The sequence below is a fragment of the Burkholderia sp. R-40 genome (assembly GCF_049942845.1).
Classification (GTDB): Bacteria; Pseudomonadota; Gammaproteobacteria; order Burkholderiales; family Burkholderiaceae; genus Burkholderia; species Burkholderia ambifaria.
In genome coordinates, this window is the sequence record NZ_CP187969.1 from 744,452 (window position 1) to 802,122 (window position 57,671).

47 protein-coding genes (2 of these 47 running past the window's edge) are annotated in these 57,671 nt (G+C 65.8%); 34 read left to right on the forward strand and 13 right to left on the reverse strand.

Features of this window, described 5'->3' with window-relative positions:
* Nucleotides 1–655, reverse strand: the 5' portion of a protein-coding gene (locus ACP26O_RS32145; protein WP_175665825.1) for an alpha/beta fold hydrolase. The gene continues 350 nt to the left of window position 1, outside the view; only the first 655 of its 1,005 coding nucleotides appear in the window; the start codon lies at nucleotides 653–655; its stop codon lies beyond the left edge, outside the window.
* 376 nt (nucleotides 656–1,031) lie between these two features.
* Between ACP26O_RS32145 and ACP26O_RS32150 the strand changes: the two genes are divergently transcribed.
* The 3 genes from ACP26O_RS32150 to pqqB all read left to right on the forward strand — a co-directional run bounded on the left by ACP26O_RS32150 (nucleotide 1,032) and on the right by pqqB (nucleotide 4,396).
* The gene (locus ACP26O_RS32150) at nucleotides 1,032–3,041 is read left to right on the forward strand and encodes a sigma-54-dependent Fis family transcriptional regulator (protein WP_426356416.1); all 2,010 of its coding nucleotides are present in this window, start codon (nucleotides 1,032–1,034) and stop codon (nucleotides 3,039–3,041) included.
* Nucleotides 3,042–3,333: 292 nt separating this feature from the next.
* Entirely contained in the window at nucleotides 3,334–3,408 is a 75-nt protein-coding gene (gene pqqA, locus ACP26O_RS32155; RefSeq protein ID WP_006410019.1) for a pyrroloquinoline quinone precursor peptide PqqA, read from the forward strand.
* Nucleotides 3,409–3,472: 64 nt separating this feature from the next.
* A complete protein-coding gene (gene pqqB / locus ACP26O_RS32160) occupies nucleotides 3,473–4,396 on the forward strand; it encodes a pyrroloquinoline quinone biosynthesis protein PqqB (RefSeq protein WP_011661040.1) in 924 nt (307 codons plus the stop codon).
* Between the two features lie 19 nt (nucleotides 4,397–4,415).
* Here pqqB and ACP26O_RS32165 read toward each other — a convergent pair whose 3' ends face one another.
* Nucleotides 4,416–5,468, reverse strand: a complete 1,053-nt coding sequence (locus ACP26O_RS32165) for an RNA-guided endonuclease InsQ/TnpB family protein (protein WP_175665823.1) — start codon at nucleotides 5,466–5,468, stop codon at nucleotides 4,416–4,418.
* A gap of 92 nt (nucleotides 5,469–5,560) precedes the next feature.
* Between ACP26O_RS32165 and pqqC the strand changes: the two genes are divergently transcribed.
* The 3 genes from pqqC to pqqE are packed head-to-tail and all read left to right on the forward strand — an operon-like array spanning nucleotide 5,561 to nucleotide 7,684.
* Nucleotides 5,561–6,280, forward strand: a complete 720-nt coding sequence (gene pqqC, locus ACP26O_RS32170; protein ID WP_126224319.1) for a pyrroloquinoline-quinone synthase PqqC — start codon at nucleotides 5,561–5,563, stop codon at nucleotides 6,278–6,280.
* Nucleotides 6,277–6,558: a pyrroloquinoline quinone biosynthesis peptide chaperone PqqD gene (gene pqqD, locus ACP26O_RS32175; RefSeq protein WP_012372245.1), complete on the forward strand. Its 282-nt coding sequence runs from the start codon at nucleotides 6,277–6,279 to the stop codon at nucleotides 6,556–6,558. Before pqqC ends, pqqD begins: the two co-directional genes overlap by 4 nt.
* 1 nt (nucleotide 6,559) lies before the next feature.
* On the forward strand, nucleotides 6,560–7,684 hold the full coding sequence (gene pqqE / locus ACP26O_RS32180; protein ID WP_175665822.1) for a pyrroloquinoline quinone biosynthesis protein PqqE: 1,125 nt from the start codon (nucleotides 6,560–6,562) through the stop codon (nucleotides 7,682–7,684).
* A 28-nt stretch (nucleotides 7,685–7,712) separates the two neighbouring features.
* Here pqqE and ACP26O_RS32185 read toward each other — a convergent pair whose 3' ends face one another.
* On the reverse strand, nucleotides 7,713–8,789 hold the full coding sequence (locus ACP26O_RS32185; protein WP_175665821.1) for a DNA topoisomerase IB: 1,077 nt from the start codon (nucleotides 8,787–8,789) through the stop codon (nucleotides 7,713–7,715).
* A gap of 498 nt (nucleotides 8,790–9,287) precedes the next feature.
* On the opposite strand from ACP26O_RS32185, the gene ACP26O_RS32190 reads away from it, so the two are divergent.
* From ACP26O_RS32190 to yjfF, 4 genes are all read left to right on the forward strand, one after another.
* The gene (locus ACP26O_RS32190) at nucleotides 9,288–10,250 is read left to right on the forward strand and encodes an ABC transporter substrate-binding protein (RefSeq protein ID WP_165754337.1); all 963 of its coding nucleotides are present in this window, start codon (nucleotides 9,288–9,290) and stop codon (nucleotides 10,248–10,250) included.
* 69 nt (nucleotides 10,251–10,319) lie between these two features.
* A complete protein-coding gene (locus tag ACP26O_RS32195) occupies nucleotides 10,320–11,834 on the forward strand; it encodes a sugar ABC transporter ATP-binding protein (RefSeq protein ID WP_175665820.1) in 1,515 nt (504 codons plus the stop codon).
* The gene (locus tag ACP26O_RS32200) at nucleotides 11,831–12,871 is read left to right on the forward strand and encodes an ABC transporter permease (RefSeq protein ID WP_175665819.1); all 1,041 of its coding nucleotides are present in this window, start codon (nucleotides 11,831–11,833) and stop codon (nucleotides 12,869–12,871) included. Before ACP26O_RS32195 ends, ACP26O_RS32200 begins: the two co-directional genes overlap by 4 nt.
* Nucleotides 12,868–13,956, forward strand: a complete 1,089-nt coding sequence (yjfF, locus tag ACP26O_RS32205; RefSeq protein ID WP_175665818.1) for a galactofuranose ABC transporter, permease protein YjfF — start codon at nucleotides 12,868–12,870, stop codon at nucleotides 13,954–13,956. Before ACP26O_RS32200 ends, yjfF begins: the two co-directional genes overlap by 4 nt.
* Before the next feature lie 87 nt (nucleotides 13,957–14,043).
* Here the strand turns inward: yjfF and ACP26O_RS32210 are convergent, their stop codons facing one another.
* A complete protein-coding gene (locus ACP26O_RS32210; protein ID WP_175665817.1) occupies nucleotides 14,044–16,377 on the reverse strand; it encodes a sensor histidine kinase in 2,334 nt (777 codons plus the stop codon).
* A complete protein-coding gene (locus ACP26O_RS32215) occupies nucleotides 16,370–17,203 on the reverse strand; it encodes a response regulator transcription factor (protein ID WP_105830876.1) in 834 nt (277 codons plus the stop codon). The genes ACP26O_RS32210 and ACP26O_RS32215 overlap by 8 nt, the downstream gene beginning before the upstream one ends.
* Nucleotides 17,204–18,680: 1,477 nt before the next feature.
* Here ACP26O_RS32215 and ACP26O_RS32220 point away from each other — a divergent pair.
* Nucleotides 18,681–22,742, forward strand: coding sequence for a YadA-like family protein (locus ACP26O_RS32220; RefSeq protein WP_175665816.1), 4,062 nt, complete (start codon nucleotides 18,681–18,683; stop codon nucleotides 22,740–22,742).
* 125 nt (nucleotides 22,743–22,867) lie between these two features.
* Nucleotides 22,868–23,530 carry an OmpA family protein gene (locus ACP26O_RS32225; RefSeq protein ID WP_175665815.1) on the forward strand — a complete coding sequence of 221 codons (663 nt, stop codon included), beginning with the start codon at nucleotides 22,868–22,870 and terminating at the stop codon, nucleotides 23,528–23,530.
* Between the two features lie 207 nt (nucleotides 23,531–23,737).
* Here the strand turns inward: ACP26O_RS32225 and ACP26O_RS32230 are convergent, their stop codons facing one another.
* Nucleotides 23,738–23,926 (reverse strand): hypothetical protein, encoded by a 189-nt coding sequence (locus tag ACP26O_RS32230; protein ID WP_175665814.1) that lies wholly within the window; start codon nucleotides 23,924–23,926, stop codon nucleotides 23,738–23,740.
* A 63-nt stretch (nucleotides 23,927–23,989) separates the two neighbouring features.
* Between ACP26O_RS32230 and ACP26O_RS32235 the strand changes: the two genes are divergently transcribed.
* From ACP26O_RS32235 to ACP26O_RS32290, 12 genes are all read left to right on the forward strand, one after another.
* Nucleotides 23,990–24,232: a DUF3820 family protein gene (locus ACP26O_RS32235; protein ID WP_175665842.1), complete on the forward strand. Its 243-nt coding sequence runs from the start codon at nucleotides 23,990–23,992 to the stop codon at nucleotides 24,230–24,232.
* 48 nt (nucleotides 24,233–24,280) lie between these two features.
* A complete protein-coding gene (locus tag ACP26O_RS32240) occupies nucleotides 24,281–24,790 on the forward strand; it encodes a DUF1269 domain-containing protein (protein ID WP_175665813.1) in 510 nt (169 codons plus the stop codon).
* Between the two features lie 266 nt (nucleotides 24,791–25,056).
* Nucleotides 25,057–25,572: a hypothetical protein gene (locus tag ACP26O_RS32245; protein WP_012372279.1), complete on the forward strand. Its 516-nt coding sequence runs from the start codon at nucleotides 25,057–25,059 to the stop codon at nucleotides 25,570–25,572.
* Nucleotides 25,573–25,904: 332 nt separating this feature from the next.
* Nucleotides 25,905–27,053, forward strand: a complete 1,149-nt coding sequence (locus ACP26O_RS32250) for a cytochrome c oxidase subunit II (RefSeq protein ID WP_006751631.1) — start codon at nucleotides 25,905–25,907, stop codon at nucleotides 27,051–27,053.
* A gap of 13 nt (nucleotides 27,054–27,066) precedes the next feature.
* Nucleotides 27,067–28,827 carry a cytochrome c oxidase subunit I gene (ctaD, locus tag ACP26O_RS32255; protein ID WP_006751630.1) on the forward strand — a complete coding sequence of 587 codons (1,761 nt, stop codon included), beginning with the start codon at nucleotides 27,067–27,069 and terminating at the stop codon, nucleotides 28,825–28,827.
* The gene (locus tag ACP26O_RS32260) at nucleotides 28,824–29,435 is read left to right on the forward strand and encodes a cytochrome c oxidase subunit 3 (protein WP_175665812.1); all 612 of its coding nucleotides are present in this window, start codon (nucleotides 28,824–28,826) and stop codon (nucleotides 29,433–29,435) included. The genes ctaD and ACP26O_RS32260 overlap by 4 nt, the downstream gene beginning before the upstream one ends.
* Nucleotides 29,432–30,154, forward strand: coding sequence for a heme-copper oxidase subunit III family protein (locus ACP26O_RS32265; RefSeq protein ID WP_175665811.1), 723 nt, complete (start codon nucleotides 29,432–29,434; stop codon nucleotides 30,152–30,154). The genes ACP26O_RS32260 and ACP26O_RS32265 overlap by 4 nt, the downstream gene beginning before the upstream one ends.
* 8 nt (nucleotides 30,155–30,162) lie before the next feature.
* A complete protein-coding gene (locus ACP26O_RS32270) occupies nucleotides 30,163–30,504 on the forward strand; it encodes a cytochrome C oxidase subunit IV family protein (protein WP_175665810.1) in 342 nt (113 codons plus the stop codon).
* A 30-nt stretch (nucleotides 30,505–30,534) separates the two neighbouring features.
* Complete coding sequence (locus tag ACP26O_RS32275) at nucleotides 30,535–30,849, forward strand: high-potential iron-sulfur protein (RefSeq protein WP_126224345.1); 315 nt, start codon at nucleotides 30,535–30,537, stop codon at nucleotides 30,847–30,849.
* A gap of 135 nt (nucleotides 30,850–30,984) precedes the next feature.
* The gene (locus ACP26O_RS32280; RefSeq protein WP_165754349.1) at nucleotides 30,985–31,899 is read left to right on the forward strand and encodes a LysR substrate-binding domain-containing protein; all 915 of its coding nucleotides are present in this window, start codon (nucleotides 30,985–30,987) and stop codon (nucleotides 31,897–31,899) included.
* A 183-nt stretch (nucleotides 31,900–32,082) separates the two neighbouring features.
* A complete protein-coding gene (locus ACP26O_RS32285) occupies nucleotides 32,083–33,357 on the forward strand; it encodes a dicarboxylate/amino acid:cation symporter (RefSeq protein WP_175665809.1) in 1,275 nt (424 codons plus the stop codon).
* Nucleotides 33,354–34,856, forward strand: coding sequence for an aspartate/glutamate racemase family protein (locus ACP26O_RS32290; protein WP_244099044.1), 1,503 nt, complete (start codon nucleotides 33,354–33,356; stop codon nucleotides 34,854–34,856). Before ACP26O_RS32285 ends, ACP26O_RS32290 begins: the two co-directional genes overlap by 4 nt.
* Here ACP26O_RS32290 and ACP26O_RS32295 read toward each other — a convergent pair.
* Both ACP26O_RS32295 and ACP26O_RS32300 read right to left on the reverse strand, forming a co-directional pair.
* Nucleotides 34,844–35,314 (reverse strand): MaoC family dehydratase, encoded by a 471-nt coding sequence (locus ACP26O_RS32295; protein ID WP_175665841.1) that lies wholly within the window; start codon nucleotides 35,312–35,314, stop codon nucleotides 34,844–34,846. The genes ACP26O_RS32290 and ACP26O_RS32295 overlap by 13 nt on opposite strands.
* Nucleotides 35,315–35,374: 60 nt before the next feature.
* A complete protein-coding gene (locus ACP26O_RS32300) occupies nucleotides 35,375–36,559 on the reverse strand; it encodes a carboxymuconolactone decarboxylase family protein (protein ID WP_244099043.1) in 1,185 nt (394 codons plus the stop codon).
* 124 nt (nucleotides 36,560–36,683) lie between these two features.
* Between ACP26O_RS32300 and ACP26O_RS32305 the strand changes: the two genes are divergently transcribed.
* The 5 genes from ACP26O_RS32305 to ACP26O_RS32325 all read left to right on the forward strand — a co-directional run bounded on the left by ACP26O_RS32305 (nucleotide 36,684) and on the right by ACP26O_RS32325 (nucleotide 44,189).
* Nucleotides 36,684–37,442: an SDR family NAD(P)-dependent oxidoreductase gene (locus tag ACP26O_RS32305; RefSeq protein WP_175665808.1), complete on the forward strand. Its 759-nt coding sequence runs from the start codon at nucleotides 36,684–36,686 to the stop codon at nucleotides 37,440–37,442.
* Nucleotides 37,443–37,516: 74 nt separating this feature from the next.
* Nucleotides 37,517–38,794, forward strand: coding sequence for a crotonyl-CoA carboxylase/reductase (gene ccrA, locus ACP26O_RS32310; RefSeq protein WP_175665807.1), 1,278 nt, complete (start codon nucleotides 37,517–37,519; stop codon nucleotides 38,792–38,794).
* Nucleotides 38,795–38,826: 32 nt separating this feature from the next.
* A complete protein-coding gene (locus tag ACP26O_RS32315; RefSeq protein ID WP_244099042.1) occupies nucleotides 38,827–42,711 on the forward strand; it encodes a type I polyketide synthase in 3,885 nt (1,294 codons plus the stop codon).
* A gap of 86 nt (nucleotides 42,712–42,797) precedes the next feature.
* Nucleotides 42,798–43,127: an acyl carrier protein gene (locus ACP26O_RS32320; protein ID WP_175665805.1), complete on the forward strand. Its 330-nt coding sequence runs from the start codon at nucleotides 42,798–42,800 to the stop codon at nucleotides 43,125–43,127.
* A 69-nt stretch (nucleotides 43,128–43,196) separates the two neighbouring features.
* The gene (locus ACP26O_RS32325; RefSeq protein WP_175665804.1) at nucleotides 43,197–44,189 is read left to right on the forward strand and encodes a beta-ketoacyl-ACP synthase III; all 993 of its coding nucleotides are present in this window, start codon (nucleotides 43,197–43,199) and stop codon (nucleotides 44,187–44,189) included.
* A gap of 253 nt (nucleotides 44,190–44,442) precedes the next feature.
* On the opposite strand, the gene ACP26O_RS32330 is transcribed toward ACP26O_RS32325, so the two are convergent.
* A complete protein-coding gene (locus ACP26O_RS32330; protein WP_244099041.1) occupies nucleotides 44,443–45,294 on the reverse strand; it encodes an EAL domain-containing protein in 852 nt (283 codons plus the stop codon).
* Between the two features lie 627 nt (nucleotides 45,295–45,921).
* On the opposite strand from ACP26O_RS32330, the gene ACP26O_RS32335 reads away from it, so the two are divergent.
* Both ACP26O_RS32335 and ACP26O_RS32340 read left to right on the forward strand, forming a co-directional pair.
* On the forward strand, nucleotides 45,922–47,169 hold the full coding sequence (locus ACP26O_RS32335; protein ID WP_426356417.1) for a CHASE2 domain-containing protein: 1,248 nt from the start codon (nucleotides 45,922–45,924) through the stop codon (nucleotides 47,167–47,169).
* Nucleotides 47,084–48,022 carry a sensor histidine kinase gene (locus ACP26O_RS32340; protein WP_426356418.1) on the forward strand — a complete coding sequence of 313 codons (939 nt, stop codon included), beginning with the start codon at nucleotides 47,084–47,086 and terminating at the stop codon, nucleotides 48,020–48,022. The genes ACP26O_RS32335 and ACP26O_RS32340 overlap by 86 nt, the downstream gene beginning before the upstream one ends.
* 53 nt (nucleotides 48,023–48,075) lie before the next feature.
* Here ACP26O_RS32340 and ACP26O_RS32345 read toward each other — a convergent pair whose 3' ends face one another.
* The 3 genes from ACP26O_RS32345 to ACP26O_RS32355 form a co-directional block, all read right to left on the reverse strand.
* A complete protein-coding gene (locus ACP26O_RS32345; RefSeq protein ID WP_165754357.1) occupies nucleotides 48,076–48,849 on the reverse strand; it encodes an NYN domain-containing protein in 774 nt (257 codons plus the stop codon).
* A 142-nt stretch (nucleotides 48,850–48,991) separates the two neighbouring features.
* Nucleotides 48,992–49,786, reverse strand: a complete 795-nt coding sequence (locus tag ACP26O_RS32350; protein ID WP_175665802.1) for an OmpA family protein — start codon at nucleotides 49,784–49,786, stop codon at nucleotides 48,992–48,994.
* Between the two features lie 110 nt (nucleotides 49,787–49,896).
* Nucleotides 49,897–54,018: a YadA-like family protein gene (locus ACP26O_RS32355; RefSeq protein WP_175665801.1), complete on the reverse strand. Its 4,122-nt coding sequence runs from the start codon at nucleotides 54,016–54,018 to the stop codon at nucleotides 49,897–49,899.
* 65 nt (nucleotides 54,019–54,083) lie between these two features.
* Between ACP26O_RS32355 and ACP26O_RS32360 the strand changes: the two genes are divergently transcribed.
* Both ACP26O_RS32360 and ACP26O_RS32365 read left to right on the forward strand, forming a co-directional pair.
* Complete coding sequence (locus ACP26O_RS32360; RefSeq protein ID WP_175665800.1) at nucleotides 54,084–54,377, forward strand: hypothetical protein; 294 nt, start codon at nucleotides 54,084–54,086, stop codon at nucleotides 54,375–54,377.
* Between the two features lie 562 nt (nucleotides 54,378–54,939).
* Nucleotides 54,940–55,128: a hypothetical protein gene (locus ACP26O_RS32365; protein ID WP_175665799.1), complete on the forward strand. Its 189-nt coding sequence runs from the start codon at nucleotides 54,940–54,942 to the stop codon at nucleotides 55,126–55,128.
* A 202-nt stretch (nucleotides 55,129–55,330) separates the two neighbouring features.
* Here ACP26O_RS32365 and ACP26O_RS32370 read toward each other — a convergent pair whose 3' ends face one another.
* Complete coding sequence (locus ACP26O_RS32370; protein ID WP_233465715.1) at nucleotides 55,331–56,137, reverse strand: response regulator transcription factor; 807 nt, start codon at nucleotides 56,135–56,137, stop codon at nucleotides 55,331–55,333.
* Between the two features lie 402 nt (nucleotides 56,138–56,539).
* Here ACP26O_RS32370 and uvrA point away from each other — a divergent pair, with 402 nt between their 5' ends.
* A protein-coding gene (gene uvrA / locus ACP26O_RS32375; protein WP_175665798.1) for an excinuclease ABC subunit UvrA crosses the window boundary here: on the forward strand, nucleotides 56,540–57,671 show its 5' portion. 4,772 nt of this gene lie beyond the right edge of the window; 1,132 of the gene's 5,904 nt are visible here — the first part of the coding sequence; its start codon is at nucleotides 56,540–56,542; the stop codon falls past the right edge of the window.

The following is a 57,671-nucleotide window of genomic DNA, read 5'->3' on the forward strand; positions in this document are numbered from 1 at the left end:
TCGGGCGCGCCCCGCGTGCAGGCCGCCCGGTCAGGATCGCGTCTTCATACGCGCTCCATGCGAGCGCGAGCGCGCGTTGCCGCGCCGCGCCGGCGCCCGGCTGCAGACGCCGCGCGCAGCAGCCGATCAGGCGATCGGCCCGCGTTGTGCCGGCGGCAGCGGTCAGGCGCTGCCATTCCCGAGGTGCCCGCGCGCGTGCACCGATGAACAGGCCGCGCGCTTCGCGCGTCGACGTGAGGAACAACCCACGCAGCACGACGCCGGTCACGCGCGATGGATGCCGTCCCGCATACGCGAGCGCGAGCGCCGCGCCCCACGATCCGCCGACGACACCCCAGCGCGCGATGCCGAGCTGCGCGCGCAACGCGTCGAGGTCGCCGATCAGTCGCATCGTGTTGTTGTGACGCAGGCCGCCGCGCGGCGTCGACGCCCCCGCGCCGCGCTGGTCGACCAGCACGACGCGCGTCCGCGTCAGATCGAACAAATGCAGCACCGCTGCCGGTCGGCTGCCGCTGCCGGGGCCGCCGTGCAGCACGACGACGGGCTGCCCGCGCGGATTGCCGACTTCGGTCCACGCGATCCGGCATGCGTCGCGGGACAGGGCGGACGGGGAGGCGGAAGTAGCGCGGCGCGGTCGGTGTGGTCGGCGCGTCATGTCATCAGAGCGTTAGGGCGTCGGTGCGTCATGCCGTCATGTCGTCGAGGCGTCGGGGGCGTCGGAATCAGGGTAATGACCGATGCGGCAGGGGACCACGAACCAGCCGTGGCTTGACCGACATCAAAGCCAGAATCGCGCCAGCGACGACGATCGGAATCATCCGGTAACGGCGACGGGTGCATCCGCATTCGCAATGCCTCTCACGTCGGCAGTCGTCGCGAGCGCCGGGCGCTTGCTTGCATCTTGCTTTCATTGGGCATCGAGGCAGCGATCCACGACGCACGGCTGGAGCAGCATAGCCACCGTGGCCCGAAGTTTGCTTGATTCAGGACAAACAGTCCGGCAGCGACCGGAAGGATCCCCGGAGGAGACAATGCGCGATGACGTTCATCCGACGGCCAACGCACGGGCCACGCATGCGCCCGGCTGGCCGACGCCGACGATCCAGAAGTCCCATGAGCGGTCGGAGACGTTCGGCCTGCAGGCGTCGGCACGTCCCGACTACGACCTGCTGTCCGGCGCCGCGCTGTCGCTCAAGCGCGAGCAGAACCGCGTGCTGTGCGTGCATGCGATGCCCGTGATGGAGACGCTGCACGAGCAGATCGTCAATACCCAAAGCATGATCGTGCTGACCGATGCGGAAGGGTTGATCCTGCATTCGATCGGCGACGACGATTTCCTGCGGCGCGCGGAACGCGTCGCGCTGCGCCCCGGCGCGAACTGGGCGGAGAACCGGCAAGGCACCAACGCGATCGGCACCGCGCTCGCGGAGCTGTGCCCGATGGTCGTGCACGGCGACCAGCACTTCCTGGCCGCGAACCATTTCCTGACCTGCTCGAGCGTGCCGATCCTCGATCCGTACGGCGACGCGATCGGCGTGCTCGACGTGACGGGCGACCACCGCAGCTATCACCAGCACACGATGGCGCTCGCGAAGATGTCGGTGCAGATGATCGAGAACCACCTGTTCACGACGACCTTCCAGGAGACGCTGCAGGTGTCGTTCCACGGCCGCCCCGAATTCCTCGGCACCTTGATGGAAGGGATCGTCGCGTTCACCGCGGACGGCCGCTTCCTGTCGGCCAACCGCAGCGCGCAGTTCCAGCTCGGGATGCCGCTCGCCGCGCTGCGCGCGCATACGCTCGCGTCGCTGTTCGACGTGACGAGCGCGCAGCTGATCGACCGGATGCGCGCAAGCACCGAGCCGCACGTGTCGCTGAACCTCGGCAACGGCGCGGTGGTCTGCGCGCGCGTGCAGTTCCGCCGCGCGATGCGGGCCGAGGGCAGCCGGCCCGCCGAAGTGCACGACGGCGCCACGCCGGCCGCGCGGCCGCCCGCTGCGCAAGGCGCGGCGAACCTGTCGCGGCTCAGCTATCTCGACACCGGCGATCCGCAGGTGGCGGCGGTGATCGCGAAGGTCCGCAAGGTGATCGGCAAGGACATTCCGGTGCTGATCACCGGCGAGACCGGCACCGGCAAGGAATGGCTAGCGCGTGCGCTGCACAAGGAGTCGCCGCGTCGAGACGGGCCGTTCGTTGCCGTCAACTGCGCATCGATTCCGGAGACGCTGATCGAATCCGAGCTGTTCGGCTACGAGGAAGGGGCGTTCACCGGCGCGCGCCGCAAGGGCGCGACCGGCAAGCTGCTGCAGGCGAACGGCGGCACGCTGTTTCTCGACGAAATCGGTGACATGCCGTATCCGCTTCAAGTCAGGCTGCTGCGCGTGCTGCAGGAGCGCATCGTCAATCCGCTCGGGTCGACGAAGGCGATCGGCGTCGACATCGCGATCATCTGCGCGACGCATCGCGACCTGCGCGACATGATCGCGCAGAACCGTTTTCGCGAGGACCTGTATTACCGGCTCAACGGCCTCGTCGTGCGCCTGCCGCCGCTGCGCGACCGCACGGATCTCGCGGTGGTCGTCCAGAAGATGCTGCAACGGGAAACGCTGTCGGGGCCCGGGCGCCGGCCGTTGAGCGTCGCGCCCGACGTGATGGCGCTGTTCGAGCGCTGCGCGTGGCCGGGCAATTTCCGGCAGCTCGCGAACCTGCTGCGTACGGCGGCCGCGATGGTCGACGACGACTGCGAGATCCGCTGCGAGCATTTGCCGGACGACTTCTTCGACGACGTGCGGCGCGACGACGGGCCGGCGGAACAAGGCGCCTGCGCGCCGCCGCCGCTCGCCGCGCCAGCGTCAGCGCCCGCGTTCGCGGCCTGCGATGCGCGGTTGCAGGACGTGGCCGCGTCCGCGATTGCGGCCGCGCTGGCCCGCCATGGCGGCAACGTGTCGGCCGCCGCGCGCGCGCTCGGCGTGTCGCGCAACACGATCTACCGCAAGATGCCGGCCGCCGGGCCCGATGTGGTGGAATCCGACGAGCGCTGACGGTGGCGCGAGTGTCACACGGGTGTGTCAGGTTGCAACACCCGGTGTTCAAGGATTCAACACCTGCTCAACCGGACACACATGCAGCAAACCGTCCGAGCAAGGTTGATGAAATTACGTTGTATGGAAATAGAAAGAATGTCGGTGGCGTGACCACGCGGCGGCTGCCGCATGCCCTCGCGCGCCGCCGCGCGACGCAAATCGCGCCCCGGCATGCTCCTTGCTGAATAGGTATCGGCCGCTCGATCGATGCGGTTGTTATCGACTCACCAACTGAACAAGGAGACACATCATGCAGTGGACCACGCCGGCTTATACCGACCTGCGTTTCGGCTTCGAAATCACGATGTACATCGCCAACCGCTGATCGACGCGCGCAGTGCCGCCCGCATCGACGGACACGATGCGGGCGGCACCGGGAGCATACGCAGATGAAGATCAAGATACTCGGCTCGGGCGCCGGCGGCGGATTGCCGCAATGGAACTGCAATTGCGGCAACTGCCGTCGCGCGCGGGCCGGCACCGACGGCATCGTGCCGCGCACCCAATCGTCGATCGCGGTCAGCGGCGACGGCGTCGACTGGGTGCTGGTGAACGCGTCGCCGGACATCCTCGCGCAGCTGCGCGCCGATCCCGACCTGCAGCCGGCCCGCGCGATCCGCGACAGCGCGATCGTTGCCGTCGTGCTGTGCGACGCGCAGATCGATCACGTGACGGGCTTGCTGATGCTGCGCGAGCGCACGTCGCCGTTGCCGCTGTACGCGAGCGCCCCCGTGCTCGACGATTTGTCGACGGGGCTGCCGCTCGTGCCGCTGCTCGGCCACTACTGCGGCGTCGACGTCCACCCGATCGCGCCGGGCGAACCGTTCGCGATTCCCGGCGCCGGCGGCATCCGCTTCACCGCCGTGCCCGTCGACAGCAAGCCGCCGCCTTATTCGCCGCGGCGTGCGGCGGCCGTTCCCGGCGACAACATCGCACTCCTGATCGAAGATACGGCCACGGGCCGCCAGGCATTCTACGCACCGGGGCTCGCCGACGTCGACGACGACGTGCGCGCCGCGATGCGCGACGCCGATCTCGTGCTGGTGGACGGCACGTTCTGGACCGGCACGGAAATGATCGACCTCGGCCTGTCGTCGAAACACGCGGCCGAGATGGGCCATCTCGCGCAGTGCGGCGACGCGGCGCAGCCCGGGATGATCGATCGGCTGCGGCCATTGCCCGCGCATACGCGCAAGGTGCTCACGCACATCAACAACACGAATCCGATTCTCGACCCCGGTTCCGCGCAGCGTGCGCAGTTGCGCGAGCACGGGATCGAGGTCGCCCACGACGGCATGCAAATCGAGATCTGACCTTGACGTCCTCACCCGCCTAAAGGCAGGTGATTCCCACACCCGGCGATGCACGTCCGCATCGGAGAATGTTCAGCGCAGCGTTGATATCACGATCATGCACGACACCACAGCCATCGCAGGCCCACTCTCTTATTCGCAGTCCCGCGATACCTTTCGGCCGCGTCGTGCTGTCTTTCGACCCGCACGACGAACAGGACTGGGTAGAACCGCTTTCGTCGACTTCCTCGAACGTGGCCCCGTGCGCGATCGCCTTGTAACGGAGTTTGCTTCGGAAGGACGACCAGGATGCGTCGTAGACGCTCTTCGCCATCCTGGTTCTGGCGAGCTTCGCGGCCGACACGTTGCCGACCGCGATGTAATCGAAACGCCGCACCAGATCGAGCGCGAGCTTGTGCTGGAAATCGGCACGGGCATTCGCGACCTTGGCGTGCAACTTCGCGATATGCCGCTTGTGCTTTCGCGCCCGTTGCGCTTTCGCCAGCTTTTCCGCCGCGCGTCGACCGAACTGATCATTGGGCAGCTTCTCGCCGGTCGAAAGTGTGGCGAAGTCTTTCAGACCGAGATCGATGCCGACACCCGAACGGATCGGGCGGGCCTGAACATCGGGCATCTCCATCACGATGTTGAGAAACCAATTGCCGCGCGCATCCTGTGCGAAGTTAGTTCCGTCCTTGATCTTGCCTTCAGGAAGTGGGCGGCTATTGAACACGCGAAAGGTGTTGCCAGCGAAGCGAAACGCATCACCTTCGCGCTTCAGGTCACGCCCCTTCAGCGGCACCCAGCCAAGCGACTTCCTGCCGCGATAGCGCAGGTAGGGCCGACGGTGCTGACTGCGCGACTTCGCATATTGCTCGCACGTTGCATTGACTGTGCCGGAGTGAATGCCGAGCGCCTTGCTGCTGCCGGTCGTCAGCACGTTCAGATCGAATCCCGTCGGCCACTTCTTGCTCCACTTGAGCGCGTGCTTCTGCGTGTCATTGCAGAAGTTCCAGACGTAGTTCACCGCTCGGCTCTGCTTGTTAAGCAGTCCGTTGAGCGACTTCACCCGGTAGCGGTAGACAAGAATCATGCCGGTGATCCTAACCCGTGGAAGAAGCTGCCTGTCAACAGCACTCCTTTCCTTCCCGCCATCGATGGCGGGGTTTCTCGGAGCAAATTCTGATGAACGCACCGATTCCCGCCGCGGCGCTGCACGCGACGCCCTGGAGTGCGCAGGAGTTCGAGGCGCGCTTGCGCGCGCTCGAATCGCGCTACCACATCCATCACCCGTTCAATCGGCGCCTGAATACCGGCGCGTGCTCGCCCGAGCAGATCCGCGGCTGGGTCGCGAACCGCTTCTACTACCAGATCAGCATTCCGCTGAAGGACGCGGCGATCCTGTCCAATTGCCCGGACCGCGAGACGCGCCGGCTGTGGGTCGAGCGGATTCTCGATCACGATGGTCACGGCGGGCAGGAAGGCGGGATCGAGGCATGGGCTCGCCTCGGCGAAGCGGTCGGCATCGAGCGTGCGGAACTGTGGTCGCTCGTGCACGTGCTGCCCGGCGTGCGGTTCGCGGTGGACGCGTACGTCAATTTCGCGCGGCATGCGCCGTGGCAGGAAGCCGTGTGCTCGTCGCTGACCGAGATGTTCGCGCCGCAGATCCATCTCGACCGGCTCGCGGGCTGGCCGTCCCACTATCCGTGGATCGAGGCGGACGGGCTGCAGTATTTCCGCAGCCGCGTGCCGCTCGCGCAGCGTGACGTCGAGCACGGGCTCGCGGTGACGCTGAACCATTTCACGACACCGGACGCGCAACGGCGCGCGCTCGACATCCTGTCGTTCAAGCTGGATGTGCTGTGGTCGATTCTCGATGCGATTGAAAAGGCATACCCCGCATGAACTCCAACGACGTCGTCAGCGGCGTGCCGCTGCGCCCCTCGCTGAGGGGCATGTACCGCCTGCAGTGGGAGGCGGCCCAGGATGCGTACGTGCTCCTGTATCCGGAAGGCATGGTCCGGCTCAACCCGAGCGCGGGCGAGATCCTCGCGCGCTGCGACGGCACGCGCGAGCTCGACGACATCATCGACGAACTCGAGCGGCTGTTCAGCACGTCGGACCTCGCGTCGGACGTCTACCGCTTCCTCGATCATGCGCGACTGCGCGGCTGGCTCGACTGACATGGACACGACACCCGCACCGACCCGGCCGTCCACGCCGCTGTGGCTGCTCGCCGAACTCACGTACCGCTGTCCGCTGCACTGCGCGTTCTGCTACAACCCGGTCGATTTCGCGACGCACGGCGCCGAGCTCGATACCGACGCATGGCGCGCGGTGATCAGCGACGCGCGCGCGCTCGGCGCCGCGCAGATCGGCTTTTCCGGCGGCGAGCCGCTGCAGCGCGACGACCTGGAAGTGCTGGTCCAGCATGCGCGGTCGCTCGGTTTCTATACCAACCTGATCACGTCGGGCGTCGGCCTGAATGCCACGCGCATCGATCGTCTCAAGGCGGCCGGGCTCGATCATATCCAGCTGTCGCTGCAGGATTCGACGCGCGAGCTGAACGATTTCCTGACCAGCACGCGCACCTTCGACCTCAAGCGCGACGTCGGACGGCTGATCAAGGCGCACGGCTATCCGATGGTGCTGAACTGCGTGCTGCACCGGTACAACCTGCCGCACGTCGGCCAGATCATCGAGATGGCGCTCGACCTCGGCGCGGATTTTCTCGAGCTCGCGAATACGCAGTACTACGGCTGGGCGATGCTGAATCGCGACCAGCTGATGCCGACCGCCGAACAGCTGCGCGAAGCCGAGGAAACGGTCAACCGCTACCGCAAGCTCGTCGGCGAACGATGCAAGATCCTGTTCGTCGTGCCCGACTACTTCGAGCAGCGGCCGAAGGCCTGCATGAACGGCTGGGGCTCGGTATTCCTCGGCGTCGCGCCGGACGGCACCGCGCTGCCGTGTCACGCCGCGCGCGGGTTGCCCGGCCTCGTGCTGCCGAACGTGCGCGACCGGTCGCTGAAGGAAATCTGGTACGACAGCGACGCGTTCAACGCGTTTCGCGGCGACGGCTGGATGCGCGACCCGTGCCGCACCTGCGACGAGCGCCATACGGATCATGGCGGGTGCCGGTGCCAGGCTTACATGCTGGCGGGCGATCCGGCGGAGGCCGATCCGGTGTGCGCGAAGTCCGCGCATCACGGCCGGGTCGAGCAGGTGGTGCAATTCGCGCGGCGGGCGGGGCGGCAGGACGAGCGTCCGCTGATCTTTCGCAGTGTGGCTAATTCGATCGGGCGCTGAGCGGGACGGGACGCGTGATCGGCGCGCGTCACTTTCTCGATCGTTTCCTCGATTGCCGCGCCGCCTGCTCGAGCAACGCCGCGAACGCCGCCTCATCCGCGCGCAGCCCCCTCGGCGTGCGGCGCACTTCCAGCGTCGCGAGCAACCCGGCCTCGAATGTATCGAGCACCACCGGATGGATGTAGCAGCGCCGGCACACGGCCGGCGTGTTGCGCAATGTGTCGGCGACGCTCCGCACCGTTTCGACGATCTGCTTGCGGGCATGCGTGACGCCCTGATGCGGGATGCGCCTCAGCAGCGCCAGCGCCTGCACGCTGCCCGCCCACGTCCGGTAATCCTTCGCGGTGAACTCCGCGCCCGCTGCGTCGCGCAGATAGTCGTTCACGTCGGACGAGCCGACGGAATGGCGCACGCCGTCGTCGTCCAGATACTGGAACAACTCGTGCCCCGGCAGCTCCGCGCAGCGCCGCACAATGCGGCCGATGCGCGGATCCTCGACGGTCACGTCGTGCTCGATGCCGCTCTTGCCCGTGAAGCGCAGGCGCACCTGTCCCGGCCGGATCGTCACGTGGCGCTTGCGCAGCGTCGTCAGCCCGTACGACGCGTTCTCGCGCGCATATTCGGCGTTGCCGATCCGCGCGAGCGTCGTGTCGAGCAGCCGCACGATCGTCGCGACGATCTTGTCGCGCGGCATCCCGGGTAGCGCGAGATCGCGATCGACACGCGCACGGATGCGCGGCAGCGCGCGGGCGAAGGCCGCCATCCGCGCGTACTTGTTCGCGTCGCGCGTTTCACGCCACAGCGGGTGATAGCGATATTGCTTGCGTCCGCGCGCATCGCGGCCGGTCGCCTGCAAATGGCCGTTGGGGTCCGTGCAGATCCACACGTCGGTGTACGCGGGCGGAATCGCGAGCGCTTTGATGCGGGCGATTTCGTCGGCGTCGCGGATCCGTTCACCGTCCTTCGTGTAGTACGCGAAACCGTTGCGCAGCCGCCGACGCGTGTAGCCGGGGCGGCGGTCGTCGACGTGGCGCAGCCGCACGGTCGAACTCGCGACGGCGGCTGCAAGAGCTTCGGCGGCACCGCGGGGCGTGGGCTTTTTCATGCTGCGATGCGCCAATCAAACGGAACGTCCACGCGCAGCGTGCTGCGTTCATGCATGGCGGGCATTGTTGTTCTCCTTGTTGCAGGCGGGCCGCCGCGAAGCGCGAGCGGGCCTGCCAGCGCGGCAGCAAGATTCGTGCGCCGTCGGCGGATTTGCCGCCGAGCCGACTTCGCGCGTTCCGCATTGCCAGCACGACGGCCGCTGCCGCGACCGCCCACACGCGGGCTAACGCCATTCCCGCACAACCCCGCCAGCAGCCCACCACCCGCTTAGGTGTTTATACGTATGCCGATACCGATATCGCTTCAATCCAAGATTTCATTGGAAGGTTATCGGACTTGTTCCTAGACTGATCCGGGGCATGCATACCGGGTTGGCGCGCAAGCGCAGGCCGGGCGAGCCCGCACCGCATCCGCGCCACGCAGAATCAGAACAGCGCAGCACAGCACCGCGCAAGGCCGGCGCAGCGGCATACAACGACACCATCGGAGACGGACCATGACATTCATCAGGAAGCTGGCGGTCGGCGCAATCGTCGCCGCGGCGGCGGTGCTGGCCACCGGCGCGCACGCACAGCAAAAACCGATCACGCTCGGGTTCTCGCAGGTCGGCGCGGAGAGCGCGTGGCGCACGGCGAACACCGTGTCGGTGAAGAGCGCGGCGAAGGACGCCGGCATCAACCTGAAATTCTCGGACGCGCAGCAGAAGCAGGAGAACCAGATCCGCGCGATCCGCTCGTTCATCGCGCAGAAGGTCGACGTGATCGCGTTCTCGCCGGTCGTCGAGTCGGGCTGGGAGCCGGTGCTGACCGAAGCGAAGGCCGCGCATATCCCGGTGATCCTGACCGATCGCGGCGTCGACGTGAAGGATCCGTCGCTGTACGTGACGATGATCGGCTCCGACTTCCTCGAGGAAGGGCGGCGTGCCGGTCACTGGATGGAAGAGCGCTACAAGAACGACGCGGGCCCGATCAACATCGTCGAGCTGCAGGGCACGGTCGGCTCCGCGCCGGCCAACGATCGCCGCGCGGGCCTGCTGGAGGTGATCAAGAGCAATCCGAAGTTCAAGGTGATCGCGTCGCAGAGCGGCGACTTCACGCTCGCCGGCGGCAAGCAGGTGATGGAAGCGTTCGCGAAGACCTACGGCAAGCAGATCAACGTCGTCTACGCGCACAACGACGACATGGCGCTCGGCGCGATCCAGGCGATGGAAGAAGCCGGCATCAAGCCCGGCAAGGACGTGAGCGTCGTGTCGTTCGATGCGACCAAGGGCGGCTTCCAGGCGATGGTCGCGGGCAAGATCAACGTCGACGTCGAATGCAGCCCGCTGCTCGGCCCGCAACTGATGACGGCGGTGAAGGACGTGGTGGCCGGCAAGCAGCTGCCGAAGCGCATCGTCACGAACGAGACGGTGTTCCCGATGAACGTCGCGGCGCAGGTGCTGCCGACCCGCAAGTACTGATTCTTGACGGACGCGGGCGGTGGCGCGGGCTGCCGCCGTCCGGCAACCGCTTCGAAGCGAGGGCGTTCCATGACGAATCCGCCGGTGGTCGAGATGATCGGCATCGACAAGACGTTTCCCGGTGTCCACGCGCTGCAGCGCGTGAACTTCCGGCTGTTTCCGGGCGAGATCCATGCGCTGATGGGCCAGAACGGCGCGGGCAAGTCGACGCTGATCAACGTGCTGACCGGCGTGCATGCGCACGACGCGGGCGAGATTCACGTCGGCGGCGCGCCGGTGCGCTTCGCCGCGCCGCGCGAGGCCGAGGCGGCCGGGATCCAGACGCTGTACCAGGAAGTGAACCTGTGCGCGAACCTGTCGGTCGCCGAGAACATCTTCGCGGGCCGGCAGCCGATGCGGCGCGGCGCGATCGACTGGAAGACGATCCATGCGCGTGCGCGCGCGGCGCTCGCCGAACTCGACCTGTCGCTCGACGTCACGCGCTCGCTCGACGCGTATCCGATCGCGGTGCAGCAGATGGTCGCGATCGCGCGGGCCGTGTCGGTGGATGCGCGCGTGCTGATTCTCGACGAACCGACGTCGAGCCTCGACGACGGCGAGGTCGCGCGGCTCTTCGGCGTCCTGCGCCGGCTGAAGGCGTCGGGCATCGCGATCCTGTTCGTCACGCATTTCCTTGAGCAGACCTATGCGGTGTCCGACCGGATCACAGTGATGCGCAACGGCGAGCGTGAAGGCGAGTATCTCGCGCGCGACCTGCCGGTCGACAGCCTGGTCGCGAAGATGACCGGCCGCGCGCCGATGTCCGGCACGCTGCAGGCGGGCGCGGCGGCCGTGCCGCGCGATGCCGGCGCGGCCGCGCCGTTCCTGTCGATGCAGCAGGTCGGTCGGCGCGGAATGATGAGCCCGCTCGATCTCGACGTGCGGCCCGGCGAAATCGTCGGGCTGGCCGGGCTGCTCGGCTCGGGGCGCACGGAAACCGCGCAGCTGGCATTTGCCGCGGAACGCACCGACACCGGTGCGATCGAGATCGACGGCGCGCGCACGCGGCTCGCGTCGCCGCATGACGCGGTGCGCCACGGCATCGCGTATTGCCCGGAGGATCGCAAGAAGGAGGGGATCGTCGCCGCGCTGTCGATCCGCGAGAACATCGTGCTCGCGCTGCAGGCGCGGCGCGGCTGGTGGCGGCTGATCAGCCGCGCGCGCCAGCGCGAGCTCGCCGATACCTACATCGCACGGCTCGGCATCAAGGCGCGCGACGCGGAGCAGCCGATCGGGCTGCTGTCGGGCGGCAACCAGCAGAAGGTGTTGCTCGCGCGCTGGCTCGCGACGGAACCGAAGCTGCTGATCCTCGACGAGCCGACCCGCGGCATCGACGTCGCCGCGAAATTCGACATCATGGAGCGTGTGCTCGCGCTGTGCGCGCAGGGGCTCGCCATCCTGTTCATCTCGTCGGAGATCAGCGAGGTCGTGCGCGTGAGCCACCGGATCGCGGTGCTGCGCGACCGGCGCAAGGTCGCCGAACTGAGCGGCACCGACGCGTCGGAGGAACACGTGTACCAACTGATCGCGGGAGGCCGGTCATGACGCGGCTACGTATGTTGCTTCGCCATCCGCTCGTATGGCCGCTGTTGACGCTCGCGCTGCTGCTGGCGCTCGACGTCGCGCATCGGCCGGGCTTCCTGTCGATCTCGCTGCTCGACGGCCACCTGTTCGGCGCGCCGATCGACATTCTCAACCGCGCGGCGCCGCTCGTGATCGTGTCGCTCGGGATGACGCTGGTGATCGCGACGCGCGGGATCGACATCTCGGTCGGCGCGATCGTCGCGATCGCCGGCGCGGCCGCGGCGATCGTGCTCGACGGCGATCCGTCGCGGCTCGGTATGGCGCTGGCCGCCGCGCTCGGCGTCGGGGTGCTCGCCGGTGCGTGGAACGGCGTGCTCGTCGCGTTCGTCGGGATGCAGCCGATCATCGCGACGCTGATCCTGATGGTCGCCGGACGCGGCATCGCGCAGTTGCTGACGGGCGGGCAGATCATCCCGATCGGTGCGCCCGGCTATCTCGAGATCGGCGGTGGCTATCTCGCGGCCGTGCCGTGCTCGGTCTGGATCGCGGTCGCGACGATCGCGGCGACCGCGCTGCTGGTGAACCGCACCGCGCTCGGCCTGTTCATCCGCGCGATCGGCGTGAATCCGGTCGCGACGCGGCTCGTGGGGCTGCGCGCCGGCGCGGTCGTGTTCGGCGTGTATCTGTGTTCCGGCGTGATGTCGGCGCTCGCGGGCATCCTCGCCAGCTCGAACGTGCGCAGCGCCGACGGCAACAACGCGGGGCTGCTGCTCGAGCTCGACGCGATCCTCGCGGTGACGCTGGGCGGCACGTCGCTGCTCGGCGGCCGTTTCAGCCTCGCCGGCTCGGTGCTCGGCGCGCTGATCATCCAGACGCTCACCTACACGACCTATTCGATCGGCGTGCCGCCGGAGGCGACGCTCGTCGTGAAGGCGATCGTCGTGATCGTCGTGACGCTGATCCAGTCGGACGCGGCGCGCGCGCTGGTGCTCCGGCACGCGTCGCGGCTGCTGCCTTCCGCGCGTTCGCGCGCCACCACCGGAGCCACGCCCCGATGAACCGATTCCTCGCCCGGCTCGCCGACCCGCGCACGCTGCCGATCGTCGTGACGATCGTGCTGTTCGCCGCGCTGTTCGGCTTCGGATCCGTGATGTACACCGGCTTCTTCTCGATGCAGGTATTGACCGGCCTGCTCGTCGACAACGCGTTCCTGCTGATCGTCGCGATCGGGATGACGTTCGTGATCGTGTCGGGCGGCATCGACCTGTCGGTCGGCTCTGTCGTTGCGCTGACAACGATCTTCTGCGCGGTCGGCGCCGAGCGGTTGCACTGGCCCGTGTGGGCGATCGTGCCGCTCGTGCTCGTGTTCGGCGCGCTGTACGGCGCGGCGATGGGCGCGCTGATCCATTACTTCCGGCTGCAGCCGTTCATCGTCACGCTGGCCGGGATGTTTCTCGCGCGCGGCGCGTGCTTCCTGATCACGACGCAGTCGATCACGATCAACGAACCGACGTTCCATGCGCTCGCGGGCATCAGCGTGCCGATCGGCGGCGGGACGCTGAGCGCGGGCGCGCTGATCGCGCTCGCGACGCTGGCTGCGGCGCTCTACGTCGCGCATTTCACGCGCTTCGGCCGCAACGTCTATGCGATCGGCGGCAACGAGCGCTCGGCGCTGCTGATGGGGCTGCCGGTCGCGCGCACGAAGGTCGGCGTGTATGCGCTGAGCGGCTTCTGTTCGGCGCTCGGCGGCGTGGTGTTCACGCTGTACGTGCTATCCGGCTACGGGCTGCAGGCGCAGGGGATGGAGCTCGACGCGATCGCCGCGACGGTGATCGGCGGTACGCTGCTCACGGGCGGCGTGGGCTACGTGATCGGGTCGGTGTTCGGCGTCGGCATTCTCGGCACGATCCAGGTGCTGATCACGTTCGACGGCACGCTGAGCTCGTGGTGGACGCGGATCGTGATCGGCGCGCTGCTGTGCGTGTTCTGCCTGCTGCAGCGGGTGATCGAGCGGCATGCGGCGCGGCGGCGTACCGGCGGCACCGGGCTCGATCCGAAACGCCGCAAGCGCGAGGCCGCGCAGGTCAGGCCCGCTGCGGCGGGCGACGACGCGGCGCTGGTGTCGACGATGCGGCGGTTGTAACGACTGTCGCATCAGGTGCGATCGTCTGCACGCACCTGCGAAGTAGTGCGCGGCCCGCTGTCACTGGCTTCATGATCGGCGCGGCGATCACGCCGACCTTGCCATGTCCGGCTCCGCATCGAACGACGCATCGGCGATACCCATCCGTTTCAGCGACTCGGCCAGCCGCTCGATCGCGTGCAGATCGAGCGCGTCGAGACGCTCGCGCATCGCCTGCACGAACGCGGCATGGCGCGGCGCGTGCGCATGCTGGCCGAGCCATTCCTCGATATCGGTGAGGCGGCCTTCGCTGGCGAGCACGGCCAGCTCGTCGAGCGCATCCGGCGACGGGCAGCGCATCGCATGCGCGTCGCTCAGCGATTCGTCGGGTTCGACGAGCTCGGCCGGCCGCATCAGCGCCGACGCCGGGATCAGCGCATGCCCGAGCGCCGGTGCGACGATCTGGAACGTGAACGACGTGCCGACGCCCGGCTGGCTCGTCACGGAGAGCTCGCCGTTCATCGCGCCGACGATCCGCTGCGCAATGAACAGCCCGAGCCCGGTTCCGCCATTCACCGCCTGAACCTGCTGGTACGCGCGGAAGATGTCGGTCGTCTTGCCGATGTCGATCCCGATCCCGGTATCGGCGACCTCGAACACGATGCGCCACGCATCCCCCTGCGGATACGCGCCGACCGACAGCGTGACCGTGCCGTCGCGCGTGAACTTCGACGCATTCGACAGCAGGTTGAGCAGCACCTGCTGCAGTCGGATGCCGTCGATCGACAGCTTGCGCGGCAGCGGCGTCAGCGGCCGGTAGTCGAACCGGTTCTCCTGCTGCTGGCACAGCGCGAGCGCATAGTCGCCGATGTCGGTCAGCAGGCCGGGCAGGTCGGTCGCGTCCGGCGAGATGCCGAGCGGCTGCAGCTCGGACTTCGTGTATTGCAGCAACTCGTCGATCAGCGTGAGCTGGTAGCGGATGCTGCGGTCGATCGAGCGGATCAGCCGCGCCTGGCTGCGGGTCGCGCTTTGCAGCAGCAGCTTCGCGTAGCCGTTGATCGTCGACAGCGGCGCGCGCAGGTCGTGGCTCACGTAGCCGAGCGTCTCGATCTTCTGCTGCATGTGCGTCCTTACCTGCTGCAACGCGTCGTTGAGCGCGACCGTGCGTTTCGCGACCTCATCGCGCAGGCGATCCTGTTCGGTGAGCTGCCACTGCTCGAGCCGCTTGCGCGCCTCGGTGCGTTGACGGCCGACGTGGTGGATCCACGCGGCCAGCACCAGCAGGTGCGTGGCGAGCCCGATGATCGCGACCACGGGATTCGGATGGATGTCGGACTTCAGCCAGAGCAGCCACGCCGGTATCGCATCGCGTCCGTCGAGCACGCGCACCAGCATGTTGAAGCTCGCGAACCCGACGGCGATCAGCATCACGCGGGCGCTCGGCGTGCGCCGGATCGCGAAGGTCAGCGCGAGGCCGATGTTCACGACCGCCATCACGGTGTTCAACCGCAGGCAGAACCACGTGAAGGTGAGCAGGTCGCCGTACGCCGCGCCGGCCATGCCGATGCATTCGAGCGCGAAGAACGCCATGTAGACGGCGCGCATCGGCATGCTGGCCTTCTCGCGGTGCGCGACCATCAGGATGAATGCGATGAAGCAGGCGACCGACAGATAGACGAAGACCACTTCGGCGCGTGCCGACCATTCATACGCGCCGGGCCACAGATACATCACGGTATAGCCGCGGTACGTCGCCTCGAACAGCGTCGTGCTCAGCGCCAGCACGGCCAGCACGACGAACATTCCGCTGCGCGAAAAGAATCCGATCAGCAGCGCACACCACACGAGTGCGAGCAGGCCGCCGAAGAAGCCGAAGTTCCACATCGCGGCGCGCAGTTCGTACGCGTGCCATGCGGTGGGCGTGAACACGGATGGCGCGAGCCGCATTTCCTTGCGCGACGTGATGCGGATCAGCACGGGCATCCGTTCGCCTGGCCGCAGCGTCGTGTCGAGCGTCGGATATCGGGAAGCAGGATGGTCCGCGTCGCCGCGGTCGGCCGGAAAGCGTGCGGCGAGCGTCCACGCGCCGCCGCGCTCGACATAAAAGTCTGCATGGTCGAGACGTGCATCGCGAATCGCCAGTACCAGCGGGCGCTCGACGCTGTCGTGATTGACCAGCGTCGCGGCGACCCACCATGCCGAGCGGGAAAACTCGATGTTGAACGACGGGCGCGCCGCGGACGCGGACGTGCTGCTTGGCGCAGCCGCGACTCGCGCGGCGGCCTGGTCGGCGGACATCGTCGCGCCCCGATCCTCGACGATCGACACCGCGTCCAGCTGTGCGGCGTTTTCCGTCGCTTCGGCGCGGTGGGTCGTGCACGCGATCAGCGCCACCGCGAGCAGCAGAAGGGTGTACCAGCCCGATGCGCGGCGCCTAGGCATCGCGCGGGTGATCATGCGTCGCGGGCAGTGCGTCGACCGCCGGACGCTGGCGCCGCCAGTCGGACGGCGTGATGCCGAACCGTTCGCGAAACGCCGTCGCGAAATTGCCCGGCGTCGAGAAGCCGATTTCCTCGGCGATGTCGCCGATCCCCATCGACGTCTCCGCGAGAAAGTGCTTCGCGGCGCGCAGCCGTGTGTCGCGCAGGTATTCGAACACGGTCTGGCCGAGATGATCGCGGAACACGCGCGACAGTCGCTTTTCGTGCGTGCCGACCTGCCGCGCGAGTTCCTCGAGCGTCGGCGGATTGCGCAATTCGCGCAGCAGCACGTCGCTCGCCGCACGCACCAGCGCGGCGTCCGGATGATCGGGCAGCTCGGGCAGGTGCGCGAACGGCTGGCTGCGCCGCGCGCGCTTCAGATGATTGCGGATCCGCGCAATGACCTCGACCGGCTCGAACGGCTTCACGATGTAGTCGAGCGCACCGGTTTCGAGCCCCGCGATGCGATCGTCGAGATCGGCGGCGGCGGTCAGGATGATGATGGGTATGTTCTGCGTCGACGGCGTCGATGCCAGCAGGCGGCACGCGGCGAAGCCGTCCATGCGCGGCATCCGGACATCCATCAGGATCAGGTCGGGCGCGACGGCCTGCGCGCGGTGATAGGCCTGCAGCCCGTCGAACGCGACACTGATCCGGCATCGCGCCGAACGCAGGATCTCCGTCAGGAGCCGCAGGTCGTTCGGTCGGTCGTCTACAACGAGAATGTGTGCGCCAACGAGATCCGGCGTGGCGCGCAGCGACGCCGGACTGGACGAGCGGGATGACATGGTTGCGAACGCGTTGGGGAGGTAGGCCGGGGTCGGACTCGATGCATCTATGCGCACGATTGTTGCAAAAAATTATATGACGACAATAGCGCCCGCGGTGGGGTTTCCGTGCGCCGCGTGTGGGCATGTTTGACAGTGCGCGCAACCTTCCTGGCGGCGCGCCCGCACCGCGAAAACAGGCTGGGAAAAAGTGCCGGGCCGGCTATTAAATTTCGGTCGTTATTGCCGATTTGAATCGGCATAAATGGAATTGGCCCGAATGATGAATCGAGTTGAAATGTGTCGCGCAGGCAGCCTGTTTCGACGCGGATCGCGGTCATCAATTTCGTGTCCCCGTGATTAAGTTTTTATGGATCGCTGGTTAAAAATGCTTTCGCGTTTAAGTCGATCGGGATGCCGGAATGTATGAATGTAAATCTCGTCCGGCCGGGAAAACAATTTGTCCGCTCGGGAAAAGGTTCGCGCACCGGAGTCCCGGCACACTAGGCCCGAGGTGACTGGAGCGGTTGTTCGGCAGAACGGCGTTCCACGCGAATTTCATTTGTCGCGGCGGCATGTTTGAGTGCGCAATATTCAATGTGACATTGAGTGCTGACAATCTCAAATTCCGGGATTCCGGTGCTGCGACGAGAGTCGGCACGAGGGCAATGCAAGCTTCCCACCCTTCGAATTGGGTTGATATAAGAGATGAAGGGAATGGGGTAGAAGCTGATGAGAGTGTGACATACAAGGCAACAAGAAATAGTCAAAGAAAGTCAGTCGATTAATTCGATGCAGGGGTCGTCCGGCCTATCGTCGTTTTTTCCGGAAATCCGGAATCTCCGGCGCGCGCCTGGACGGAAAGGGGTGGGTGGGTTCGCGTCGGCCGCCGGGCAGTTCGGTCTTTCAGGCGGCGGTCGCGCGGGCGCGCTCTCGAATCAGGCGGCACGAAAAACATGAATATGAAAGGCACGGCAGATCACGGCACCGGTTCGCCCGAACCGGCAGCGGCTGTCAGCGTCCGCGGTCCGGCGGCGCATGCTTCATTCCCCGGGGCCGCACGACGTCATCCTCCCCCTGAATGACCCAGGACGGGCCGCCCGGCGCAGTCGGCGCGGCTTTTGTCCCACTGGCGTCTGAACGACGCCTCAACATGAAATTCGAGTTCGCCGCCCACGGGCTGGCGCGACGGCGTGCGCACGCGCTTTTCCGCGCTGCGCTGCCCGGCATGCCGCCGCCTGATCGGCGAGCTCGACTTCCATGATTCGATAACCCGCGATCGTCGCCGTGCAGCGTGTCGTCCGACACGGGCGGCGTGCGGTCGTGTGATCGCGACGTGTGTCGCGCGTGTCGTGCAGAGCCGTTGAGCAGTTCAGTTAGATATGCGAATCAAGTAGCGGGGCGTCGCGAGACGGGAGACAAAGAAGGTGGAGACGGTCAGCTCCCGGCCGCGTTCGCTGTTGCGTCATCCAGCACATGTGAACCGAGGGAAAACAAGATGAACAAGTCGTTCAAGTCGATCTGGAACGAAGCACTGGGGGCGTGGGTTGCGGCGTCCGAGCTCGATCGCACGCGCGGCAAGCGCGTGGCATCGTCGAGGAGCGCGGGCGAGCAGGCTCCCCACGAAGGCGCCGCCGCGAGCATGGCAACGCCGCCGGGGTTGTCGCCCCGGCGACTGGTCATGATGATGGCCGCCGCGTACCTCGGACTGTTTCAGATGGGCGCCCACGCGCAGTATTCGGCCGGTGGCGGCTCCGCGACGGGCGGCGCCAGTTCGACCGCGGTCGGCAACGGCGCGCTTGCTTCGCAGACGAATGCGACCGCGTTCGGTAATCTGGCGACGGCGGCGGGCGTGTCGTCCACGGCGATCGGCCCGGGTGCGCACGCGATGGCGGATGGCGGGTCGGCCATCGGCATCAACTCGCAGGCGACCGGCGTCAACAGCGTGGCGCTGGGCGTGCAGGCGATCGGTTCAGGCGCTTTCGCGGTCGCGGTCGGCAACCTGTCGAGCGCGACGCAAAGCGGCTCGGTGGCGCTCGGTAGCGGTGCGGCGGCGACCGGCGTATCCGCGATCGGGCTCGGCAACAATGCGTTCGCGTCGGGTCAGTATGCGGCGGCACTCGGGCTCGGGGCGAGCGCGGCAGGGGCGCAAAGCATTGCGCTCGGCTATGCGTCGCATGCCGACCTGACGGGCTCGGTCGCCCTCGGCAACCAGTCGACCAGCTCGGGCTCGGCCGGTGTGGCCGTGGGCAGCGGCGCGCTCGCTTCCGGAAACTCGGCGGTCGCGATGGGCGTCAACAGCGGGGCGAAAGGCACGTCGTCGATCGCCATCGGCTGGGGCGGCGTCGCCGGCGTGCCGGGCTCGGGCACGCAGTCTCTCGGCACCAGTTCGATTGCGATGGGCTCGGGGACGACGGCCGGCGCCAACAACGCGGCCGCATTCGGCCTGAACGCGAATGCATCGGGCCTCAGTTCGATCGCGATGGGCGTGCAGTCGACCGCGACGCAGCAGTATGGCGTTGCGCTCGGCAACCTCGCGCTCGCGACCGGTATCTCGGCAAGTGCGCTGGGGCCGGGCGCGACGGCGTCGGCATTGAATTCAACCGCGATCGGCATCAACAGCGTGGCGGCGGCGACATCGACCGTCGCGATCGGCGACAGCAACTCGGTTGCCGCGGGCGCCGGTGCCGGCTCGATCGCCGGCGGCAACTTGTCGAAGGTCCTGGGCGGCACCGGCGCCGTCGCGCTCGGCTTTGGCCAGACCGTCAGCGGCAACGGCGCGGTCGCCATCGGCGACCCGAGCACCGCGATCGGCACCGGCGCGGTCACGGCCGGTTCGAACAACACCGCGAACGGCAACGGCGCGGTGGCGATCGGCAATTCGAACAATGCGCAAGGCACCGGCTCCGTCGCGCTCGGCAATACGTCGACGGCGGCAGCAGCGGGCGCGGTGGCGTTCGGCGCGTCGGCCGTGGCGAACAATGCAAACGACGTGGCGCTCGGCTCCGGTTCGGTGACGGCCGCGCCGAATCCGACCGCCACCGGCACCATCGGCGGCGTCACGTATACGTTCAACGGCGTCAATCCGGTGAGCGTCGTCAGCGTCGGCGGAGTGGGAACCGAGCGCCAGATCACCAACGTCGCGGCAGGGCGGATCAGCCCGACGAGCACCGATGCGATCAACGGCTCGCAGCTCGATGCGACGAACCAGGCGGTGACTTCGCTGTCGACGTCGACGTTGTCCAGCATCACGTCGCTGTCGACTTCGACGTCGACCGGGATCGGTTCGTTGTCCACGGGCCTGAGCTCGACCAACAGTTCGGTGACGTCGCTGTCGACGGGCCTCAGTTCGACCAACAGCGCGGTGACGTCGCTGTCGACGTCGACGTCCACGGGCATCAGCTCGTTGTCGACCGGTTTGAGTTCGACGAACAGCGCGGTGACGTCGCTGTCGACTTCGACGTCGACCAGCATCGGTTCGCTGTCGACCGGCCTGAGCTCGACCAACAGCGCGATCACATCGCTGTCCACGTCGACGTCGACCGGCATCGGTTCGTTGTCCACCGGCTTGAGCTCGACCAACAGCGCGGTGACGTCGCTATCGACGTCGACGTCCACGGGCATCAGCTCGCTGTCCACCGGCCTGAGCTCGACGAACAGCACGGTCACGTCGCTGTCCACGTCGACGTCAACGGGCATCGGCTCACTGTCCACCGGCCTGAGCGCGACGAACAGCAACCTCACCTCGCTGTCGACCGCCACGTCGACGGGCATCGGTTCGCTGTCGACGGGCCTGAGCTCGATCGTGAACAACAACACCAATCTCGGCAACAGCACGGCCGGCGCGATCGGCGGCGGCTCGACCTACGACCCGACGACCGGCACGATCTCGGCGCCGTCGTACGTGACGTACAACAGCGACGGGTCGACGATCATCAACAACAGCGTCGGCTCGGCGATCGACAACATCAACGCGCACGGCATCAAGTATTTCCACGCGAACTCGACCGCGCCGGACAGCCAGGCGATCGGCGTCGACAGCGTCGCGATCGGCCCGAACGCGATCTCGCTCGTGAACGGCAGCATCGCGCTCGGTTCCGGTTCGGTCGCCGATCGGCCGACGACGCCGTCGTCGGGCATCATCCGCAACGGCACCGCGGCGATCCCGTTCAACACGACGGACCAGACACTGCTCGGCGCGGTGTCGGTGGGCGACACGACGAACCGCACGTATCGCCAGATCACCAACGTCGCGGACGGCACCGGGCAGCAGGACGCGGTGACGGTACGGCAGCTGACCGGCGCGTTGCAGTCGTTCGCGGTCACGGGCCAGAAGTACTTCCACGCGAATTCGACGGCCGGCGACTCGCTCGCGGTCGGCGCGGAATCGGTCGCGGTCGGGCCGACGACGGTCGTGAACGGCGACAACGGCGTGGGCATCGGCAACGGGGCGATCGTCGACCAGACCGCACCCGGCGGCGTCGCGATCGGGCAGGCCGCGAGTTCCGCGCAGGCCGATGCGATCGCACTCGGCAGCGGTGCGTCGGCCCTCGGCGCGCAGTCGGTCGCGCAGGGTGCCAATGCGTCGGCGGTCAGCGTGGGCAGCGTCGCGCTCGGCTCGGGTGCGCACAGCACCGCCACCGATGCGGTCGCGCTCGGCGCCGGCGCGTCGGCGACGCTCGCGAACAGCGTCGCGCTGGGCGCCGGTTCGCTGACCACGGTCGGCGCGCTGACGAACTACGTCGCGTACGGCCTGAGCAGCCCGCAGTCGTCGGCCGGTGAAGTCAATATCGGCAACCGGCAGATCACGGGCCTCGCCGCGGGCAAGAACGGCACGGACGCGGTGAACGTGTCGCAGCTCGACTCGGTCGCGAACCAGTTGACGACGCTGATCGATCAACGCACGACCAATCTCGGCGGGCAGTACACGACGAACCCGCCCGGCGGCAACGTGCCGCCGGGGGCGAGCGGTTCGAATTCGTCGGCGGGCGGTTCGGGGGCGGTCGCATCGGGCTCGAACAGCACGGCAGTCGGCAACAGTTCGACGGCGTCCGGCAACGGCTCGACGGCGATCGGCGTCGGCTCGATCGCATCGGGCAACAACTCGACGGCGATCGGCACGGGCAGCAACGACGGCGGCCGCTCGAACGTCGTCGCGGTCGGCTCCGCGGATTCGCCGCGACAGGTCGTCAACGTCGCGGCGGGCACGCAGGGCACCGATGCGGTGAACGTGAACCAACTGAATGCGGTCTCGAACCAGTTCACGCAGTCGCTGAACACGGTCAACAACCAGATCTCGCAGATGCAGCAGCAGATCCAGCAGACCGATTCGATGGCACGTGAGGGGATTGCCGCGACGGCCGCGTTGGCGTCGATCCCGCACATGGACCGCGACTCGAACTTCGCGATGGGCGTCGGTACCGCGACGTTCCAGGGTCAGAAGGCCATGGCCGTCGGCGTGCAGGCGCGCCTCACGGAGAACCTGAAGGCGACGCTGAACGGCGGCTTCGCGGGCAGCCAGCGCGTCGTCGGCGCGGGCGTGCTGTATCAGTGGAAGTAATCGCGCGCGGCGGTCCGTTCCGGCACGCACTGCCGGAGCGGACCGCGCCGAACGCAACCGCACGCGGATGCGGCCGCGCCATCGCGCCGCACGCGCTGCGCCCATCGCATTTTCGGAGTAATCAAGTGAAAAACATCCATCTTGCCCTGCTGGCGTCCGTCGTTTCCCTCGCTGCCTGTTCGAGCGCGTCGGGGCCGACGTACAACGCATACGAATTGCAGTCCCGTGACGGCATCCGCACCTTCCGCGTCGACTGTCACGGCATCCTGTCGAGCGCGAAGACCTGCATGAAGGTCGCGACGCGCATGTGCGGCAACGACGCCGTGCGCGTGGTCGATGCCACGACGCCGTATCGCGACGGCGCGGATCCGCACTCGATGGTGTTCCAGTGCGGCGCGGCCCCCGCGCCGGTCGCCGCGGCTGCCGCGCCCGCGCCCGCCGCGGTCGAGAAGGTGAGCCTCACCGGCGATGCCTATTTCGCGACCGACTCGGCCGTGCTGACGTCGGCCGCCACCGCCGCGCTCGACAAGCTGCTGAACCAGCAAGGCGACCGGCATTTCGCGCGCGTGGAAGTGGACGGTTATACCGACGCGACCGGCTCGGATGCGCATAACCAGGCGCTGTCGAAGCGTCGCGCCGATGCGGTCGCGGGGTATCTGCGCGAACACGGGCTGAAGGCGGATGCGTTTGCCGCGACGGGGCATGGAGAAACCAATCCGGCGGCATCGAACGATACCGTCGAAGGGCGGGCGCGCAATCGCCGGGTGGAAATCTCGCTGCAGAAGTAAGACGTGGCGATCGGGTCGCCGCACGCGTGGTCGTCGAAACCGTACGGCGCGCTTGCGGCGGTGGTGCCGTGCTTGGATGCGCGATGTCGACGAAGGCAATGCGTCACGCGGTGCGTGCGCGATGTCGCCGTCGTCGTCGCATGAACGACGCTGCCGCACGGCGACTTGCGTCCGGCACGCAAGCGATCAACCGCACCGGGCAGCCGATCAGTGCCGGATCACGCAGACAGCCACGATTTCGTATCCGGGGTCGGCATGCTTATTTGCCGCTTTTTCGGCTTCCTCATACGAACCGAAGGACGTGGCATTTTCAATCGCCGGTGCCATGCCGATATCGCCGTCCTCGGCAGTGCAGAGGAATTGCTCGCCGGTCTTCACGACGTACACGGACATCATGATTCCCTCCAGGGTTTGCAGGGGGAAATTCCAGTCTAGCAGCCAAACGTGCACAATACCGGCATGCGAGCCCCAGACCTTGAATGCCTTGTCACCGTTACCATGCCCTTCGGAAAATACAAGGGCCGACTCCTTGCCGACCTGCCCGGGCCTTACCTCAACTGGCTGGCGCGCGAAGGATTCCCGCGCGGCGAACTCGGCCGACAGCTCGCGCTGATGCACGAGATCGACCATAACGGTCTGAGGGAACTGCTGGCGCCCCTGCGCAAACCCGGCTATCCACCCGCCGATGCTGACATAAAATAACAAAAGGCTCTGTCGCGGATAAACCGCTGGCAAAAGAGGGGTGCCAACATGAGACGCCTTTATTTTCTCGTACCCGATACGCAGATGGCGAAGGCGATCGTCGATGACTTGCTGCGCGCCCGCATCATCTGGCGCCATATCCACGTTCTCGCCGATCACAGCGTCACGCTTGATGAGTTGCCCGAAGCATCGCTGCTGCAAAGCAGCGATGTCGTGCACGCGCTCGAGCGCGGCGTCGCACTCGGCGGCGCGACAGGCGCGCTCATCGGTCTCGTCGCGCTGGTATTCCCTCCCGCGCAGCTCGTGATCGCGGGCGGTGCCGTCGTCGGATTGACGGTGGCGGGCGCGGGCTTCGGCGCGTGGACGGCCGCGATGATCGGCATTGCCGAACCGAATGGGCGACTCGCGCGCTTTCGCGAGGCCATCCGCGAAGGCCAGATCCTGATCATGGCCGACGTGCCGCCGCTGCGAGAGGAGGAAATCTCGCAGATGGTCGCCCAGCATTTTCCCAAGGCGGACATGGAAGGCGGCGAGCCCACGACGCCGATCTTCCCCTGACACGCCAAAACCGGCACACGCGAACACCCGCGCTCGTCGACGCGATTCGTCGGACGCATGTTCGCGTTGCCGCGACCGTGGGCGGCATTGCGTTGCGTTTCGACGCGGCTGCCTGTGGCGTTGCCGAATCGCGGGACGAACGTGTGGCGATGCGCTGCGCCGGCTCGCGCCGGCGATTTCGAATCGCACACGGCGACATACTTTTTGACGCGAAGGGCGCGTTCTGAACCTGAGTGCTGAAGCTGAACCGTCAGCAAGGAGGTCATATGGAACTGCACATGCAATCGCACCATTGGGAACGGCGCACGCCGGACTGGGTTTCCGCCGCCGTGGCCGGCCTCGCGGGCGGTGCGCTGGTGATCGCGCTGGAATTCTTCTGGTCGACGCTGGTGCTCCATGAAAGCCCGTGGCGGCCGACCCACAAGATCGCCGCGATGGTGATGGGCCGCGGTGCGCTCAGCCAGTTGTCGCAATTCAACCTCGAAATCGTCGCGATGGCGCTGCTGCTGCACTACGTGCTCGGCGCGCTCATGGGGATGATGCTCGCCGCGATCATGGCGCCTTTCCGGTTCGATTCGAGCGTGGGCATGGAGGCGGTGATCGGGCTGGCGTTCGGGCTCGTCGCGTACCTGTGGAACTTTTATGTGATGACGGCCGTGTTCCCGTGGTTCATCTCGGAGCGCGGTTCCGGCCCCTTGCTGGCGAACCTGCTGTTCGGCGTGGTTGCGGCCGTCGCCTATGGCCAGCTGGAGCGATGGCGCAGGCCGAGCAGGATGGAGTGACGCGCCGGCGCTGAACATCCCTCCGGCCCGATAGACGGCCGCGTCGGCAATCTCTGCCGGAGGCGGCCGTTTTTGCATCGCATCGCAGCATGCGACGTCGCCGTTCGCGCCGGTCGTGCGCGGCATGCGTCTGCGCGTTTCGCCGCCTTGCACGATGCAGGGCAGAGGACTACCTTTTCTTAAGAGCCGTCGTGGGCAGCGTGTCGCGAAGCGGTCCCGGCACAGGTGCCGGCGCGGACGATACGACGAATGCGAAATGCGCCGACGCGGCGCGACGACGCCAGCAGCGTCGTGTCGACGGCTCGAGTGCGTGACACGCAGCGAGGCGGCCTATGGCCCTTGCGATTGCTCTGGTCCTGATCATCGCAGTGGCGGTGGGGTTTCACTTTGCCAGCCCGTGGTGGATCACGCCGATCGCGTCGAACTGGGTGCGCATGGACGACATGCTGACGATCACGCTCGTGATCACCGGCGCGTTCTTCATCGCGATCAACCTGTTCATCGTGCTCGCCCTGCTGCGCTACCGGCATCGCAGCGGCCGTCGCGCCGCTTACGAGCCGCACAACAGGCGGCTGGAATGGTGGCTGATCGGCCTGACCTCGGTCGGCGTGGCTGCACTGCTGGCACCGGGGCTGTTCGTCTATGCGGACTACGTACGACCGCCGCACAAGGTGCTGCAGATGGAAGTGCTCGGCCAGCAATGGCAATGGCGCTTCCGCTTCGCTGGCCCCGGCGGCAAGCTGGGCACGACGGACGTGCGCTACATCAGCGACGCCAACCCGTTCGGCCTGAACCCCGGCGACCCCAACGGCCGCGACAATTACCTGATCGACGCGTCCGAAGTGCACTTGCCGCTCAACCGGCCGGTGCAGGTACTGGCACGGTCGCGCGACGTGCTGCACGACTTCTACGTGCCGCCGTTCCGCGCGCGGATGAACATGGTGCCCGGCATGGTGACGACCTTCTGGTTCACGCCGACCAAGGCCGGGCGTTACGACATCCTGTGCGCGCAACTCTGCGGCATCGGGCACTCGAACATGCGCGGCGTGGTGGTGGTGGAAGACGAAGCAGCGTTCTCGCGCTGGCTCGCGCGGCAGCCCACGTTCACGCAGCGGCAGCAGGCGAACGTGCAGGCTGCCCCGGCCGCCGCGGGCGGCAGCGCCCAGGCGCTGGCCGACCAGGGCAAGGCGCTCGCGGCGGCCAAGGGCTGCATCGCCTGCCATACCGTGGACGGCACGCCGCGCGTCGGCCCCACGTGGAAGGGCCTGTACGGCAAGACCGAAACGATGGCCGACGGCAGCACCGCGAAGGTGGACGACGCCTATCTGCGCGCGTTCATCACCAACCCGACGGCCCGCGTCGTGAAGGGTTTCTCGCCGATCATGCCGCACTTCGACCTGAGCGATCAGGAACTGGCCGCACTGGTGGCCTATATCAAGGCGCAAGGCGGGCCGGACGCCAGCAGTGCCGCGCAGCGCTAGCGGAGCACACCCCATGACCTACGCGCATTCCGATCACGCCCCGCAGAGTTTCTGGACCCGCTACGTGTGGAGCCAGGACCACAAGGTCATCGCCGTGCAGTACGCGCTGACGGCCATCGCCATCGGCCTCGTCGGTCTGGTGCTGTCGAACCTGATGCGGCTGCAGCTTGGCTTCCCGGGCAAGTTCGCGTTCATCGACGCGAACCACTACTACCAGTTCGTCACGATGCACGGGATGATCATGGTGATCTACCTGCTGACGGCACTGTTCCTCGGCGGCTTCGGCAACTACCTGATCCCGCTGATGCTGGGCGCGCGCGACATGGTGTTCCCGTTCCTCAACATGCTGAGCTACTGGGTCTATCTGCTCGCCGTGCTGGTGCTGACCGCGAGCTTCTTCGTGCCGGGCGGGCCGACCGGCGCGGGCTGGACGCTGTATCCGCCGCAGGCCATCCTGCCGGGCACACCGGGCGTGGAATGGGGCATCGTGCTGATGCTGGTGTCGCTCGCGATCTTCATCGTCGCGGCGACGATGGGCGGCCTGAACTACGTCACCACCACGCTGCAGGCGCGCACGCGCGGCATGACGCTGATGCGCATGCCGCTCACGGTGTGGGGCATCTTCACCGCGACCATCATGGCGCTGCTGGCGTTTCCGGCGCTGTTCGTGTCGGCGGTGATGATGCTGTTCGACAAGACGCTCGGCACCAGCTTCTTCGTGCCGGCCGTGGTGTCGATGGGGCAGACGCTCAACCATGCCGGCGGCAGCCCGCTGCTGTTCCAGCACCTGTTCTGGTTCTTCGGGCACCCGGAGGTCTACATCGTCGCGCTGCCGGCGTTCGGCATCGCGTCGGACCTCATCAGCACGCACGCGCGCAAGAGCATCTTCGGCTACCGGATGATGGTGTGGGCGATCGTCATGATCGGCGCGCTGAGCTTCGTGGTCTGGGCCCACCACATGTTCATCGCCGGCATGAATCCGTACTTCGGCTTCTTCTTCGCCACCACGACGCTGATCATCGCGGTGCCGACCGCGCTGAAGGTCTACAACTGGGTGCTGACGCTGTGGCGCGGCGATATCCACCTGACCGTGCCGATGCTGTTCGCGATCGGCTTCATCAGCACCTTCGTCCTCGGCGGGCTGACCGGGCTGTTCCTCGGCAACGTGAGCGTGGACATTCCGCTGTCGAACACGTACTTCGTGGTCGCGCACTTCCATATGGTGATGGCCGTGTCGCCGATCCTGGTGGTGTTCGGCGGCCTCTACCACTGGTATCCGCTGGTGACGGGCCGCATGCTGAACGACACGCTCGGGCGCCTGCACTTCTGGTTCACCTTCGTCGGCACCTATGCGATCTACTTCCCGATGCACTATCTCGGCGTCCTCGGCATGCCGCGACGCTATTACGCGTACGAAGGCTACAGCTTCATTCCGCATTCGGCGCAGACGCTCAACGCGTTCATCACCGTCGTTGCGCTGATCGTCGGCGTGGCGCAGCTGCTGTTCCTGTTCAACCTGGCGTGGAGCCTCGTGCACGGCAAGCGGGCCGACGGCAACCCGTGGCGGGCCACCACGCTGGAATGGCAGACGCCGCAATCGCCGCCCGCGCACGGCAACTGGGGCGCGGCGCTGCCGGTCGTCTATCGCTGGGCCTACGAATACAGTCCCGCAGGGGAGGCGGAAGACTTCGTCCCGCAGAACCGGCCGCCCGCGACGGCGCCCGAGCCCGCGCCGGCCCGGCCGACGCTTCACTCCGGCGAGGCACACGAATGACCACGCTGCCGCGCCCCTTCGGTCCCGACGCGCAACCGGTCTTGCCGAATGCGGGCCGCACGGGCCTGATCGTCTTCATGGCGGTGGCCACGACCTTGTTTGCCCTGCTGCTGCTCGCCTATGGGATGCGCATGCGCGAGCCCGACTGGCAGCCGATCCCGCATCCGGTGCTGCTGTGGTGGAACACCGGTGCGCTGGTGCTGGCCAGCATCGCGATGCAGCGCGCCCGACGGATGTCCTTGCACCGCACGGTGTGGCTGGTATCCGGCGGCGTGCTGGCGGCGCTGTTCGTGATCGGGCAACTGACCGCGTGGCGCATGCTGTCCGCCGCCGGGCAGACCGTCACCGTCAATCCTTCCAACAGCTTCCTGTACCTGCTCACCGGCCTGCACGGGTTGCATGTGCTGGGCGGGCTGGTGGCCTGGGTCGTCACGATCGCGCTTGTGCGGCGCGCGGACCCGTTCCGGGCCCAGCGCGCCATTGCGCTGTGCGCGACCTACTGGCATTTCCTGCTGGCTGTCTGGCTCGTGCTGCTGGCGGCGATGTGGTGGATGACCCCCGCGATCGTCGCCGCCATCTGCGGGCCGCTGTATGGAGCCGCGCCATGACCGTGCCCACGCTCCCCACCGAACCGTCCGTCGGCGAATCGGCCGACATCGCCCCCGCCGACGCCGGGCCCGACGGCTGGCGCGGCATCGTCACCGACTGGGCGGGCGACCGCGAAGCCTTCAAGGTGCCGTGGGGCAAGGCGATGATGTGGATCTTCCTGCTGTCGGACACCTTCGTCTTCAGCAGCTTCCTGATCGGCTACATGTCGGTGCGCATCTCGACCACGGCGCCGTGGCCCGATACGTCCAAGGTATTCGGGCTCACGGTGGGCGGCGTGGATGTGCCGTTGCTGCTGATCGCGATCATGACGTTCATCCTGATCAGCAGCAGCGGCACGATGGCGATGGCCGTCAACTTCGGCTACCGGCGCAACGCCAAACGCGCCGCCGTGCTGTTGCTGGCGACCGCGCTGCTGGGCGCGGCCTTCGTGTCGATGCAGGCGCTCGAATGGACCAAGCTGATCGTCCATGAAGGTATCCGGCCATGGGGCAACCCGCTGGGCGCGGCGCAGTTCGGCGCGTGCTTCTTCACGATCACCGGGTTCCACGGCTTTCACGTGACCTGCGGCGTGATCTATCTGCTGCTGATCGCACGCAAGGTGCTGCAACCGGGGTTCACCGAGCACGGCAACTTCCAGATCGTCGAGATTGCCGGCTTGTACTGGCACTTCGTCGACCTGGTGTGGGTGTTCATCTTCGCGTTGTTCTACTTGTGGTGAGGCAGGCCATGGACCACACCGATTCCGCCGATCGACCCGACGCCGCGCACGGCCAGCAGCATCCGATCGGCGTCTACCTGAAAATCTGGGGCCTGCTGTTCGTTCTGAGCACGTTGTCGTATCTGGTGGACTACTTCCACGTGCAGGGCCTGCTGCGCTGGGTACTGATCGTCGTGCTGATGATCGCGAAGGCCGGGCTGATCGTGTCGATCTTCATGCACATGATGTGGGAGCGGCTGGCGCTGGTGTACGCGATCCTGGTGCCGCCGCTGTGCCTGCTGGTGCTCATGGTGCTGATGGCCGCCGAAGCGCATCACACGTTCGGCATGCGGGCACTCTTCTTTCACTGATCCGCGGGCATCCGTTCAAGGGAGACTCTCATGAAATTTTCACGCCGACGTTTCATTACAGCCACGACCGTGCTGGCGTCCGCGCTGGCCGTGGGCCGTCGCGCGGCGGCGGCGGATGCCGTTGCCGTGCAGGAATCCGATGCAAACGCGCAGGCGCTCGGCTACAAGACCGACGCGAGCCGGGTCGACCGTAAGAAGTTCCCGAAATTTCAGCCGGGCGAGGCCTGTGCGAATTGCCAGTTCTATCAGGGCAAGGCCGATGCCGCGATGGCGCCGTGCGCCATTTTCGGCGGCAAGCAGGTCAATGCAAAAGGCTGGTGCAGTGCCTATGCGAAAAAGGCGTAGCGAGCAGGGCGGCGTGACGGCTGCCCGCGCGGCGCACCGGAGCGAGCACATACAATGTGAGCGTCCGTCGGCCTGCGCTTCGCCATGACCTGGGTGACGCGCGGGCCGCTCCGCCCGCGACCCGCCAAGGCCATCATGGAAATCAAATGGATCGAGGACTTCCTCGCGCTCGCTCAATATCAAAGCTTTTCCCGTGCGGCTGAATTTCGCAACGTCACGCAGTCGGGCTTCAGCCGTCGCATCCAGTCGCTCGAGCAGTGGATCGGCGCGGAACTGATCGACCGCAGCAGCTTTCCGCCGGTGCTGACGCCGGCGGGCCGGCTGTTTCGCGAGACCGCCGAAGACGTGCTCAGCCGCCTGTTCGACACGCGGGCCATCATCCGCACCGAGCAACGGATTGCCGGCAAGAGCCTGCAGATCGCCGCGGGCCACACGATCGCGCTGAGTTTCCTGCCGGGCTGGCTCAAGGCACTCGCCCCGCATTTCGGCGAAGTGCGGGCGCGCGTCATTCCGACCAACGTCCATGACTCGATCCTGATGCTCGTCAATGGCAATTGCGAGCTGATGTTTGCCTATCACCATCCCGAGCTGCCACTCCATCTCGACCCGGCGAAGTACGCGCACTTGACGGTCGGCCTCGACACGTTGATGCCGGCATGCCGGCCGAACCGGCGCTCGGCGCCCGCGTTTCGCCTGCCCGGAACGAAGCAGAGCCCGCTGCCGCTGATCTCCTATACGGAAACCAGCTACTTCGGCCGCTGTCTCGCGCTGCTGCTCGGCCGCGCCCCCGATACGCCGGCCTTGCAACTGCACTACGAGTCGGACATGGCCGAGGTGCTGAAGAAACTCGTGATGGAAGGCGAGGGCGTCGCGTGGCTGCCCCGCAGCGCCATCGCCGCCGAGCTGGCGGCCGGTGAACTCGTCCCGGCCGGGCCCGCGGCGTGGAACCTGGAAGTCGAGCTGCGCGTGTATCGCGACGTGTCCAACCGCAGTGAATTCCTCGATACGCTGTGGCAGCACCTGCGCGCGGCGCCTTCCCGGCTCGGCTGAGTCGGGGTTTTCCCGCCTTATGCGGGACTCGCATACCGCCATGTTGCACCGGCATCACGGTTTTATCGACCGTCCCTACCATTCGTTCCAACGGCAATCGTGACGCGTGACCGGCGTCGCGCGGCCTTCTTCGCAGCGCTCGTCCGCCGCCGGCGGCAGGGCGCCACCCAAGGACGGATGGACATGAAAAATCGCCTTACCTTCAGCATTGCAGTCGGCATGATCCTCGGTGTCGTCGCCGGTTATGCGTGCCACACCCACATCGCGGACCCGGCCACGCTCAAAACCGTCGCCGGCTATTTCTCGATCGTCACCGACATCTTCCTGCGCCTGATCAAGATGATCATCGCGCCGCTGGTGTTCGTCACGCTCGTGTCCGGCCTGGCCGGCATGGACAGCGGCGAGGACGTCGGCCGCATCGGCCTGCGCTCGATCGGGTGGTTCGTCTGCGCGTCGCTGATTTCGTTGAGCCTCGGCCTCGTCATGGCCAATGCGCTGCAGCCGGGCGCCGGCCTGAACCTCGCGGCATCCGCCGGCGAGGTCGGCACCGGTCTGAATACCGCCGCGCTGAACGCGCGGGACGTGATCACGCATGCGTTCCCGACCAGCCTGCTCGACGCGATGGCGCGCAACGACATCCTGCAGATCCTGGTGTTCTCGGTCTTTCTCGGCATCGGGCTGAGCGCACTGAAGCACGACAAGCGGGTCGGCGTCGTGATCCAGTCGATCGACGGCATGGTGCCGGTGATGCTGCGCCTGACGAACTACGTGATGCGCGTGGCGCCGCTCGGCGTATTCGGTGCGATCGCCGCGTCGGTCACGCTGCGCGGGCTCGACGTGATCTATACGTATGGCAAGCTGATCGGCGCGTTCTATCTCGGTTTGCTCGTCCTCTGGACGCTGCTGATCGGCGCCGGCTACGTGTTTCTCGGGCGACGCGTCGGCAGCCTGCTGAAGGCCGTGCGCGAACCCGCGCTGATCGCCTTCTCGACCGCGAGCAGCGAGGCCGCCTATCCGCGCCTGACCGAGCAGCTCGAGCAGTTCGGCGTGGACAAGAAGGTGGTGGGTTTCACGCTGCCGCTCGGTTACGCGTTCAACCTGGACGGTTCGATGATGTATCAGGCGTTTGCCGCGATCTTCATCGCGCAGGCGTTCGGCGTGCACATGCCGGTGTCGGAGCAGGTGTTCATGTTGCTGGTGCTGATGTTGAGCAGCAAGGGGATGGCGAGCGTGCCGCGCGGCTCGGTGGTCGTGGTCGCGGCGGTCGCGCCGATGTTCCATCTGCCGGTGGCCGGCGTCGCGATGATTCTCGCGATCGACCAGATTCTCGACATGGGCCGCACGATGACGAACGTGATCGGCAACAGCGTGGCGACGGCGGTGATCGCGAAGTGGGAAAGCCGGCGCACGGCGAAGTCGCAAGCCGCCGCCGTATTCGATCAGCCGGAGAACGCATGATGCACACGGATGGCGTGACTGCCCGGCGCAAGTTCGGCGTGGTCGGCGGCCTCGGGCCACTGGGCAGTGCCGACGTGTTCTTCAAGATGGTGAAGGCGACGCCTGCGTCGTCCGACGACGAGCACGTCGACACGATCTTCGAGCAATACCCGTTCAAGGGCGCGGGGTCGGGCAGCGCGGCGACCATCGAACGCAAGCTGTATGTGTTCGACATGATCCGCGCGTTCGAGAAGCGGGGCGTGACGACGGTCGTGCTGCCTTGCTTTCTGAGCCACACGTTCATCGACGAGCTGAAGGCGAACACGAGCCTGCCGATCGTGGATATCGTCGAAGCGGTGCGCAGCCATGTGCGGCGCAAGTATCCCGACGCGACGCGCATCGGCGTGCTGGCGTCCGACTACGTGCGCGACAAGCGACTCTTCGAAGCGTATTTCCCGGCGCCGCAATTCGACATCGTCCATCCGCGATCGCACGACGGGATCGACCTCGTGACCGAAGCGATCTACGGCCGCGACGGCATCAAGCGCGGCAATCTTCGTGGCCGTCCGGTCGAGCTGTTGCGCCGTGCGTGCGAGGATCTTGCCGATCAGGGCGCACAGGTGATCATTCCGGGGCTGACCGAGATCGCGCTGGTCGCGGATGAAATCGGCCCGCAGCGCGTGCCGCTCGTGGATTCGAACCTCGCGTATGCGCAGTACGCGGTGACCGGGCAACCGGGTTCACGCGCGGCGACGTTCAAGATCGGCGTGGTCGGCGGCGTCGGCCCGGCGGCGACCGTCGATTTCCTGGACAAGATCGTGCGCAACACGCCGGCGTCACGCGATCAGGACCATGTCAAGCTGCTGGTCGAACAGAATCCGCAGATTCCCGATCGAACCGAGAACCTGGTGGGCGCCGGCGCGGATCCGACGATCTCCCTGTACGCGACCTGCAAGAAACTCGAGGACGGCGATGCCGACGTCATCGCGATTCCGTGCAACACCGCGCATGCGTTCGTCGAGCGGATTCAGCCCTGGCTCGGCATTCCGATCGTCAACATGCTGACCGTCACGGTCGCCCACCTGCGCGACACCTATCCGGCGCTGCGGGAGGTCGGTGTGCTGGCGACGTCCGGCACGATCGAAAGCGGGGTCTACCGGAAGGCGCTGGAATCGCAGGGGCTGCGGCAAGTGGCGCCGGCGCCGGCGTTGCAGGCGCGCGTGATGGAAGCGATCTACGGCGCGCAGGGTGTCAAGGCCGGCTTCACGACCGGACGGTGCGAGGAAGATATCGGCGCGGCCATCGACGCGTTGATGGACGAAGGCGTGAGCGTGATCGTGCTCGGATGCACGGAACTGCCGATCCTGCTGCCGGGCGGCGAATATGTCGCGCGGACCGGGCGCCGGGCGACGCTCGTCGATCCGACTGACGTGCTTGCGCGCACGTGCATTGCGTATGCGATGTCCTTCGCGAGCCGGCCGGCGGCCGAACGACTGAAGCGCGATAGTCAAACTTCCTGACCTTGCAAGTGCTCCGCTTCCTTGCTGCGCGCCGCCGCGGTCGTGGGCATGACGACCGCGGTACCTTCCACCACGATCAGCCCGTTCACTTCGCATCGGGTTTCCAGCACGACGCGCCGCCGGTTCGCGACGATCTCCTTGACGGTCACGGTCGCACAAACCGTTTCGCCGAGCTTCACCGGGCGCCGGAATTGCAGGTCCTGCGACAGATAGATCGATCCGGGGCCGGGCAAGCGCATGGCAATGGCTGCCGATATCACCGACGCCGACAACATGCCGTGCGCGATGCGGCCGCCGAAGCGTGTGCGACTGGCGTAGGCGTCGTCGAGATGCACGGGATTCCGGTCGCCGGACGCGCTCGCGAACAGGAAGATGTCGCGCTCGGACAACGTTTTCGTGAAGCTCGCGCTCATGCCGGGTATCAAGTCTTCGAGATCGTATCCACCTTCGTCGTTCATCGTCTGCTCCTGTGTCGTTCGTACTGCGTGGCGTTGACGGGCATCGCGCGCCGTCATCTGTCATGCCGCCGCGTTCTCGTGTGTTGAAGCAGCGTGCAAATCTGTCGATGCGAACAACCGGTTTGCCTCCGCCAGTGCGGATTGCGTGGCGAGCACGCCCGCGTAGGGCAGTGCGCCGGCGATTGTGTTCACGATCTCGTACCGAGACGCACCCAGCAAGCGCGCGTCGCGTATATGCATGACGAGCGCTTCGGTATCCGCATTTCGGGCGAGGCAGGTCAGGCAGGCGATGGCCGTCAGGTGCCGCGCCTTCGCGTGTTCGACCGAATCGACGCTCGACGTCGACGCGCCCGGCTCATCGAGGTGCCGCGCGAGTTCGGGCGAAATCTCGGCAGCGTACACCGGCGCTGCGTGCGCATATCGAGCACGTTCCGGCGCGGCTTGTGTCGGGGCGACGTGGGCCTGCTCCGCGGCAGCGAATACGTCGAGCGCGATGCGCGATACGGAAAGTACGAGCGGCCAGCCGATATAGCCGGTGAGCTGAATCAGTACTTCGGTCAGCTCATGACGCGTCCAGCCGACATGCAGGCAAGCATTCAAGTGCTGCCGTACGGCCGCATGCTGATTTTCGAGCGCGATGACGATGGCAAGCGTGGCGAGTTCGCGCTCCTTGGGTGTCAGTGCTTCGAGATGGTGTTGCCGCAACTCACGCGTGCACGCGACTGCGGATGCGTAGGGTTCGAACGGATTCGCGGCCTGACCGATATCGATGCCACGCGCGCGCAGCACCGTCACGACGTGTCGCACGCCGGCCATGGCCACCGGCACCCCCGCGTACTCGAGCGTCTGCAGGACCGTGGCGAGCACGGCCTCCGGTGCCCAGCCGGTATTCAACATGCCGGCTGCATGGTACTTGAGCGGGGAATCGGCATTGCCCATCGTGGTCAGGACCGCGACGGTCACGAGTTCGCGATGCTTCAGCGACAGATTAGGCCGGGCGATGATATCCGCATAAGCGCCCTCGATCAGCAATCGTTTGAAGTCGGGGTCGAGTGAATCGAGCGCTGCGCTGAGGTCCGAGAAACCCTGGCTGCCGATTGCATGAATGACGGACATGCCAAGTTCATGCCGGGATATCGTTTTTGCATGCATGGTGCACCAGCCTGGCCAATTGCCGAAAATATCGATGGTGCCGATGATATTCGCCCGCCCCGGAAGTAATTCTGAACTTTTATGAACTGTCATGGATGGACGTTTTTTGACGTTTAGAATCCAGACCAATACGAGAACGCGAACGTTTTCATCCGAGCCGAATGAATCGTTCGATGGCGGCAGCGATCGGCCATATCAACGTAACCGGGAGAGCGCAGTGCTGAAGCTTCAAGACAAGGTGGCCCTCGTCACGGGCGGGAATTCGGGAATCGGCCGGACCACGGCGCTGTTGTTCGCACGGGAAGGCGCGCGCGTCGCGATTGCATCGCGCCGCATCGACGAAGGCCTGGCCGTCGTCGAGGAAATTCGCAGCGCCGGTGGCGACGCGATGTTCGTGAAAACCGATGTTTCCAGGGCCGAGGATTGCGCGAATGCGGTGGCGCACGCCGTAAAACAATTCGGCAGGCTGGATATCGCTTTCAATAACGCAGGCGTTGAAGCGTTCGGCAATGCGGTGGCCGATACCGACGAGGCGACTTGGGATTTTGTCGTGGACATCAATCTGAAAGGGGTGTTCCTTGCGATGAAATATGAAATTCCGGAATTGCTGAAAACCGGGGGTGGATCGATCATCAATATGTCATCGACCTATGGCCTGGTGGCATCGGCATTCGGAGGCTGTGCGTATCACGCGTCGAAGGCAGGCATTCTCGGATTGACGAAAGCGGCCGCGCTCGAATACGCAAAGCAGAAGATCCGCGTCAATGCGATTTGTCCGGCATTCGTCGCAACGGCGATGGTGGAAAAATTCCTCGACGAAACCCATATGACCGACCAGATCAAGAGCTTTCATCCGATCGGCCGCCTGGGTACCGAAGAGGAGATCGCGCAGGCCGTCGTGTTCCTCGCGAGCGATGCGTCCTCGTTCATGACAGGCACCGCGCTTTCCGTGGACGGCGGCATGACCGCGGCTTGACGCCCACGTCGTCTTCACGCATGTCGTAGCGCCAGCGCTACGTTCGAGCAATCAGATTTCGTATGGGTAAAAATATGGATTCCGAACTGATGGAAGTGGTGGAGAAAACGGAGAGCGGGCAACCGGAGCTGTTCGAGATCGGTTGTGCCATTCCGTTGGGCGTCGTGCCGAGAAGGATGCATGCGTGGACGATTCGCCGGGAGAACCACGGAGAGCCGCAGCATGCCTTCACGAAGGAAATCGTCGACGTACCGACGCTCGGCCCGAACGACGTGCTGATTCTCGTCATGGCGGCCGGCGTCAACTACAACGGCGTGTGGGCCGCCCTCGGCCAGCCGTTTTCCGTGCTCGACCTGCATGACGATCCCTATCACATCACGGGCTCGGACGCGTCCGGCATCGTATGGGCCGTCGGCGCGAACGTAAAGAAATGGAAGGTGGGCGACGAGGTGGTCGCGCATTGCTCGCAGGTCGATGGCGACGATGAAGAATGCAACGGCGGCGATCCGATGCTGTCTCCGTCACAGCGCATCTGGGGCTACGAAACCACTCACGGTTCGTTCGCGCAATTCGCGCGCGTGCAGGCCACGCAGCTGATGCCGCGCCCGAAGCACCTCACGTGGGCCGCAAGCGCGTGCTACACGCTCACGCTCGCCACCGCGTACCGGATGCTGTTCGGCCACAAGCCGCATGTGCTTTCGCCGGGGCAATCGGTGCTCGTATGGGGTGCGGCGGGCGGCTTGGGAACGATGGCGATTCAACTCGCGGCGCTGGCCGGCGCGCGGCCGGTCGCCGTGGTCTCCGACGATTCGAAGGCTGAATTCGTCAAGCGCCTTGGCGCGGTGGGCGTGATCAACCGTTCGAATTTTTCATGCTGGGGCGCGCCGCCGCCCGTCGATGCAACGGACGAATACGCGGCCTATGTCGACGCCGTGAAGAAGTTCGGTAAGGCGATCTGGGACGCGCTCGGCGAACGGCGCGACGTCGACATGGTGTTCGAACACCCGGGCCGCAACACCTTCGCGCCGTCCTGCTACGTCGTGAAGCGCGGCGGCATGGTCGTCTTCTGCGCCGCGACGAGTGGCTACGACCTGACCTGCGATGCGCGCTACGTCTGGATGCGGCAAAAGCGTATCCAGGGCAGCCACTTCGCAAGTCTCAAGGAAGCCGCGCAGGCAAACCGGCTCGTGATGAGCGGCAAGATCGATCCGTGCCTGTCGGAAGTGTTTCCCTGGAACCGCCTGCCGGACGCGCACGCGAAGATTCGCGCGAATCAGCACCTGCCGGGCAACATGGCCGTGCTGGTGCAGGCCAGCAGCCGCGACGATCTCGACGCGGCCCGTCGCCACTAGCCATGAAGCATTCTTCTTGCAGCGAGAACGGTATGGACAGGTCAAATACACACGCGGAACGGATCGCCATCATCGGCATGTCGTGCCGCTTCCCGGGTGGCGCGTCCTGTGCGTCGAGCTATTGGGCGCTTCTGAATTCCGGGCGTACGGCGATTCGGGAAACCCCGCGCGAGCGGTTCGATATCGACGCGTTCTACTCGCCGGATCCCGCTGAACCCGGCACCACCTATTCGCGCGTGGCCGGCTACGTCGACGATCCGTTCTGCTTCGACCGCGGGCTGTTCCGCACGTCGGCGGCCGAGGCGATCGAGATGGATCCGCAGCAGCGCTGGATGCTGGAACTGACCTGGGAAGCGCTCGAGAACGCGGGCTTTGCGCCCGGTCAATTGCGCGGCAAGAACGTCGGCGTCTTCATGACGACCGGCGAAGCCGATTATGGCCGGCGTACCGTGTGGTCTGGCGATCCCGGAAAAATAACCACGTATTCGAAGCTCGGCAACCTGCGCGCGATGGCGCCGGGGCGCGTCGCGCACATCCTGGGCTTGAGCGGGCCCGCGATCTTCGTCGACACGACCTGCTCGTCGTCGCTCGTCGCGATCCATCTTGCCGCACAGAGCCTTCAGGCCGGCGAGTGCGACGTGGCGATCGCGGGCGGCGTGAACCTGATCCTCGGGCCGGAGGAAACGATCGGCGTCGCGCGACTTCAGGCGATGTCCGTGTCCGGGCAGTGTCGCCCGTTCGACGCGAACGCCGACGGCTACATTCGCGGCGAAGGCGGCGGCGCGCTCGTCATGAAGCGGCTGGGCGACGCACGCACGCACGGCGATCGTATCGACGCGGTGCTGGTCGGTTCCGCCGTCAACAGCGACGGTGCGAGCAATGGCCTCACCGCGCCCAACGGCGCCGCGCAGGAAGCCGTGATTCGTCGCGCGATGGCGCGTGCGGGCGTGCGCCCGGAAGCGGTCGCCTACGTGGAAGCGCATGGTACGGGTACGGCACTGGGAGACCCGATCGAGCTCTCCGCGCTGCGCAACGTGTATGCGCGCGCCGTCACGCGCGACAAGCCGATTCTCGTCGGCTCCGTGAAGTCCCAACTCGGACATCTGGAAGGTGCGGCGGGCATGGCGGGTTTCATCAAGGCGATGCTGATTCTCCGTCATCGCCAGGTACCCGCACAGGTGAATTTCGCCACGCCGAATCCGCGCTTTCACTGGGAAGGCGCGCAACTCGAGATTCCGCGTGACGGCATGCCGCTCGGCGACGGCAATGCGTTCGTCGGTGTGAGTGGCTTCGGCATCACCGGCACCAACGTCCATATGATTCTTGCCGAGCCGGACCCGGTGCCGGATACCGCCGCGCAGGTCGCTCGCGAACGCGTGCTGACACTGTCGGGACGTTCGCCGCAAGCGCGCCGGCGTGCCGCGTCCGCGTGGCGCGCGTGGCTCGCCGACACGAACGCGCCGATGCGCGATGCGTGCCACACGGCAAGCGTGCGGCGCGATCACTTCGATCATCGCGTCGCGCTGGTCGGGACGACGCAAGCGGATTTCGTTGCCGCGCTCGATGCCTTTCTCGCCGAGGACCCGACGGGACACTGGCATGCCGGTGAGCACCCGCGCAAGCCGCGTCTCGCGTTTCTCGTACCCGGTCAAGGGGCGTGGCAGCCCGGTGTCGGGCGCAATCTCTACGAGGAAAACGGCCTGTTCCGCAAGCACGCGGATGCGTGCCTGGGCCAGCTCGACGCCGATACGGCACGCGAGGTGCTCGATGCGATCGTTGGCCGGACCGCCGAAGCGGTGCGCCATCATCCGGGGCAACTCGCGCATTTCGTCGTGTGCTATGCGCTGGCGCGTACGTGGATGGATCTCGGCGTGCAGCCCGATCTGCTGATCGGGCATTCATTGGGCGAGCATGTGGCCGCCGTGATCGGCGGCGTGATGTCGCTCGCCGAGGGCCTGAAGGCCGTCGACGCGCGCGGCCGCCTTTTCGACACGGCGACGCCGGCGGGCGCGATGCTCGCGGTCGCCGCGAGCGTGGATGAACTCGCCGCACGCTTCGCGTTCGGCACGGATTTGTTCGTGGCAGGCATCAACGGGCCGGAGCAAACCGTCGTGAGCGGCACGCAGGCGGCGATCACGCGGGTTCAGGACGCGATGGTCGCGGCCGGTAAGCGCGTCTCGTTGCTCAAGACCTACGGCACGCCCGGCCATTCGCCGATGCTGCGTTCGATGCGCGAAGCGTTCCGGCAGGCGCTCGAACCGCTGACGCTGGCGGCGCCCGCGATCCCGATCGTCTCAACACTTACGGGCGCGTTCGCGACAGACGCGATCGCGAGTGTCGAGCATTGGCTGGATCTCGTGGAGCAGCCGGTGCGCTTTCATGAAGCGTTGCTCGCGGCGTCCGACGGCAAGACGATCTTCGTCGAAGTGGGGCCCGGCGCGGCGCTGTCGAAGCTCGCGCGCGCGGCCGCGGGCGGCGACTGGCAATGTGCGGTCTCTTCGCTTGCCGACGGGCCGGACGGCGATGAAGAAACGGAGTCGACCGGCTTCGCGCATGCGTGCGCACGCCTCTACAGCATCGGGCAGAAGATTGCGTGGCGCAAACTCTACGGCAACGCGCCGCGGCCCGCTGAAGCGCCGGGCTATCCGTTCGATCGCGATCGCTTCGAATTGCCGTTCCCGGCCCATGTGCTTGCGGCTTCCGCGCACGGCGGCACGCAGCATCGGCGCGATATCGCGTCGGGGGAGATGCCCCCGCAACAGGCTTCGCACATGGCGGACGTCGGCACTGACACCGCGCACACTGACGTTGAGCAGGTGCTCGCGACACTCCGCACCATCGCGGCGGCCGTCACGCCGGACAGCGTGACGCTGGCCGACGATCTTTCACTCGTCAGTCAGGGCCTCGATTCGTTGGCGTTGACGGAATTGCGCGTGCGCCTGCATCAGCACTTCGGCAGGATGCCGTCGATTTCCATGCTCGCACGCGGTGCATCGCTGGCGACGCTGGCTCGGTGGTTCGGCGCATCGTCGAGCACGACACCGATTCAGGAAACCGTATCGAGCGACACGCAGCAAGCGGCCGATGCACGGGGCGATCACGGGCTGCTCGTCACGCTGCGCAACGGCGCGGGGCCGCTCGTCGCACTCGTGCATCCGGTGGGCGGCAACGTGCTCTGTTATCAGGATCTGGCCAACGGCTGGCCGGGCGATCCAACCATCGTTGCGATTCGCCATCCGCACGCGGACCAGGACCGCCCGCCTGCGTATCTGTCGATCGCGCAATTGGCGTCGCGTTATCGCGCGGCGTGGCTTGCAGCACATGGCACGCTGCCCGATGTGCTCGGCGGCTGGTCGTTCGGCGGCATCGTCGCGCACGAAATGGCGGCGCAGTGGGAAGCGGAGGGCAGGGCCGCGCCGCCGCTGGTGATCGTCGATACTCCGCTCCATGAAGGCGAATTCGCGACGCGGCTACGCGCGCTTGCCGGCGATTTCGTCAATGAGGACGCCACGCAGGTCGTCGAAGCGTGGCTCGCCGACCCGCGCTTCGACACGATGCTCGATCGCGACTTCTACCTCGCCGACGTGCGGCGCCGCGCGCATCCCGCCACGTTCGCCCACATCTCGCGGCTGCATGCCGTGAGCGCGGTGGCGCTCGCGCGTCACCGGCCTCACCAGGTGCGCACGCGAATCGACTACGCGCTCGCCAATCGCAACGCGGGCGGCATGTCCGGTACGCAGGTGACGCAGTATCTGCGGCGGCTCACGGGCGGCAGCGTCGCGGTGAGCGTGTTCGACGACGATCACAACTCGATCGTGCGTGAACCCTCCGCGCGCCGCGTCGCGGCTTTCCTCGATGGCAGTCCGGACGCCACGCGTGTCGGGTTCGAGCCGCTTGCGCAGGAGACGCCCGCATAGGCTCGCGTGTTTCGATTCAACCGTACGACGCACGGCGCATCGTGCCGTGCCTTTCTTCGTCAATCCGACTTCAGGAAATCAATGCCATGAGCGACCAACTTCAAGCCGCAACGTTGAACGGTTCCGCGGTGACCGCCCAGACCATTCTCGGCTGGATCCAGGAATGGGCCGAAGCGAACAATCTGCAGGTGCCGACCGATCTCGAACAGACCTTCGCCGACGCCGGCTTCGATTCCATGCATTCCGTGGAACTCGCGTTCTTTTTGGAGGAGCGGCTCAAGATCAAGATCGACGATACGGTGCTCTACGATTACCCGACGTTCATCGCGTTGGCCGAGCATCTCGTGTCGCTCACGCCCATGGGCACAGCCGCGGATACGGAAGCGGGCGAAGGGGCAAGCGCCGGAAACTGGTAACTCGCGTGCGCCGGTTCAGCGCCTGTCGCGCGCCGGCGCGCCTCATCGATCTTCACCGGAGTACGGAAGATGGCGGAAATCACCGGCGCGGGGAGCTGGACCTCGCGCGTCGTCGGCTGCGGCTCGGCACTGCCCGAGCGGCGTGTGACGAATCATGACATCGCCCGCATGGTCGATACCACGGACGAATGGATCACGCAGCGCACCGGCATCAAGGAGCGCCGTATCGCGGCTGACGGCGAGCACACGTCCGATCTCGCGATCGGCGCGGCTACCGCTGCGCTGAAGCAGGCCGGCATCAGCGGTGCCGATGTCGATCTGATCGTGCTCGCGACCTGTACCCCCGATCGCACGATGCCCGCGACGGCCGTGCGCGTCCAGGAGGCGATCGGCATGCAGGGCGGCGTGGCGTTCGACGTGCAGGCCGTCTGCTCGGGCTTCGTATTCGCGCTGTCGGTCGCGGACAACATGATCCGGCTGGGTCAGGCCCGCACCGCGATCGTGATCGGCGCGGAAACGATGTCGCGCATCGTGGACTGGCAGGATCGCAATACCTGCGTGCTGTTTGGCGACGGCGCCGGCGCGGTGGTGCTGCGCGGTGAGCGAGTCGACGGCGACAAGCCGCGCGGCGTCCTCTCCACGCATTTGCATTCCGACGGCCGGCATCACGACAAGATTCATACGGACGGCGGCGTCTCGTCGACACAAAGCGCCGGCAAGATGCATCTGGAAGGGCGCGAGGTATTCCTGCATGCCGTGGTCAATCTCGCCGAGGCTTCGCAGGAAGCGCTCGCGGCACACGGCCTCACGCAGGACGATCTCGACTGGGTCGTGCCGCATCAGGCGAACCAGCGCATCGTGCAGACGCTCGGCATGAAGTTGAACCTGCCGATGGAGAAGGTCGTGCTCACCGTCGGCAAACACGGCAACACGTCGGCGGCGTCGATTCCGCTCGCGCTCAGCGAAGCGGTGTCCGATGGACGCATCAAGGAGAACGATCTCGTGCTGATGCCGGCGATGGGGGCGGGCTTTACTTGGGGGGCGGCGTTGATTCGCTGGTAGGTGCGGAACGTACGCGAAAGTGACAAATGTTCACTTTGCGTACCGGAGGCGCTGTTCTATGCTGGCCGCATTCCGTCTACAGCGGTTCATCAGACAAAGGCCCGAACGGAGTGCACATGGCAGATTCACTTCAGGACGACGCGATGTCGGGTGGCCGGCATCGCGCCCGGCCCACCGGGCCGCCAGAACCTGCGCGCCATCCCGCAACGCGCGGCTGAACAGGCGAAGCGGATGCCTCGGCTCCGGTGCCAGCCTATGGATGCGTTCTGCGCTGACTGTTGGCGATGAAAGCGTCGATATCCGCCTCGCAAAGCGGCTCGCCGAGGTAGAAGCCCTGACCTTCGACGCCGGGCAACGCGCGCGCCCATTCGAACTGTTCCGCGGTCTCGATGCCCGTCATCACGATCTGCTTGCCATGACCTTTTGCAAGCTGCACCAGCGTTTCGACGACGCGCATCGATTCGCCGTTCTGCACCACATCGCGGATCAACGACCGATCGAACTTGACGATGTCCACCGGCAATTGTTGCAGCAGCGTCAGCGAGTTGAAGCCGGCGCCGAAGTCGTCGAGCGCAACCCGCACGCCGACAGCCTGCACCGCGTGAATGGCTTCCACCAGCCAATCGAGCTCGGCAGGCGGCACGACATCGGTCAATTCGATCTGGAATCGGTTCGGATCGAGATCGAGCGATTCGAGCAGCGCGGACAGTTGGCCAGGAAAGTCCGCATGCCCCAATTCCAGCGAGGACAAGTTGATGGAGAGCGACAGCGTGTCATATCCGGGCGCCATCCATTGCGCGAGCATGCGCGTCGCGCGGTGGGTGAGCAGGTCCGTGAATCGACCGGCCAGGAACGAATCCTCGACCACGCTGATGAACGACGCCGGCTCGAGGACGCCGCGCTGCGGATGTCGCCAGCGGATCAGGTATTCGAAGCCGCACAGGCGGAATTCCTGCAACGCGAACTTGGGTTGGAGCAGGAAAAAGAACTCATCCTCGTGAAGCCCCCGTTCGGCGTCGTCGAGTGGATGGTTCATCAATAAGGTAGGTTTCATGAATATTCCGGAATGCCGGATCGGGGGTGGGGCTGCTGCTTTTTCGATCACTCGATTCTATGGATGCGATGTTGAATTTTCAACTTCGAAAAACAAACAAATGTAAATTTGTTTTGCGATGCTGAGTATTTGAGGGGCGTCGCGCGGGCGCCCGAATTGCCGGAAATGAAAACGTTTCGACGTTGGGTCGAACGTGTGGTCTTCATTTTTTGAGATGGCAATGGGTGATGGATTTCAGGTGTTTGCGACGGTGTGCCTGGCGGTTGAATGATTGAATCTGGCGGGTGTTATCAATATGAATTTTAAATGCGATTCAAGAATACAATTGTGAATTTATATCGTGTATAATTGCTGTAATTATTTGTTATTTTATATGCGCGTTTTATCGGCTTTTTGGTGCCGGTAGTCGAGGCGTAGTGGCCCAAGTGTCGTTGATGTATGGGTGTATGGAATTGAAATTTATTAGAATAGATGTTGCATAAAGTATTGGTGATTTTTTCGGGGAAGATCTCGGAATTTGATGGCGTCATTTCGAGTGTCGTTTAGTGCGATATCGTGAAACATCATCGAATTGACATGGTTGGACGAATTTTTTTATCGAGATTGTGCCGCTCGCGCGACAAGCGCGAGGAGTCGGCAGAGGTTCCCCGCTTCGATCTGGCAGGAGAGTGGGTATGCATGACATTCACACTGATGCTCGTGTGTCTGGTGTTGACGGCGACCCACCTGCTGCATCGCGTCGACCGTGCCTTTTTCGATCTTGCTTCGCAATCTGCCCGTGGCGGTGCAGGTAAATCGCTGATCGTCATCGTCGTCGACGATCGTACGATCGAGCAGCTGGGCGGCTGGCCGTTCAGTCGCGAAACGCGCGAGCGGATGATGGACCGGCTCGTCGGCAGCGGCGTCGCCGCGATCGGTATCGACCTGACGAGCTTGCGTGAAGCAACGCGCGGCCGTGCGGCCAACAACGCTGTTGGCGAGACCATCGACCGCGACAACGGACGCATGGCGCCTTCGCTGCCCGAGGCCGGCTTCGATACTCGCGCAAAGGGCTGTGTGGAGGCTGCAGGGTTTCAATGTCCTCGCCCCTATGCGCTCTATTCGTATATCAACGTCCTGGACGGACGCGTGCCGTCGAGCAACCTGAGCGGTCGGTCCGTCCTGATTCGGTCGTCGATCGAAGGTGCCGGCGGGTCGTCGGTGTCGTCTTCGGGCGGCATGCCGACGGTCGCGAATGTTTTTGCCGCTGGCGATGAAATCGCTGCGCCCGCGACGGCCGAACCGCCGCGCGAGATCGGTTTCGCTGCCGAACTGGTGTTCAACGAACTGATTGTGTGCGCGATTTGCGCGATTCTCTATCGGCTGTATCCGCGCGCGGGCATGGTCGCGTCGATCGGCCTGACGATCGCGATCGCGGCAGGCGCTTTCGCGCTGTTTCGGTTTGGCGACCGCATTCTGCCGCCCACCACCGGCATGCTCATCTGCGTGCTCGCCTGTGTGCTGTGGTCATGGCGACGTCTCGAAGCACTGTTGCGCTTCATCGTCCGGCTCGCGGATCGACTGACGACCGAGCCTTCGCTGCACGCGGAGCCCGCCGTCGTTCCGCATTGCATGGACCCGGTCTGGCGAGAACTGAGCAGGGCGGGCGCGCTGGACGCGCAGGTTCGCAGGTATCGCGCGCTGATCGACGCATGGGTCGACAGCCTGCCGGAAGCGACCCTGATCGCGTCGGCATCGGGCGTCGTTCTGCTGGCGAACGAGCGGGGTGGCGACATTGTGCGGGGAGCTCGACGGGAATCCGGGGGCGCGCCATTCGCCGGCCGGGCGCTCGGTCTCCGATGTGCTGTTTCAGATCACGGCGTCACATCGTGCCAACGAATTCGCCGCACAGGCGCTGACATGGCTCAATCACTCGCCGCACGGTGACGATCTGTCGGCGCAGACGAAATCGCAGCTCGATCAGGGCGTCGAGATCGCCAATGCACGCGGCGGCCTCTCGCTGCTGATCAAGTGCGCGCCGATCCGGCCGTCCGCGTTCGGCGAGCGTGCGCTGGTCTTCCATGTGGCGGACGTATCGTCCGTACGGCTCGCCGAGCGGCAGCGCGACATGGTCCTGCGTTTCCTGTCGCACGATATGCGGTCTCCGCAGGCGTCGATCCTCGCGCTCGCTTCGCAGATAAAGCGCGATCCGTCGCGGTACACGCCGCAACGGTTCGCAGAACTGATTTCGCAGTATGCGACGCGGGCGCTCAACCTGTCCGACGATTTTCTGTTTCTCGCCAAGGCCGAAAGCCTGCCGCCGAAGCTCGCCGCGGTGGATCCTGCGCTGGTGCTGGGCGATGCGGTCGACGATCTGCTGCCGCAGGCGAGTGCGAAATCCACGATCGTCAACCTGATGGCAGAGCCGGGGCTGAGCACGATCGCCGATGTGCAACTGCTGCGGCGGGCGTTCGTCAATCTGATCGGCAATGCGATCAAGTTTGGCCGCGAAGCCTCGACGGTCGACGTGGAGTTGTCCGCCACGGAACGGCATGTGAAGATCGCCGTGACCGATTACGGGGCGGGCATATCGGAGCGAGACCAGGAAAAGCTGTTTCGGGAATTCACGCAGCTGGATGGCACCTCGCCATTGTCCGGGCATGGCCTCGGTCTGGCATTCGTCAAGACGGTCGTGGATTCACTCGGCGGCAAGCTTCAGGTGCGATCGAAGCTCGGGGAAGGGACGACCTTCCTGATGTTCCTGTCGCGGCACGATCACGACGCGGCGCTGGGAAGCTGATCGCGGTGCCGGCCGGATGACGATGTGATGCGGCCCGCCGCGCGGGGCCCGCGCTACGCGCCGGAAACGACCTGAATCCGGCGCGCTTCGGGCGCACCGTTCTGCTTCGCCGGCGTGGCCAGTTCGAATTCGAGCACGGTATTTCTCGACGGCAAGCGCTGGAGTATCGACGCATCCTGAACACTGCTGCTACGAAAGTAGGCGGGGCTGGTCTCGGCGGCGGCGAGCAGCGGCGTATCGGGCAGTGAAGGCCAGAACGCGATGAAGCCATACCCGTCGTCCGGCTCGAAACGGTTGCACACGCCGCGCACGCGCGAACCCACTTGGCCCCATGCGGGCAGGCCTGAGGCCGAATCTCGCACCGGCAGCAGGCCGGGCACGAGATAGCCGCTGATGAACTGATCGGCCGCTTCCCGCAGCTCGAGGGGGACGTTATCGAAACCCAGGACTTCGACCCGACAACCTTTTTTCTGCAGCGCGCGGACGACTTCGACGAAGTCTCCGTCGCTCGTCGCGATCAGGACGGTGTCCAGCCGGTCCGATTCCGACAGCGCGTCGATCGCCATTCCGAGATCCGAATTCGACTTGACGGTTTCCGTTCCGTCTTCGTCCGCGTAGTGCCTGAGTGGCTTGATCGTGACGCGAAATCCCTTGTCTCGCAGCGCCGCCTGGTAGCCCTTTATCCGTGCGTCGTAGTCGGGCGAACGCGCGGCGCGGCGTTCGTCGAAGCTCAGATACGCATGCAGCCGCTGGATCGTGGCGCCGGCACGACCGGCGAGCGAGCGCAATACCTCGTACCGCATCAGATGGCCGCCGTTCGCGTCCATGCTGCTTCCATCCACATAAACCCCGACCCTTCTCATCATCGTCATCCGGAGGTGCGCTATCCGTTCCAACCGTCGGCGCGGCCGGTCGCGCCATGCACGCCACGCGGACGAAGCGTGCGTGGCGCGACCGGCTCGCCGCGTTTCAGTTGCGGCCGCTTACGCTGATCGACACCCGGCGATCCGGCTGCAGGCATGCGATCACGGCGCGGCTTTGACCCGCCGGGCAGTGCGTGACCGGCTGACTCGATCCCACACCTTCCGCGTCGATGATGCTGCCGTTCAACCCGTGCGAGATCAGGTAACCGCGCACCGTTTGCGCACGCGCTCTCGACAATGGCTCGTTCACCGTGCTCGGGCCGATACGATCCGTGTGCCCGACGACGACGATGCGCGTGATCTCCTTGTGCCGCTTGATCCGCTCGATGGCACCGTCGAGCTGCGCCTTGCCGGCCGGCAGCATCGAATCGAGGCTCGATTTTCCGAATGCGAACAGCGCGTCGCTCTGAAGCGTGAATTGCTCGAGCGTCGACACCGGCGGCTCGGCCGCGGCCACCGGCGCGGCCGACGACGTGCGTACGAAGTCCGCGCATGCGGGTTCGCGCCAGTAGGTATCGGTGACCTTCATGTGCTGGTCGTAGCGCACCTGATACTGGCAGCTGACGACCTCGTTGCCGCGACGGAAGTCGAACAGATAGTTCCACACATGGCTGCCGACGAACCATTCGTTGAAATGCGGCGGTCCGAGCAGGTCGTACATCTGATCCTTGTTCAGCCCCGGCGCGACGTTACGAAGATTGTCCACGTTCACGAACGTGCCGCCCTTCGGGCTGGCCGACTGCGGATCCGGGAATTTGGGCGGACCGCTGACGGCGCAGCCTTCGAGGGTTGCAACGGAAAGCAGGCTGATAGACAGCGCAAGTGCCCATTGGATTTTCATGATCTATCTCTCTCATCGTATTGGGAGCAGCGCATCCGACAGCCGTGCAACGCGCGATGGAGGCGCTGCACGGCCGCGGACGAGCCCGGTTGGATATCGGGTTCTCGCGATCACCACTGATAGCCCGCACCGATCACGGCTCCGTAGTCGTTGCGCGTGTTGGTCGTGATGGCGGCCTTGTAGATCCAGTGGTTGTTTTCCGAGATCGTCGAGATGCCGATCGCCTGCCCGGACTGGCTTCGATAGACGCTGCCGGCGATGGCGACCATGCTCTTGCCCGGCCCGGAAGGCTGGGGCAGCCCCGCGACGGCCATTGCGCTCGCGGCTCCCGCATCCGCGTCTCGCCGCAGCCCTTGAATCTTCGCGTCGGTGTACGCGTTCGCGTTGCCGACCGCGGCATTCAACTGCTGGACGTTGACGCCATCGGTAGGCGCGGTGCCCGCCGCGACGTTCGTGAGCTGCCGCGGCGCGCTGGCCGTACCGATCGACACGACATTGTTTCGTCCGCCGTCGTTGCTGCCCGCACCGATCGCCACCGAGTTGTTGCCCGACGATGTCGATCCTGCGCCGATCGTGGTCGAGCCGGTGCCCGACGCGGTCGAGCCGTTGCCAACCGCGGTACTGTTCGAACCGGACGCGACCGCGCCGTTGCCGCCGGCCGACGAATTCGAGCCGGTCGACGCGGGGGGCGTCGACGAGCCAGGCGTCGACGGGAACCCGCCGCCGCCGTTGGTATTGCTGATGTTCTGGATCAGCGTCGTCAGGTTCTGGTTGACGGCATCGAGCTGGCTGACGTTGACCGCATCGGTGCCGGCCGATCCGGCGGCGACGCCGGTGATCTTGCGGTTACCGATGTTGACCTCGCCGGCCGACGACTGCGGGCTGCTCAGGCCGTACGCAATGTAGTTCGACTGCGCGCCGACCGTCGTGACCGAGCCGGCGCCGATCGCGATGCTGTTCGCGACGTTCGCACTGGCGCCGGAACCGAGCGCGAGCGCATCGGCGGCGCTGCTGTTCGCGCCGGAGCCGATCGCGATGCCGCCAGACGAAGTCGCGACGGCGTTGGCGCCTTGCGCGATCGACTGAGGCCCGGTCGCATTCGCGCCGCTGCCGAGTGCGATCGCATCGGCCTGCCCCGAATTAGCCGCCTGACCGATCGCTACGCCGCCAGGTGCCGTCTGCTGGACGATTGCGCCATTGCCGATCCCCACGCCGTTGTCGCCGTTTACGACCGTCGTCGGCCCCACCGCGATCGACTCCGCGCCCACGGCGAGCGAATCGGCCGCGGTTGAATTGGCATGGAAGTACATCGTCGGCGTCACGGCGAACGATTGCAGCGCGCCGGTCAACTGCCGGACCGTCACTGCGTCGTGCGCGTTCGTGCCGTCGGCGACATTGATGAGCTGCCGGTAGGTGTTCCCCGATGCACTGCCGAACGACACCGCGCCGAGCAGCGTCGCGTCGGACGTGTTGAACGGCACCGTGTGGCTGCCGGCCGGGATGGTACCGCTGCCCGCCGCGATCGCGCGGTCCGACACGGCGCCCGAGCCGATCGCTACACTGCCGACGATCGAAGCGGTCGTTTGCGCGCCGAGCGCCATGCCGCTTGCGGCGGTCGATTGCGCGCCGCTGCCGGCTGCGAAGCTGTCAGCCGCGCTGGCGACTGCCTGAGGGCCGACGGCAATGCTGTCCGTGCCCGTTGCCTGGCTGTCGGCCAGCGTCGAGTTTGCATGGAAGTATTTGATCCCCGCGCCGTTGCTGATGTTCGAGATCGCCGTCGTGTTGGCGGTCACTTGCTGGTTGGTCGCGAACAACTGCGAGCCGTTCACGGCGTCGGTGCTGGCGCCGCTCAGTTGGCCGGCGGCGACGTTCTGGATCTGCCGCTCGGCGCCCGGTGCGCCGACGCTGACCACGCCTACGGGTGTTGCACCCGCGAAGTTGTAGGTCACGCCGCCGATCACCGCGCTGGATGTCGGTGTCGCCGCGGTCGTCGTTGCGTTTGCACCGAGTGCCACCGAATTCGCGACCGTAGCCTGTGCGTTGCCGCCGATCGCCACCGCATCGGCGCCGGTGGCCGACGAGTCGGGGGCCGTCGAGTTCGCGTGGAAGTACTTGATGCCCGCGCCGTTGTTGATGTTCGAGATCGCCGTCGTGTTGGCGGTCACTTGCTGGTTGGTCGCGAACAACTGCGAGCCGTTCACGGCGTCGGTGCTGGCGCCGCTCAACTGGCCGGCGGCGACGTTCTGGATCTGCCGCTCGGCGCCCGGCGCGCCGACGCTCACCACGCCTACGGGGGCTGCGCCCGCGAAGTTGTAGGTCACGCCGCCGATCACCGCGCTGGAGGTCGGTGTCGCCGCGGTCGTCGTCGAGCCCGCACCGAGCGCCACGCTGTTGGCGACGCTGGCAATCGCGCCCGAGCCGAGCGCGACGCCGTTGGTCGCGGCGGCCTGCACGACGGCGGTGTCGCCGATCGCAACCGCGCCGGCGACATTGGCTTGCGACGCGTTGCCGAGCGCCACGGACCCTTGTCCGGTCGCGACGTTCGTGTTGCCCAGCGCGATGGCGCCGTCGCCGTTCGCGGTGTTGTTGGCGCCCATTGCTACCGCGCCGTTGCCGATCGCGGTGTTCGGATCGCCGATCGCCACTGCGCCGTTGCCGTTCGCGGTCTGGCCTTCGCCGAGCGCCACGGCGCCCGTGCCGCCGGCCACTTGCGAGTTGTGACCGCCCGCAATCGAACCGGTGCCCGCGCCCGCGGCAACCGTGCTGGTGTCGCCGAATGCGACGGTCGATGCGGCGAGCGCCTGCGAAGTGGGGCCGACTGCAACGGCCGATGCGCCGGACGCGTTGGAGAGGTTACCGATGGCGATCGCACTCGTTGCGCTCGCCGTCGCCTGGCTGCCGAAAGCCTGCGCACCTGTGTTGCTGGCGAGCGCGTTGAAGCCGATGGAGACCGCCTGGTCGCCCGTCGCCTGGGTGCCGGAACCGGGGACGCCGGCCGTGCCGCCCGGGCCGAGCGCGATCGCGTTGACGCCCGACACGCCGCTGTTGACGCCGATCGCGATGCCGGACGCGCCGCTGGCCGACGCACCCGATCCGATCGCCACGCCGGCGGCGGCGGTGGTGGTCGTAATCGAGTCGAAGCCCATCGCGATCGAGTAGCCGCCGGCGGCTGTCGACATCGTCGCCAGTGCGGTCGAATGGTCACCCGATGCGGTGCTGCCGGCGCCGAGCCCTGTCGCGGAATCGCTCGAGACTACCGACGCGTTGCCGAGCGCAACCGATGAAATGCCGCTGGCGGTTGCGTTCAAGCCGCCGGCTAAAGTTCTGTCGGCGCTCGCATGGGCGCCCCCGCCCAACGCCGTGCTGCCGACGCCGGACGCGGTCGAGAAATCGCCCAGTGCGCTGGCGTTTTCGCCGGTCGCGGCTGACCAAATACCGACCGCGGAAGCGTTGGTGGCGGTCGCCAGTGCCTGCTGTCCTATCGCACTCGAACCAAGGCCGCTCGCCGTGGTATTGCCGCCGATGGCGGTCGAACTGCTGTTGGATGCCGTCGCGGCTTGCCCGAAAGCGCTCGTGCCGGTGCCGGACGCGGCGGCGCTGGTGCCGACCGCTGTTGCGGCGGTATCGGTGGCAGAGGCCAAGCGACCCACGGCGACAGCATTGGCGCCGGTGGACTGTGCGTTGGGGCCGACCGCCGTCGACATAAGGCCCGACGCGAAAGCGGCGGGACCGATTGCGGCGCTGGTCTGCCCGGACGCAGTCGTGTTCACGCCGATCGCCAGCGCATTCCCGGCCGTAGCCAGCGCGTTTGCGCCCATCGAGATTGCCCCGGCGGCGGACGAATGGGCATTCGTGCCCAGCGCCATCGCGTTCAGTCCCGACGTCACCGCACCGCCCCCGATGGCGACGCCCAGCCCGCCGCTTGCGGTGGCGGCCGCTCCACCGGCGCCCGAGATCGCGATATCCCCGGTCGCCGTGGCGCTGCCGTTACCTGCGGCATACTGGGCGTGTGCGATCTGACCGGCGGCACTCAGGCAAACGGGAATCGCAAAGCCGAGAAGAATCCGGATTTTCTGTTGCTGCCCGATCGCGGCATGTTGTCCCGTACGTCGATCGTCGCATACGGCACCCGACGTGCCGGCGCTCCCCTTGCCGCGCGCCTTGCCAAGCTCCGATGCGGCGACGAACGCCCCACGCGCCTTGCTCCATATGACCTTGTGCACTCTGTTCATCTTGATGCTCCGTATGAAATGAAAACTCTCTCTCAGAGTAAATTTCGTAGTAGTGCGAAGTTGAATTGACAAATGAAAATCAAGTCATCATCGATCTGATCGAGACTTGGATGGCGCCATGTACGTCGGTGATTTGTGCGGCGCTTTTCTTGTGGTGGGCTTGGCCGTTCGTCTCGACCGTGATCGATGCTGAGGGGAATGTCATGTCACATCGAATCGGCGACACGCATCGCATGTCGATGGAGCTCGCATTCCCGGATCGCTCGCATGACGCGAGTTCCGCGGAAGCGGGCATTACGCCGGTCGTGGCGTGGCCGGATGGGGTGACATGGAGCGGTATCTGGCGCAGCCGGGAATAAGGCGCGAGTCGGGCGGCGTGGCGCCCGGTTACGATTGCGCGAATGCGGCACGTCGTCGCCGCGGGTCGGCAATATGCGGTGCGGCCGAATGCAGTGTCGACGACCATGAATCGTCTCGGGAGATTTGGCATCTCTTAATCTCGATATAGATACGTCACGATTGGCGATATATCGCCGTTACTTTAATAAATGCCCGATGCGCTATATGAATCTTTGTTGACTGATCCGAACTGGAAAAAACACTCAATGCCGCGATTCGATAAGCATGGCTACGTCCCGAGATGATCGAGTCGACTCTCGGTGGCGCGGGCCATGTGACGTGTTCGTGAAACGTTCTTTCGGTGGTGTTTCTTTGTTATCGCATCGATGGTTTCGTGCTGTATCGAAAATATAAAGATGCTTAATTTAATGAGCCTTGTGGTGGCTAGATGTTAGGAGAGTATCGGGGAATTAAAAAGTGAACATTTGTCACCCGTGGCGTAAGATTTAAAACTGTGACGACACGGTGATTTTCATCGGCTCGTACACGATCGATGAATACAATCTTGCGCGGAAATAACGCGTGGAAAAGAACGCGGTCGAGCGGTCGACGGGCCCGGATCAATTGCTGATCGTTCGACAACAAAGGAATCCGAAGCAACCGTGGGAGGAATGCGAGCAGAAGCAGGATGGAAGAATGCCGGACGTATCGATCGACGGGGAGGCGGGGGAGGTGGTCGCTGCCCGACGCCGGCGGCGGCAGGCAGCGTGAACTGTGTGGAGCGTGACGTCATTCGTATCCGGCAGCGGGTTGCCCGGATTTGTCGCCGCAGGATCGTATACGCGACACGGCTCGGATTAACCGATCCGCTTACCGGCGAGATGCAGACGGCGAACCGTTCGCTCGACGAGAATCGTCGGCGCGCAGGCGACGCGTATTGCCTGCGACGCCGCCACCGGCATCCAACTGAAACTCACACGCGACTTTCCATCATCACCTCCGGGCTGCAATGCAGCTCGGGTGTCGCCTTGGTCTGATCCAGTCGATAGCCCAACGTATAAATCGCGGACAGGCGCAAGCCATTCTCGATGCCGAGCTTCAGCTTTTGCCGGATTCGGTAGATGTGGGTATCGAGCGAACGCGATTCCGTTCCCAGTTCTCGTCCCCAAGCCGTCGTTGCGAGCTGCTCGCGAGACATGATCTTGCCGATGTTGTTGAACAGGCACGCAACGAGCTGGAATTCCTTCGTCGTCAATTCGATCGTGTTGCCGCGCAGCTTCACGGCCCGATGCACAGGGTCCAGCAAGTACTCACCGGCCCGAATCGGCTCGTCGCGCTTCACGTTCCGCGCGACGCGGCGCAGCAACGCATTGACTCGCGCGGCCAGTTCTTCCGCGCGGAACGGTTTGCTCAGGTAGTCGTCGGCGCCGGCTTCGAGCGCTCTGACCACATCGAGCTCCTGCACGCGGCTGGTCAGGAACAGCACGCCGTATTCGACGTCGGCGCGCGTGCGGATCCAGTTCAGCACTTCGATGCCGGTCAGACACGGCAAGTGCCAGTCGAGGACGACCGCGTCGACCGACTCGGATCGCAGGTAACGCAGCGCCTGCTCTCCATCGACGACGACCTTGATCGTGTGACAGAACGGAGCGAGTGCGTTCTGCACTTCCTCCGCCTGAACGGGATCGTCCTCCACAACCAAAATGCGCATTCGTGCCCCCGAATATCGTGGTTGGCCTTCTCGATTTACATGGCAAAACATGGCTTTACGAGCACGCAAACGTTTGCCTTTTGATGCGTGCGGAACAACCGGTTAGGGAATATAAATCATGGCCAATGAACGCGATTGTGACATTTTGTGAATTCGTCGTAAGAATGTCGCTCGTGGTAAAAAGCGCCGGAACACGCGCATTTTTCAGGGAATTCTTACTTGCCCGCGCGACGCTTCGCTATGCGTAACAACGGTTTCGGGCCAGCGCGACACACGGATGTCGCAATCGTGCGAACGTTTCCGGCACGATGCAGCCCAGGTTGGAAAACTGTATGAATATACAGTATAGTATCCATCGAACTCGAGCGGCGCGGGCATGACCCGTGCGGCACGTGCGCCGCGTCTGCGCGGCATCCGCCGCAGCGTTCCGGCACCGTGATTCCGGCTAACTCATTCAGACGGGCAGGCAAATTGTCATCCAGCAATCTGATCCGCATTCGCGGAGCACGTCAGCACAACCTCAAGAACCTCGATCTCGACCTGCGCACCGGCGAAATGACGGTCGTCACCGGCCCGTCGGGCTCCGGCAAGTCGAGCCTCGTATTCGACACGCTGTACGCGGAAGGCCAGCGGCGCTACGTCGAGACGTTCAGCGCGTATGCGCGGCAGTTCCTCGACCGGATGGACCGCCCGCAGGTCGAGCGCGTCGACGGCGTGCCGCCCGCGATCGCGATCGACCAGACCAACCCGGTCCGCAGCTCGCGCTCGACGGTCGGCACGATGACCGAGCTCAACGATCACCTGAAGCTGCTGTACGCGCGCGCGGCCGAGCTGTTCGACCGCCAGACCGCGCGGCAGGTGCGGCATGACACGCCCGAGACGATCTACGCGGAACTCGTCGAGCGCACCCGCGCCGACGATCCGCGCGTCGTCGTCACGTTCCCGGTCGAGCTGCCGGAAAGCGCATCCGAGGACGAAGTCGCGCAGTGGCTGTCCGCGAGCGGCTACACGCGCGTGCAGGCGCAGCGCGAAGTCGCGTCGCCCACCGGCCCGCGCAAGCTGCTCGACGTGGTGGCCGACCGCTTCCGCGTGCAGCAGGCCGACAAGGTGCGCGTGGTCGAGGCGATCGAGGCGTCGCTCAAGCGCGGCGGCGGCCGCGTGAACGTCTACGTGCTGGCGCCGGAATCCGACACCGCGCTCGCCGCGACCGCCGAGCCGCAGGTGTGGCGTTTCTCCACCGGGCTGCACGATCCCGACAGCGACCTGCGCTACGCGGAGCCGCAGGCGGCGCTGTTCTCGTTCAACTCGGCCTACGGCGCGTGCGAAACCTGCCGCGGCTTCGGCCGCGTGATCGGCGTCGATCTCGGCCTCGTGATCCCCGACGCGCGCAAGACGCTGCGCGGCGGCGCGATCAAGCCGATGCAGACGCCCGCCTGGAAGGAATGCCAGGACGACCTGATGCGCTACGCGGCGAAAGCCGGCATCCCGCGCGACACGGCATGGTCCGACCTGACGGATGCCCAGCGCGAATGGGTAATCAACGGCTCGCCGGACTGGAACGGCAAGTGGCAGAGCCAGTGGTACGGCGTCAAACGCTTCTTCG

Coding starts and splice junctions, on each gene's coding strand:
- ACP26O_RS32265 (WP_175665811.1), top strand. CDS start 29,432: ATGACCGTGCCCACGCTCCCCACCGAACCGTCCGTCGGCGAATCGGCC.
- ACP26O_RS32220 (WP_175665816.1), top strand. CDS start 18,681: ATGAACAAGTCGTTCAAGTCGATCTGGAACGAAGCACTGGGGGCGTGG.
- ACP26O_RS32270 (WP_175665810.1), top strand. CDS start 30,163: ATGGACCACACCGATTCCGCCGATCGACCCGACGCCGCGCACGGCCAG.
- pqqD (WP_012372245.1), top strand. CDS start 6,277: ATGAACTCCAACGACGTCGTCAGCGGCGTGCCGCTGCGCCCCTCGCTG.
- ACP26O_RS32260 (WP_175665812.1), top strand. CDS start 28,824: ATGACCACGCTGCCGCGCCCCTTCGGTCCCGACGCGCAACCGGTCTTG.
- ACP26O_RS32235 (WP_175665842.1), top strand. CDS start 23,990: ATGCGAGCCCCAGACCTTGAATGCCTTGTCACCGTTACCATGCCCTTC.
- ACP26O_RS32350 (WP_175665802.1), bottom strand. CDS start 49,786: ATGAAAATCCAATGGGCACTTGCGCTGTCTATCAGCCTGCTTTCCGTT.
- ACP26O_RS32335 (WP_426356417.1), top strand. CDS start 45,922: ATGACATTCACACTGATGCTCGTGTGTCTGGTGTTGACGGCGACCCAC.
- ACP26O_RS32290 (WP_244099044.1), top strand. CDS start 33,354: ATGATGCACACGGATGGCGTGACTGCCCGGCGCAAGTTCGGCGTGGTC.
- ctaD (WP_006751630.1), top strand. CDS start 27,067: ATGACCTACGCGCATTCCGATCACGCCCCGCAGAGTTTCTGGACCCGC.
- ACP26O_RS32345 (WP_165754357.1), bottom strand. CDS start 48,849: ATGGACGCGAACGGCGGCCATCTGATGCGGTACGAGGTATTGCGCTCG.
- ACP26O_RS32275 (WP_126224345.1), top strand. CDS start 30,535: ATGAAATTTTCACGCCGACGTTTCATTACAGCCACGACCGTGCTGGCG.
- ccrA (WP_175665807.1), top strand. CDS start 37,517: ATGGATTCCGAACTGATGGAAGTGGTGGAGAAAACGGAGAGCGGGCAA.
- ACP26O_RS32200 (WP_175665819.1), top strand. CDS start 11,831: ATGACGCGGCTACGTATGTTGCTTCGCCATCCGCTCGTATGGCCGCTG.
- ACP26O_RS32185 (WP_175665821.1), bottom strand. CDS start 8,789: ATGAAAAAGCCCACGCCCCGCGGTGCCGCCGAAGCTCTTGCAGCCGCC.
- ACP26O_RS32295 (WP_175665841.1), bottom strand. CDS start 35,314: ATGAACGACGAAGGTGGATACGATCTCGAAGACTTGATACCCGGCATG.
- ACP26O_RS32355 (WP_175665801.1), bottom strand. CDS start 54,018: ATGAACAGAGTGCACAAGGTCATATGGAGCAAGGCGCGTGGGGCGTTC.
- ACP26O_RS32230 (WP_175665814.1), bottom strand. CDS start 23,926: ATGATGTCCGTGTACGTCGTGAAGACCGGCGAGCAATTCCTCTGCACT.
- ACP26O_RS32150 (WP_426356416.1), top strand. CDS start 1,032: ATGCGCGATGACGTTCATCCGACGGCCAACGCACGGGCCACGCATGCG.
- ACP26O_RS32300 (WP_244099043.1), bottom strand. CDS start 36,559: ATGACAGTTCATAAAAGTTCAGAATTACTTCCGGGGCGGGCGAATATC.
- ACP26O_RS32195 (WP_175665820.1), top strand. CDS start 10,320: ATGACGAATCCGCCGGTGGTCGAGATGATCGGCATCGACAAGACGTTT.
- ACP26O_RS32215 (WP_105830876.1), bottom strand. CDS start 17,203: ATGTCATCCCGCTCGTCCAGTCCGGCGTCGCTGCGCGCCACGCCGGAT.
- ACP26O_RS32210 (WP_175665817.1), bottom strand. CDS start 16,377: ATGCCTAGGCGCCGCGCATCGGGCTGGTACACCCTTCTGCTGCTCGCG.
- yjfF (WP_175665818.1), top strand. CDS start 12,868: ATGAACCGATTCCTCGCCCGGCTCGCCGACCCGCGCACGCTGCCGATC.
- ACP26O_RS32285 (WP_175665809.1), top strand. CDS start 32,083: ATGAAAAATCGCCTTACCTTCAGCATTGCAGTCGGCATGATCCTCGGT.
- ACP26O_RS32165 (WP_175665823.1), bottom strand. CDS start 5,468: ATGATTCTTGTCTACCGCTACCGGGTGAAGTCGCTCAACGGACTGCTT.
- pqqC (WP_126224319.1), top strand. CDS start 5,561: ATGAACGCACCGATTCCCGCCGCGGCGCTGCACGCGACGCCCTGGAGT.
- pqqB (WP_011661040.1), top strand. CDS start 3,473: ATGAAGATCAAGATACTCGGCTCGGGCGCCGGCGGCGGATTGCCGCAA.
- ACP26O_RS32315 (WP_244099042.1), top strand. CDS start 38,827: ATGGACAGGTCAAATACACACGCGGAACGGATCGCCATCATCGGCATG.
- ACP26O_RS32250 (WP_006751631.1), top strand. CDS start 25,905: ATGGCCCTTGCGATTGCTCTGGTCCTGATCATCGCAGTGGCGGTGGGG.
- pqqE (WP_175665822.1), top strand. CDS start 6,560: ATGGACACGACACCCGCACCGACCCGGCCGTCCACGCCGCTGTGGCTG.
- ACP26O_RS32325 (WP_175665804.1), top strand. CDS start 43,197: ATGGCGGAAATCACCGGCGCGGGGAGCTGGACCTCGCGCGTCGTCGGC.
- ACP26O_RS32190 (WP_165754337.1), top strand. CDS start 9,288: ATGACATTCATCAGGAAGCTGGCGGTCGGCGCAATCGTCGCCGCGGCG.
- ACP26O_RS32320 (WP_175665805.1), top strand. CDS start 42,798: ATGAGCGACCAACTTCAAGCCGCAACGTTGAACGGTTCCGCGGTGACC.
- ACP26O_RS32240 (WP_175665813.1), top strand. CDS start 24,281: ATGAGACGCCTTTATTTTCTCGTACCCGATACGCAGATGGCGAAGGCG.
- ACP26O_RS32280 (WP_165754349.1), top strand. CDS start 30,985: ATGGAAATCAAATGGATCGAGGACTTCCTCGCGCTCGCTCAATATCAA.
- ACP26O_RS32245 (WP_012372279.1), top strand. CDS start 25,057: ATGGAACTGCACATGCAATCGCACCATTGGGAACGGCGCACGCCGGAC.